General features: G+C 57.3%; 45 protein-coding genes (1 of these 45 running past the window's edge). 8 read left to right on the forward strand and 37 right to left on the reverse strand.

Going from position 1 to position 57,671, the window contains the following annotated elements:
* From KK078_RS21900 to KK078_RS21920, 5 genes are all read right to left on the reverse strand, one after another.
* The coding region (locus tag KK078_RS21900) for a class I SAM-dependent methyltransferase (RefSeq protein ID WP_254092462.1) at positions 1 to 388 on the reverse strand (388 nt) is incomplete at its 3' end.
* A gap of 361 nt (positions 389 to 749) precedes the next feature.
* Positions 750 to 1,088 (reverse strand): hypothetical protein, encoded by a 339-nt coding sequence (locus KK078_RS21905; RefSeq protein ID WP_254092463.1) that lies wholly within the window; start codon positions 1,086 to 1,088, stop codon positions 750 to 752.
* Complete coding sequence (locus tag KK078_RS21910) at positions 1,072 to 1,587, reverse strand: Panacea domain-containing protein (protein WP_254092464.1); 516 nt, start codon at positions 1,585 to 1,587, stop codon at positions 1,072 to 1,074. Before KK078_RS21910 ends, KK078_RS21905 begins: the two co-directional genes overlap by 17 nt.
* A gap of 179 nt (positions 1,588 to 1,766) precedes the next feature.
* A complete protein-coding gene (locus KK078_RS21915; RefSeq protein ID WP_254092465.1) occupies positions 1,767 to 3,059 on the reverse strand; it encodes a FecR family protein in 1,293 nt (430 codons plus the stop codon).
* A gap of 282 nt (positions 3,060 to 3,341) precedes the next feature.
* On the reverse strand, positions 3,342 to 4,400 hold the full coding sequence (locus KK078_RS21920; RefSeq protein WP_254092466.1) for a FecR family protein: 1,059 nt from the start codon (positions 4,398 to 4,400) through the stop codon (positions 3,342 to 3,344).
* Between the two features lie 735 nt (positions 4,401 to 5,135).
* On the opposite strand from KK078_RS21920, the gene KK078_RS21925 reads away from it, so the two are divergent.
* Positions 5,136 to 5,399 carry a hypothetical protein gene (locus KK078_RS21925; RefSeq protein ID WP_254092467.1) on the forward strand — a complete coding sequence of 88 codons (264 nt, stop codon included), beginning with the start codon at positions 5,136 to 5,138 and terminating at the stop codon, positions 5,397 to 5,399.
* A 113-nt stretch (positions 5,400 to 5,512) separates the two neighbouring features.
* Here KK078_RS21925 and KK078_RS21930 read toward each other — a convergent pair whose 3' ends face one another.
* Both KK078_RS21930 and KK078_RS21935 read right to left on the reverse strand, forming a co-directional pair.
* The gene (locus KK078_RS21930; protein WP_254092468.1) at positions 5,513 to 6,496 is read right to left on the reverse strand and encodes a DUF4974 domain-containing protein; all 984 of its coding nucleotides are present in this window, start codon (positions 6,494 to 6,496) and stop codon (positions 5,513 to 5,515) included.
* Positions 6,497 to 6,757: 261 nt separating this feature from the next.
* Positions 6,758 to 7,102, reverse strand: a complete 345-nt coding sequence (locus KK078_RS21935; protein ID WP_254092469.1) for a hypothetical protein — start codon at positions 7,100 to 7,102, stop codon at positions 6,758 to 6,760.
* Between the two features lie 821 nt (positions 7,103 to 7,923).
* On the opposite strand from KK078_RS21935, the gene KK078_RS21940 reads away from it, so the two are divergent.
* The 3 genes from KK078_RS21940 to KK078_RS21950 all read left to right on the forward strand — a co-directional run bounded on the left by KK078_RS21940 (position 7,924) and on the right by KK078_RS21950 (position 10,219).
* On the forward strand, positions 7,924 to 8,214 hold the full coding sequence (locus KK078_RS21940; RefSeq protein WP_254092470.1) for a hypothetical protein: 291 nt from the start codon (positions 7,924 to 7,926) through the stop codon (positions 8,212 to 8,214).
* Positions 8,215 to 8,260: 46 nt separating this feature from the next.
* Complete coding sequence (locus KK078_RS21945; RefSeq protein ID WP_262898758.1) at positions 8,261 to 8,716, forward strand: MauE/DoxX family redox-associated membrane protein; 456 nt, start codon at positions 8,261 to 8,263, stop codon at positions 8,714 to 8,716.
* Between the two features lie 405 nt (positions 8,717 to 9,121).
* Complete coding sequence (locus tag KK078_RS21950; protein ID WP_254092472.1) at positions 9,122 to 10,219, forward strand: hypothetical protein; 1,098 nt, start codon at positions 9,122 to 9,124, stop codon at positions 10,217 to 10,219.
* Here the strand turns inward: KK078_RS21950 and KK078_RS21955 are convergent.
* From KK078_RS21955 to KK078_RS21990, 8 genes are all read right to left on the reverse strand, one after another.
* Positions 10,185 to 11,456, reverse strand: a complete 1,272-nt coding sequence (locus tag KK078_RS21955) for a TlpA family protein disulfide reductase (RefSeq protein ID WP_254092473.1) — start codon at positions 11,454 to 11,456, stop codon at positions 10,185 to 10,187. The two genes, KK078_RS21950 and KK078_RS21955, sit on opposite strands and share 35 nt — an antisense overlap.
* A gap of 28 nt (positions 11,457 to 11,484) precedes the next feature.
* A complete protein-coding gene (locus tag KK078_RS21960; protein ID WP_254092474.1) occupies positions 11,485 to 12,882 on the reverse strand; it encodes a RagB/SusD family nutrient uptake outer membrane protein in 1,398 nt (465 codons plus the stop codon).
* Between the two features lie 11 nt (positions 12,883 to 12,893).
* Positions 12,894 to 16,133 (reverse strand): SusC/RagA family TonB-linked outer membrane protein, encoded by a 3,240-nt coding sequence (locus KK078_RS21965; RefSeq protein ID WP_254092475.1) that lies wholly within the window; start codon positions 16,131 to 16,133, stop codon positions 12,894 to 12,896.
* A gap of 150 nt (positions 16,134 to 16,283) precedes the next feature.
* Positions 16,284 to 17,405 (reverse strand): FecR family protein, encoded by a 1,122-nt coding sequence (locus KK078_RS21970; protein ID WP_254092476.1) that lies wholly within the window; start codon positions 17,403 to 17,405, stop codon positions 16,284 to 16,286.
* A 333-nt stretch (positions 17,406 to 17,738) separates the two neighbouring features.
* Positions 17,739 to 18,179 (reverse strand): hypothetical protein, encoded by a 441-nt coding sequence (locus tag KK078_RS21975; RefSeq protein ID WP_254092477.1) that lies wholly within the window; start codon positions 18,177 to 18,179, stop codon positions 17,739 to 17,741.
* Between the two features lie 29 nt (positions 18,180 to 18,208).
* Positions 18,209 to 19,444, reverse strand: a complete 1,236-nt coding sequence (locus KK078_RS21980; RefSeq protein WP_254092478.1) for an MFS transporter — start codon at positions 19,442 to 19,444, stop codon at positions 18,209 to 18,211.
* A 30-nt stretch (positions 19,445 to 19,474) separates the two neighbouring features.
* Positions 19,475 to 19,858 (reverse strand): hypothetical protein, encoded by a 384-nt coding sequence (locus KK078_RS21985; RefSeq protein ID WP_254092479.1) that lies wholly within the window; start codon positions 19,856 to 19,858, stop codon positions 19,475 to 19,477.
* Positions 19,859 to 20,095: 237 nt separating this feature from the next.
* Positions 20,096 to 21,232, reverse strand: a complete 1,137-nt coding sequence (locus KK078_RS21990; RefSeq protein ID WP_254092480.1) for a cysteine desulfurase family protein — start codon at positions 21,230 to 21,232, stop codon at positions 20,096 to 20,098.
* 367 nt (positions 21,233 to 21,599) lie between these two features.
* Between KK078_RS21990 and KK078_RS21995 the strand changes: the two genes are divergently transcribed.
* On the forward strand, positions 21,600 to 23,993 hold the full coding sequence (locus KK078_RS21995) for a carbohydrate-binding protein (RefSeq protein ID WP_254092481.1): 2,394 nt from the start codon (positions 21,600 to 21,602) through the stop codon (positions 23,991 to 23,993).
* Between the two features lie 330 nt (positions 23,994 to 24,323).
* Positions 24,324 to 24,734 (forward strand): hypothetical protein, encoded by a 411-nt coding sequence (locus tag KK078_RS22000; protein ID WP_254092482.1) that lies wholly within the window; start codon positions 24,324 to 24,326, stop codon positions 24,732 to 24,734.
* A 211-nt stretch (positions 24,735 to 24,945) separates the two neighbouring features.
* Here KK078_RS22000 and KK078_RS22005 read toward each other — a convergent pair whose 3' ends face one another.
* From KK078_RS22005 to KK078_RS22025, 5 genes are all read right to left on the reverse strand, one after another.
* The gene (locus KK078_RS22005) at positions 24,946 to 26,034 is read right to left on the reverse strand and encodes a phytase (protein WP_254092483.1); all 1,089 of its coding nucleotides are present in this window, start codon (positions 26,032 to 26,034) and stop codon (positions 24,946 to 24,948) included.
* Between the two features lie 6 nt (positions 26,035 to 26,040).
* On the reverse strand, positions 26,041 to 27,078 hold the full coding sequence (locus KK078_RS22010; RefSeq protein WP_254092484.1) for a hypothetical protein: 1,038 nt from the start codon (positions 27,076 to 27,078) through the stop codon (positions 26,041 to 26,043).
* 18 nt (positions 27,079 to 27,096) lie between these two features.
* A complete protein-coding gene (locus KK078_RS22015) occupies positions 27,097 to 30,144 on the reverse strand; it encodes a TonB-dependent receptor (protein WP_254092485.1) in 3,048 nt (1,015 codons plus the stop codon).
* A 28-nt stretch (positions 30,145 to 30,172) separates the two neighbouring features.
* Complete coding sequence (locus KK078_RS22020) at positions 30,173 to 31,174, reverse strand: FecR family protein (RefSeq protein ID WP_254092486.1); 1,002 nt, start codon at positions 31,172 to 31,174, stop codon at positions 30,173 to 30,175.
* 97 nt (positions 31,175 to 31,271) lie between these two features.
* A complete protein-coding gene (locus KK078_RS22025; RefSeq protein ID WP_254092487.1) occupies positions 31,272 to 31,874 on the reverse strand; it encodes an RNA polymerase sigma-70 factor in 603 nt (200 codons plus the stop codon).
* 112 nt (positions 31,875 to 31,986) lie between these two features.
* Between KK078_RS22025 and KK078_RS22030 the strand changes: the two genes are divergently transcribed.
* Positions 31,987 to 32,829, forward strand: coding sequence for an MBL fold metallo-hydrolase (locus KK078_RS22030; protein WP_254092488.1), 843 nt, complete (start codon positions 31,987 to 31,989; stop codon positions 32,827 to 32,829).
* 57 nt (positions 32,830 to 32,886) lie between these two features.
* Here the strand turns inward: KK078_RS22030 and KK078_RS22035 are convergent, their stop codons facing one another.
* The 16 genes from KK078_RS22035 to KK078_RS22110 form a co-directional block, all read right to left on the reverse strand.
* Positions 32,887 to 34,005 carry an ABC transporter permease gene (locus KK078_RS22035; RefSeq protein WP_254092489.1) on the reverse strand — a complete coding sequence of 373 codons (1,119 nt, stop codon included), beginning with the start codon at positions 34,003 to 34,005 and terminating at the stop codon, positions 32,887 to 32,889.
* Entirely contained in the window at positions 34,002 to 35,108 is a 1,107-nt protein-coding gene (locus KK078_RS22040) for an ABC transporter permease (RefSeq protein WP_254092490.1), read from the reverse strand. Before KK078_RS22040 ends, KK078_RS22035 begins: the two co-directional genes overlap by 4 nt.
* 19 nt (positions 35,109 to 35,127) lie before the next feature.
* Positions 35,128 to 35,868, reverse strand: a complete 741-nt coding sequence (locus tag KK078_RS22045; protein WP_254092491.1) for an ABC transporter ATP-binding protein — start codon at positions 35,866 to 35,868, stop codon at positions 35,128 to 35,130.
* Between the two features lies 1 nt (position 35,869).
* On the reverse strand, positions 35,870 to 36,784 hold the full coding sequence (locus KK078_RS22050; RefSeq protein ID WP_254092492.1) for an ABC transporter ATP-binding protein: 915 nt from the start codon (positions 36,782 to 36,784) through the stop codon (positions 35,870 to 35,872).
* A 2-nt stretch (positions 36,785 to 36,786) separates the two neighbouring features.
* A complete protein-coding gene (locus KK078_RS22055; protein WP_254092493.1) occupies positions 36,787 to 37,677 on the reverse strand; it encodes an HlyD family secretion protein in 891 nt (296 codons plus the stop codon).
* Positions 37,678 to 37,691: 14 nt separating this feature from the next.
* A complete protein-coding gene (locus KK078_RS22060; RefSeq protein WP_254092494.1) occupies positions 37,692 to 38,978 on the reverse strand; it encodes a TolC family protein in 1,287 nt (428 codons plus the stop codon).
* Positions 38,979 to 39,035: 57 nt separating this feature from the next.
* Positions 39,036 to 39,659, reverse strand: coding sequence for a TetR/AcrR family transcriptional regulator (locus KK078_RS22065; protein WP_254092495.1), 624 nt, complete (start codon positions 39,657 to 39,659; stop codon positions 39,036 to 39,038).
* A gap of 76 nt (positions 39,660 to 39,735) precedes the next feature.
* Entirely contained in the window at positions 39,736 to 40,134 is a 399-nt protein-coding gene (locus tag KK078_RS22070) for a SpoIIAA family protein (protein ID WP_254092496.1), read from the reverse strand.
* A gap of 119 nt (positions 40,135 to 40,253) precedes the next feature.
* The gene (locus KK078_RS22075; protein ID WP_254092497.1) at positions 40,254 to 41,261 is read right to left on the reverse strand and encodes a hypothetical protein; all 1,008 of its coding nucleotides are present in this window, start codon (positions 41,259 to 41,261) and stop codon (positions 40,254 to 40,256) included.
* Between the two features lie 445 nt (positions 41,262 to 41,706).
* Complete coding sequence (locus KK078_RS22080; RefSeq protein ID WP_254092498.1) at positions 41,707 to 43,905, reverse strand: alpha-galactosidase; 2,199 nt, start codon at positions 43,903 to 43,905, stop codon at positions 41,707 to 41,709.
* A gap of 33 nt (positions 43,906 to 43,938) precedes the next feature.
* A complete protein-coding gene (locus tag KK078_RS22085; RefSeq protein ID WP_254092499.1) occupies positions 43,939 to 46,341 on the reverse strand; it encodes a glycoside hydrolase family 95 protein in 2,403 nt (800 codons plus the stop codon).
* Positions 46,342 to 46,392: 51 nt separating this feature from the next.
* On the reverse strand, positions 46,393 to 47,595 hold the full coding sequence (locus KK078_RS22090) for a DUF4998 domain-containing protein (protein ID WP_254092500.1): 1,203 nt from the start codon (positions 47,593 to 47,595) through the stop codon (positions 46,393 to 46,395).
* 27 nt (positions 47,596 to 47,622) lie between these two features.
* Positions 47,623 to 48,849, reverse strand: a complete 1,227-nt coding sequence (locus KK078_RS22095) for a DUF5000 domain-containing lipoprotein (RefSeq protein WP_254092501.1) — start codon at positions 48,847 to 48,849, stop codon at positions 47,623 to 47,625.
* 11 nt (positions 48,850 to 48,860) lie between these two features.
* Positions 48,861 to 50,771: a RagB/SusD family nutrient uptake outer membrane protein gene (locus KK078_RS22100; protein WP_254092502.1), complete on the reverse strand. Its 1,911-nt coding sequence runs from the start codon at positions 50,769 to 50,771 to the stop codon at positions 48,861 to 48,863.
* Positions 50,772 to 50,784: 13 nt separating this feature from the next.
* Positions 50,785 to 54,006 carry a SusC/RagA family TonB-linked outer membrane protein gene (locus tag KK078_RS22105; protein ID WP_254092503.1) on the reverse strand — a complete coding sequence of 1,074 codons (3,222 nt, stop codon included), beginning with the start codon at positions 54,004 to 54,006 and terminating at the stop codon, positions 50,785 to 50,787.
* 112 nt (positions 54,007 to 54,118) lie between these two features.
* Positions 54,119 to 55,354 carry an enolase C-terminal domain-like protein gene (locus KK078_RS22110; protein ID WP_254092504.1) on the reverse strand — a complete coding sequence of 412 codons (1,236 nt, stop codon included), beginning with the start codon at positions 55,352 to 55,354 and terminating at the stop codon, positions 54,119 to 54,121.
* Positions 55,355 to 55,571: 217 nt separating this feature from the next.
* Between KK078_RS22110 and KK078_RS22115 the strand changes: the two genes are divergently transcribed.
* Entirely contained in the window at positions 55,572 to 56,204 is a 633-nt protein-coding gene (locus KK078_RS22115; RefSeq protein ID WP_254092505.1) for a TetR/AcrR family transcriptional regulator, read from the forward strand.
* Between the two features lie 40 nt (positions 56,205 to 56,244).
* On the opposite strand, the gene treZ is transcribed toward KK078_RS22115, so the two are convergent.
* Positions 56,245 to 57,671 carry the 3' portion of a malto-oligosyltrehalose trehalohydrolase gene (gene treZ / locus KK078_RS22120; protein WP_254092506.1) on the reverse strand. The gene runs 430 nt beyond the window's last position, so the window shows 1,427 of its 1,857 coding nt (coding positions 431-1,857); the start codon falls outside the window, past its right edge; its stop codon occupies positions 56,245 to 56,247.

The following is a 57,671-nucleotide window of genomic DNA, read 5'->3' on the forward strand; positions in this document are numbered from 1 at the left end:
AGTCTGGTGGGCTCGGAGAGGCGTAAAAGAGACAGGGCCCGTGCAGGATCACAACGTCCACAGCGGCCCTGGAAAGCGGCAGCCGCCGCGCTTCCCCCAGCACACAGTCGAACGAACGCCGCGCGCGGGCGGCCTTGCGGCGGGCCTGCACCAGGTGGCGCGGCACGGGGTCGATCAGGGTGACGGTGTGGCCCAGCGAGGCCAGCCAGTGGGCATAGTGCCCGGTGCCGCCGCCCACGTCGGCAATACGGCAGGGGTAGTCGGGCAGGTAGCGGACGATCAGGTCCTTATTGCGTTCCAGCTCCAGCGGACCCAGGCCTACCTGGAGGCGGGTGTCTTCGGAGTGTTGGGTATAAAAATCAAGAATGGATTTGTCGATAAGCGACATAGTAGATCAGTAAAAATATACACATGAATTTTCGGGCTCACGGCGGGAAAATGCCGCGAGAAAAGGCCGCTGCCGGAATGGTGCAACGGCCGGGTATATTTTTATCAGGCTCTGTTGATGCGACAAGAATACAAAAAGTTCACCACATGCGGAATAGTAAAAGCAACGTGCGCGCAGCGCGCAAAAGCAACGACTGGTTCAAGTCTTCCGACCGAAGGGAGGGCGTACCGATAGCCATCGGGACGGCCCCAGCATGGCGGGGGGCTCCGACCCCCAACGGTAACGGCGTAACCTGGGCAACCATACAACTCCCCAGCTAAGCAACAAACCAATCTTCAAACTCCCACAACCCGAAAAGCCGCTACACATTCTTATACTTATTAAAATAACTCGCAATAAATCCCCCGATAGCACTACTGAAAAAGATCTTATCAATCCCCTGGATCTGATCCGGCGTCAGCCAGAAGCACTGCTCCGGCAATGCCAGGTGCAACATCCGCACCAAAAAAATGCACATCAGGGTAACCGCGGCAACATAGATGAAGGATTTGAACGTGACATGCAGGGTATTCTTGATCTCCTCGTCCCGCTTATTATCCGAAAACTTCTTCCTTACTTCCAGGTTGGTGACATCATCGTGGGCAACAACATCAGTAGCCAGTTTTTCGCCAACCTTTTCAAGATCAATGTGGCGAGTCATAGGTGCTGTTGCGCGGGTTGTTTTCTTCTCCCTTCTGGCGGTAAAACGTAGCGATCAGATCGTTGGGAATAAACGTAGAGGCCTGATGCTTTCCACCGTTTTTATTCCAGGTAATGTCCCAGGGCGAGCCGGCCTCGTGTGTAAGCGTGGACAGCTGCGGACCAGAATATCCCTTATACACATCCCAGATCCTGTTCAGAAATTTGGCCATCTCGGCATCCTCGACGGTGGGAACAGCCATGCTCCGCCCATCGAGATCAGATTCAAGGGACATGATCTGCCGGTCTCCATATTTCTTAAAAACATGGTAGATCGACATCACCACCGGGCCATATTTCCAGGCCTGCACGGCCTCGGTCAATAACGGCCTTCCGGCCAGCCCCAGGTACCACCCATGCGCGATATACAAAAGCTTGACCAGCTTCATGGGGGTTAGCTCTACTCCGGTTTCCAATGATTTTTCAATAAAGAAATTCGCAACTGCCAGCGGCTTATACATACATCGATTCGTTAAGATCAACTATTACAAACAATACGTGAATGTCACACAAAAAATATATAACCAACAAAATTGATCCGGTATAATATACTTACTTCCAAAGGATAATTTAGAACCCATGCTCCCCGCATTTCCAATCCTCCTCCCTCCTACACGCACGCTCGTCTGATCCCCTGTGTCTACTCACACCCCGATCCATACAGTTCCAGCTCGCCTTTCTGGCGTGTGCGCTGTTCCAGCTGCGGCAGCAGCGTCTGGAGGGTTTTCAGAATGTGTTGCAGGTTTACCTGGTCGTCCTGGAAGACGGCTTTTACGTCGCAGTGTTTTACGCCGGCGGCCACGGTGATCCGGGTTTGGAAGCGGGCTTCGAGCAGGCGCGCGACGCTGTCCAGCGTGATGCCGTCGAAGACGAGCATGTCGTCGGTCCAACGCTGCGCGTAGGCGGGGTCGATCGTGGTCACCATGGCGCGGTGGGTGCGCGTGTCGACGATCAGCTGCTGGCCGGCCGTGATCTCGCCGTGTACGTATTGGTCGCTGCTTACGCGCACGCGACCGCGGGCCACGGTCACGACCACGCTGGGCCGGCCCGTAAAGGCTTCTACGTTGAACGCCGTGCCGAGCACCTGGATCGTGACGCCCTGGGTATGGATGACGAACGGACGCGTGGCGTCGTGGGCGATGTCGAAATACGCTTCGCCCTCCAGCACCACCTCGCGGGCGTAGCCCTGCGTAAAGTTCGGGCCGTAGCACAGGCGCGTCTGGTTGTTGAGGGTGACGGCGCTGTGGTCGGGCAGCCGTAGGAATTGTTTGTCCTGGTAGACTTCGGCGCCGGCATCGCACGTGCGGATTACGGGCGTATACACGGGGCTGGAGTGCCATAGGTTGAAGAGCCACGAGGCCATCAGCAATAAGCCGGCCACCGCCGCAGCGATCATAAGACCCTGCGAGCGGTTGAGCGGCAATGGTTGGGGCTCCATAATATTTTTCCAGACACGGTCGCGGCGCCGCGCCGAACGGCGCGCTTCCTGGGGTGTCAGCAATTGTATAGGCGGGTTGTCCAGCGTGGCCATCACCTCGCGGTAAAAGGCCGCGCCGATGACCTCGTCGCCGGAACGTACATCGTCGGGGTCGCCGCCCGCCAGGATGCTATAGACCTGGTCGCGCTCGGCGGCGGTATTGTTTTCCGGAAAACGATCGACGACGTCGTCCGTCAGCGTGCGCCCGGCCTTCATGCGGTCCCACACACGCGCGCGGGCGGTGGCCGCCTGGCGTGCTTCCATGGGTGGCACCGGCGGCGCAACGGTAGCCTGCGGGTTTTCAATGCGGTACCGGGCCTCGCGGTAGAGCTCTTCGCCCATGACCTGGTCGGCCGTGCCGGATGCCAGCAGGATATATACCCGGTCGCGCTCGGCGGGCGTGGCGGTGTCGTCCAGGAAACGACGCACCAAGTCTTCCATCGATATATTTTCCATAAACGCAGGACTTTTCCAGGCGCCCTGTCAACCTCGTTTTTTTGCTATACTTCGGTCGTTCTAAATTTCTGACGCAGATCAGAAACACCTCTACACCCAACGATCAGGGAAATGATCCTGTAGTGCACACCGTTCGGCCTCAGCCCGTTCTTCATTAATAACACAGGCAAAATGTAACTATTTTTCGATATTTCAAACGTGGTATATATATAAATATCAGGGAAATGCAGCGGACATTTCCCCGTTAACGGACAGGATACGGGATCGAGGGCCTTTTCAATACTAATACTGACGGCACGCACTGTGCAACACAACGCTTTTGTGCACCGCGTCGTGTGTATACCCTTTTTTACGGGCGTTTGTAGTATACAATTTCATGATCGCCGTCAGCACCTGGTCCAGGTCGTCTGACGGATAGAAGGCTGCCGTAAACGGCTCGCATTGTTTCAGCCCCTCGTGATCGAACGCGATGTGTACCGAAAACCGCTCTTCGAGCATCCGCGCCGCCGACTCCATCTTGACATTATTAAAGACCACCAGGTGCTGCCGCCACACGGCGGAGTTGTGGTCGATGGCCTGCTTCCGGGCCGTGTTCGTCTCCAGGTCGACTACCAGCAATTCGCCCGGCGCTACTTTACCAAACGATTTTCCCTCCACGACATGGTGCACCTCTACCAGGCCGCGGGTTACCGCAACTTCTGCCTGGCGATGATCGCGGAATGTGCGCACATTAAAGGAGGTACCCAGCACGCGCGTGGCGATGGTGGCCGTCTGCACGATAAAGGGATGGGCCGCGTCGTGGTGAATATCGAAGAAGGCCTCGCCGTCGAGCTTTACGACACGTTCTTTTTTGCCAAAGTCCGCGGCGTTGAACTGCAGCTCGCTGCCGGGTTTTAAGACCACAATGCTGCCGTCGGGCAGGTAGATGGGCTGTTTGCCCTGGTAAACCTTGAGCTCGGTCAGCAGCGGACCGGGCAGCACGTTGGTATGGCTGGATTTGCGGAAGATCCAGCTGCCCGTCACCAGCAGCGTAATGATACAGGCCGCGGCCACCTGCAGGTGCCAGAGCTCGAGCCAGCGGCGTTTGGCGGCCGGCCGCATGATCTTTTTATAGACGCGCCGCCGCGCATGGTCGCCGCGGCGCCGCTCGTCGGCGGAGAGTGGCAGGGTTGCCGGGTCGTCGAAATACCCCATAAAGCGGCGGTCGAGCTCCATCCGCAGGATCTCCTCCACGTTTCCCGCGCCGGTGCGCAGCATGGCCATTACCCCCTGCCGTTCGGCGGGATCGAGCGTATTGTCCAGGAAACGCCGTACCAGATCTACTTTTGCTGCCTCATCCATATCCATTTGTTACAGGGAATTGCGGGCCCCTGCCCCAGGTTAACGATTAGATTCCTTCCATCCGTACGAGAAACCGTCTGCAGAGCGTGCTGTACGCACGCAACCAAACTCACGTAGCCGTGAGCGTTCTTTGATAGAGACACTCGTACAGGCGCATGGTATAAGAAGAATACGGGAGTATTTTCGGCTCGTTCGACAGACGGCTGATTTTCCCGTATTTCCGCCACGCGCGGAGAAGTATAGTAACCTAAATCTATACTTTCTGCCGGCCATTTTCAAGTCTTATACCATTTTCGGAAGCGTGGCGCGGCCAATGGATGGCAGAGCAAAGCCTGGCCGTTTTTTAAGCAAAACGGGCTTTTTGTCATACCAGAAACCGGCGTTTTTAGTGAAATGCTCCCGCCAACGTAAACTTTCGTCAACATTCAGGAAACAATACTGAGTATCTTTATCGTATGGTTAGCCCTGCCGCGGGCGGCGGCAGTAAAGCGAAGCCTACCGGTGATACTCGTACAACCGGATGAAAATGTTTGGTTAGAAGTCCCTTACCCTTTTGATTGATCGTAACTACAATGTGGCTTTACTCCTAACCAACCAGCAGGCAAATGCAGGGATCCGTAGGACTGAACGATGTGCTCGTTGAAATTAGAAATGCTCAGGAATACGGATCCCCTTTTGCTTGCATCAGCCTGTACGGGGTCCGGACTAAATAGACAAACAAACAGACCCCCTGGTATGAAAAAGAACGCCATTCTCCCGACGCTGGCTTTCGCGATTGCCGTCGCCGGCAGCCTGTACGCCTCCACCCTTCCCAACATCACCGGCTATGCACGCAAGCCCGACGGCACCATCCTGGAAGTTTCGATCACCGATGAATGTCGCCTGAACGAGCCCGTCTGGTGCGTGGCGTTCGTAGGGGGTAACGCCTATCAATACATTTACCGTACCTATTCGGCTGCGGTGGCACAAGATGGCTCGCAGCAGCTCACCCATCATTGACGCCATAAACCCATTTCTATAGACTTATCCCTTAACCTAAACTAACCCCTGCCTGGCCGTCCTTCCCGAATACGGGAGGGCGGCTTGCGGGGTGAGGGTTATTGGACAGCACCTCAAGGATTGTCGCTTCCGTTGCACTGGCCCTTAAGTGTTATACTCCTGCCGTCTGCAGAGAAACTATATTCCATGCCCTGGTTCGTTACCATCCTCAGATCGGTCAGCACTTTCGTTAATTTCAGTCCATTCTTATAGAACGCTGCATGAACGCGACACTCCCTAACCGAAGCTTCAGCCACAATTTCGATATCAAACTCCTTCCCCAATATTAAGGCTACCTCGGCCAACGTGACGTTATCAAACTGCAGAGTAGGTACCTCGCCACGTTCTATAACTTTGATTTCATCGATATCCAGATAATATTCGGCCTTTTCTCCCGTCTCAACGCGCCCACGAACTGTACGCGATTCGTCAAATACTATCACTTCGCCACGCTCGGTCACCACAATCTTCATCGACTCGAAGGCATTTCGGGCCGAGACTTTATCCATCACAACGGTTAGCATCGTGCCATTTTGGCTGCGAATGATCAGCGGCGTAGTTACATTCGAAGGAATCGCAAAAGACGCTTCGCCGCTTAGGAATACCTCGCCACAACCTTCAAATCCCGCCGCGATATAGCGAATTATGCTTCCTTTCGGTAAGGTAACTTTCGTACCATTGGGAAGCTTGCACGTAGCATACCCGCGAAGAACGGTAAACTCATTCTCCCTTTCCGGCAGCATGATCACAAGCGTTGCTTCGGGCGTGCCGGTAACCAAAAGGAATGTTATGATCACATGCACACCCCAGATCGCGGCGGAACGACGACGTCTCGGTACTGCACCACGAACTTTCGCTTCCTTTCCGGAGAGTTTCACCTCAACATCTCTCCCGCTATTCTTCACTTGTGTCGAATGATTGACAAAGGAGCCATTACCACTATTATTGCCATTGTTATTACCATGGCTAAAAAGACTGAATAGTGAAATAATGCGATAATAGTTCACCACCGGACGCTCATTGTTGTCGTCAGGGCTATTAGAGTCTTTGTTTCCCATGAAGGTTAACCTTTTTTAGAATATATCTTATTCCAAACGTCATAGATAAACATGAACGCCATTCGAGACTTCGAACGGGATCATTCAAGATCATCTCATAGATAAGAGTCCTAAAAAGGGCGACGGTATAATGTTTTGTACAGTTTTATAAAGAATATTTCTAAATACAAGCAACGGGGTTACAAGAACTGTAAACCCTTCACAATATATAGAGTATAAAAATACAGACAGGTATACCCTATACAGAGTATTATATTTTCTTTACGCAGTAGCAAAAACAATACGAGCACCGTTCTGTGCATCGACAATCCCAACAAAGCCGTCGACCTCTTCTTTTGTAAAACGCTCACCACCATCACCAAAGCGCGCCTTGAGCCGCTCGAAGACATACTCGGTAAACACGCCAAGCGGCACCGGGCATACCTCGCCGGTGGTCCACGTGAGCTCGACGATCCGCGCGCCCTGCTCATCCTGGTCGGTACCGTGCCCGGTCTCCATGTTTACCAACGACACGCCGATATTCAGCCCATCCTCCTCCAGCACATCCGCAAAGTCATGAATAGCCTCTTCGGACGAACCCATCGCCTTAATTTGATACGATCTCATATGTGAATAGATTATGGGAACAGGCCTCTTCAACTACGGAAGAATACCCCGGAGAACTACAAGCCAGACAGTGCCTGCAGCGCTGTTACTCTCCTATAAGAGCTTAAGGCGATGCGTTGGTACAAGTAAATTAAATACATTTCTTCCACGGATGTATATCCGGAAGCAAAATGCTCCCGCTAACGTAAAATTTTGTCCGTTTTCGGGAAGAATACGGTATATTCCTGATGGAAACTATGCTGCGTCTTGGCGTTGCTCCCGAATTGATTCTAGCCTCACCTAAACCTTACTTATATGAAAAATCTCATGTTAGTGACCACGGCGCTTATCGTCTCCATTGCCTCCATCTTGTGCTCACAATCGGAGGCCTTCCCGCCACCTTTTCTCTATGGGACTAACCCCGATACAGGACTGTGTGAGCGGGGAGAGCCCGTGGGGCCTTGCGGGGGGCAATCAAACGTACGCTGCTTAGTGGATATTGACGATAACATAGTCTTTGCATTTGAACACAAGGTAGCGACCGTTTGCGCAAGACCGGCGTTTCGTCCGAATTAGCCGCAAAGCCCTTCTTGGTTTGCCGGGATGCCTGATCCATACCGTGGGTCAGGCATTTTTTATACCTAATTATTTCCCTAATTCTCGCAGTTATCGACCTAGTTTTCCACAAAATACATGAGGTTTTGTCCGTTTTAAGGAAAAAATGCTCCCGATAAGCTAAAAGATTGTCAACATTGGGGAAACTCTTATCACCACCTTTGGGTACCCTTGGAGCCCCACCGGGGTATTGTTAAAACAGTTATACACATAAACCCCTGATAATTATGAGACTATCTAATCTCCTGATCACTTCATCGGCCTTTTCGTTGGCCGTTGCCGGCTCTGTGATGAGTCAAAGGCAAGAAAACAGCGCCATTCTGACCCTCTATGCACTCGACTCGAGTGGTCTTTGCATCCGGGCAGACGAAACCTTTGAGCCAAACTGCGCCCTGACGAACGCCGGCCCGCAATGCACCGTATGGCTAGACCCGGACGGCGAAGATTTTGAGATCGCCCGGGCGTACGTTACACCGCTAAGCTTACCGCTTTGTATTTTAGCCATCCGGCGCCCGTAAGTTTAGTATAAAGCTGTATATTCAGCATCACATTTCCAGGCCTATGATGAGTCGTTACAAGTTAATTGATCTTACCGTTTTTTTGGTTATCATCCTTTTTACCTATGCTGCGCTCAGTAAGCTGCTGGAGTATGACAAGTTTACCGTCCAACTGTCACAGTCTCCCCTCCTTACGGCGTTTGCCGGCACCGTAGCCTGGGCCATTCCGACATTAGAGATCGTACTGGCCGCGATGATTTCGATTCCCCGTTGGCGCCTGTACGGTCTCTATGGTTCCTATACCTTAATGGTCATTTTCACTGCGTATATCATTGCCATCACCCGTTTCAGCGAATATATTCCCTGTTCCTGCGGCGGAGTGCTTCAGAAACTGGGATGGACCGAACACCTGATCTTCAATTTGTTCTTTGTTGCGCTTTGCGGCATCGCCATTGTGCTGCAGGTGCACAAAGAACATACTCCTGCCGCACCACCACCCACCCCACAGCCCGCCGAAGGATAAGGCCCTCCCTTCGAAACTGACATGAAAAAAACAGATCCCTGCGGGCCATGCCGAAAACCCGACAACCGAGTAGGCGCTTTACTCATCTAACCAACTAATTGTATGAAGAACTCCAATTTCCTTCTTCCCGCAGCAGGCTTTGTCATTGCCATCGGGTGCGCGTTAGCCCCGCGGCCGGATCTACCAATTCCATTTTACGGTATAAACCCTGACACGGGTCAATGTGAGGAGGGTACCCTGCAGGGCACTTGCGGCGGCACGTCGACAACGCGATGCACAATCCTTGTAGGCAAATCCCTGGTGCCCGGATTTGATAATCGGGTCGGAACTACCTGCACGACCCCGGTATATCGCCCCACTGGCACGGAACCACCCCCCATTGATCCCAGTCCCAACCAGTAATACATGCGCCTAATGTTCGTCAACTCACCTGTGCGGAAAGCATGGGTTACCCTGGCAGCACTGACCCTCGCCGGAACACTGAGTGTCATCATTTTATATTTTATAGCCGACCACGCCAACCGGCGTGACAACGGTTTTGTCCGGCTGTTTCCGCCTCACCCCGTGCTTCCCGGCAACGTGCTGCCAGTGGGTTATAACACCTATTACTTTGCCGGCCATGCCGCCGACACCGTCTATCTTGGCAACATCAGCGCGCCATTTCACCTCCTGGCAGTACCTGCTACGCTGGCAGACACGCAACACATTAAACTGAAGCTGCAGTATCCGCTCGAAATGCTCAAACGTATCACCGTCGTCATCGACACGCCTTATTTCTACATGCTGGACGGCATCGCCCCGGCCCTGTTCCGCGGGAACATATACGACTGGCGCGCCGGTAAATTTATGTATGACAGCGCCTATTTTACCGAAGCGGTACCCATCGGGCCCTCGTCCCTGGCGATCCGCTCCGTCATGGCCAATCGCGAATATGCCCTGGGCCGCGAGCGCTCTGCCGCGCAGCCCGTACAGTTCGACACCACCATTTTACAAAAACAAATAGATGGTCTGTTCTGCACCGACGGCATGCTGCAATACAATAACACCACCCACGAACTCATCTATCTCTATCACTACCGCAATGCGTATATCCGCATGGATACAACCTTACGGGTATTGGAGCAAGGCCGTACGATCGACACAACCGCACATGCGCAAATCAAGGTAGGCTCTTACGCAAAAGGTTCCACGATCACGCTCGCATCGCCTCCGATGACCGTCAATCACGGCAGCGCCGTGGCCGGCCCCTATCTGTTTGTACATTCGGGCCTTCGCGCCAGCAACGAGAGCGAAGAGATGTTTAACCTGGGGGGAGTTGTCGATGTATACGATCTCACACAAAAAGAACGCGACCGGTACCGGTTTAGCTTCTATTTAACCAATCATGGAAACGAAAAGGTGAAAAGTTTTCGTGTATACGGCCGCACGCTGTATGCATTATACGATCATTATCTGATCGCCTATCAGCTCAACGATCGGTACTTTCCACCCGATCGCTTATAACCAGCACCTCCACGGTGCGGTCCGCCCATTGTATAGACAGGCCGTGTGGCAAGAGCGCGCGGCGAAGGCTTTCAACATCGTAAACATTGGTAACGAGTTGAATCCCTCCAATCCTTCCGTGGAAATTTGTTTCGTCTACCAGGGGGTATGGACCGGCTCCGTATAAGGTAAGGTCTTCGAGGCATTGGATAAGGTCGGATACGGTAACGTTGTTTACCTGAAAATCCGCATCGTTTATGAGCAAGGCACGACGTCCCTCTTTATACCCCATCCTGGCGGTGTCGGTTACGCTAAATACCAAACACCGTTTTATTTGCTTTTGCCACTGCACCTGGTAGGGAAATTGTCCTTGCAGATCATATCGCATCCGCGCCTGCAAGGCTGGTAAGTCTGTGGGGCGACCGGACACCAGCTCATAGCAAAATCGGTTCTCCGTATCCACGACAGTACCGCTATTCGCCCGGCAACGAACGGAGTCGCGCGTCGCGAGCTGTACCTTGCTTCGCGGCGTAAAGCGCAGATAACCATATCGATCGGTTTGGCGGCTATACGCATAGTTGTACAGGTCGCTTATCGAAAGATTTATGGCGCGTAGTAAATACCCTGTCTCCGGCCGGGCAAACGCATCCACCGTCATGCCCATCGTAGATCGATAGGCGGAAAACGTGCTTTGCCACAAGACATGATCGTCTGGCGTCGTGGGCAAAGCGGATAGCTCTCCGTGATACTCCTTCTGCCGCATGGTAACCGGCGCTCCCGCCAGCATCGACCGGATGTTGGCCGCGTTCAGCTCGGTACCGAAGGAGATCGACCGGATCACCCCGCCCGCGTCGATCCACACGACGTGCGGCACGCTTTCCACCCGGAACAGTTGCAATAAATTGCTGTCCTGGCAGACCGAGGGCAATGTCAGATCCACCACCCCCACCGCCCGTCGCCGCTCGATGAGGGGCTGCACAACTGTTTTGTTCTGCCACGGATTGATCAGGAGTATCTGGATCTTTCCAGCAAACTCCTGCTGGAGACGCTCCAGCTTCGGCCAGGATTCCACACACGCCGTACAACCGGTAGCCCAGAAATCCAGCAACAATAGCTTGCCCCGAAAATCGGATGTGCGCACAGTAGGTGAAGGATATTGGATCAGGTTGATAAAGGTATATTCCGGCATCTTGTCCCCCACTTTCAGCGGACGTCCGGCACTGCCCGCCATCACCGTCGCGTGCAGTAGGATTCCCATTAGGGCAATCCCCCGGAACCGGGTGATGTCAATAGCCATCGTTTTGAGGTTCCAGGTTCGGGTTGTTCTTGATCTCGGATTCCGGCACGGGATATAACGCGTCCGTATCCTGCCAATCTTTCCCATCCAACACCTCCAAAACAGCCTTCGCCTGGCCCGTCCGTAGCAAATCGAACCAACGATGACCCTCTGTGAACAGCTCGCGTCTCCGCTCGGCAAGGATACTGTCAAGCACGAGCGGCTGTGTCCAGGCCGTACCGTTATCCTGCAAGTGCTCAATGCCCGCCCGGTCGCGGATAGCATCGACATCGGCCAGGGCACCTTCTAGGTTTTCTTGCTGCGCCCGCGCTTCTGCCCGGATCAGGTATTGCTCGGCTAGGCGAAATTCGATGTGATATTCCATAGGTTCGTACGGCGACGTGTATTTATAGGGATATACCAACGTATCGCCATCGGGTGTTACGGTGTATTGTCGCCATTGGCGACGGGAGTCGTTCTCGCCATGAATCCGCAGCATATCGGTACGAAGCGATACGTCGCTGTAGAAGGCCCCCTCGGGAATAAGAAAATGCGTCGCCTCGAAAGCCCCCGCCGGCCACGGTTTTAACTGCCAAATAGCTTCCGGGGAAGAAAATAGAAACGCCTCGGCTACGGGCGGCAAAGAAAACAGCCCACCACTGGCCTCCAGTAAGCGCGTAGCCTCAGCCTCTGCTTCGGCCCAGCGTTGACGATAAAGGTAAAGACGTGCCAGCAACGCGCTCGCCGCCCAGGTCGTAGCGCGGATACGCTCTCCCTTTCCCGCCGAAAAATCGGAGGGCAGGTATGCACGGGCGATCAATAGATCCTGTTCGATCAAGGCATACACCTCGTCCTGCGGCACACGCGGCAAAAATTCGTTGATCCGGAAATCTGTCGTATTGACCAACGGAAGCGGTCCAAACAGATTCGTGAGATGAAAATTGCAAAAGGCCCGGATAAAATATGCCTCGCCCGTCAGCAGGCTATCCACCCGCGGCGAAATGGCGGTATTGTCGCGAAGGCCCTCGATCACCGCATTGGCATAGTATATATATTTATACGCCGGCAACCAGAAATCGCTGCGAAGCCTCGCAACACCCGGTGTCAGGCTGTTTTGTTCGAACCCCCGGAATTCGTCGTAGTACGCCACGAATTCATCGCTCGACAATCCCGTGAACATCGCCAGGGAGACAGAAGTAAAGACAGGTGAACTGGCCATCTCGGAATAGATCCCGAGTACGGCCGCCGTGGCCGTGGCATCATCCTGGTATACCACGCGACTGGTAACTTCTGTTCGCGGATTGCCCACCTGTACGAAATCGACACAAGCCGACAGTACGACGATCACCGCCAACATCAGTATGCGGGAAAGCGGCTTTACCTGGGAGCAACGTGTTTCGGTCTTCATCGTTATTCGGTTTAAAAGGTTACTTGTAGGCCGCCGGCGATAGAGCGCAGCGGAGGAAGTACGGTTGCCGTCGCGTTTTCGGGATCAAACCCGATGTAGTCGGTAGCGGTGAACAAATTCTGTCCCTGCACATAGACCCGCAGTTTTTGAAGCCGCAGGCGATTCAGCAATGGCGTGGCCAGGTTATACGAAAGCGACACTGTTTTGAGTCGCACGAACGAGCCGTCGACAATGTTTTGATCAGAATCGCCCTGCAAGCGGTGGATCTCCGCCAGCAACGGGTTCTGTGAAAATCGCTGCACGGATGCAATGTCACCATCGTTTTGCCAACGATCCATCACCTGTACGGGTTGGTTCGACACACGACTGCCGGGCATGTTATAAAACGAGCGCAGGTAGCCAAACACCGTCTGATTTACGAACTGAAATAAAAAGTCGAGCTGGAAAGAACCATACGTAACGGTATTTTGCCATCCTCCGAAATAACGGATGCCCAGCCGTTTTTGCGCAACAAGGTCCGTTAATTCATATTCGCTTGTGCCTGGTTCAATGCCTTCAAACTGATATAGCCCGTTAGCGGGATTTACACCCAGCGATTTAAATCGGGGGGCTATGTCAAGCGATTTGCCCAGCACATACTTACTCCGGAAATCGACATATTTCTCCAAATCCTCAAATTCCAGTAGTTTACTGGAGGGAAAGGATATGTTAAACGACGTGGACCAGGACAGCTCCTCGCGCTCCAGCAACTTGGCATAACCCTGCAGCTCAACCCCCCTGTTCTCTACAGTGGCCGGCAGGTTGTAGCGAACGCTGGCAAAGCCGGTAATGTCGGGTAACGGGCGCCCTACCAGCTGCCGCGAAGAACGGTTCCTGTACCACGAGGCATCGAACGTCACCCGGTTTTTCAGGAACCCCAGGTTCAGGCCTGTTTCCAGTTTTCGGTTGTTCTCCCAGGAATACTCAGGGTTTGCCAGCCGTGACGGAATGATGGAAGGCTGACCATTATACAAGTAGAACGTGGGACTGTACGAATCCATGAATTCATAATCCGGCATCTGGTCATTTCCAGCTATCCCGTAGGAAACCCGCAGTTTACCAAAGCTAAGCCAGGTCAAATTGTCGCCGATCAGGGGTTCCTGCGTAAAGATCCAGCCCACACCGGCGGCACCGAAATTGGCAAATTGCCGCTCCGGCCCAAAACGGCTCGAGCCGTCGCGCCGGGCGGTTAAATTGATTATATATTTTCTGTCCCAGATATAGTTCAAACGACCGAAAAGGGCGTTGTACCGATAATCTTCATATACCGGCTCGTACACCGCCAATTCCGGAGCAACCGCAAGGTTCATGATGAGCGCATCGCTGGTATACCCGCCTGCAAAAAGCGTGGTGCTCTCTGTTACGGTTTTTTGGAAGGTCGCCCCGATGAGTGCCTCCAGCTTACCCTTTCCGATAGAGCCCCGGTATTCCAGCTGGGGCTCTAGGTTCCATGTGGTGATCTGCGGACGAGCCGTAAAATTTGCTCCGGTCACAAGCGCGTTTGCCGGGTTGTAGGACCGGATCGGGGTCAACAATACCTCTTCCCGGTTGATCGCCGTGTAGCCCATATCAGCTTTGAGCGAAAAGCCTTTCCACACGCGATAAGACACCGTGGCGCTTGACAACAACGATTTGGTGAGCGCCGAATAGGTCCGTAACAAGTACGAATAGGGATTGATCCACGTAGAATTCTGCCAATTCAGCTTACCCAAGCTGTCGTATACCGGCGGGGCTACTGGCGCCAGCGTGATGGCCTGGACCGTGAGGTCTGTACTGGGAAGCTCATTTTTTTCGTTGATATAGTTTACAGAAAACACGACGTTAAAACGGTCGTTCTCGGAATGATGCGATAAATTCACCAGCCCCGACACACGATTATACCCGAAATCTCCCGGAAATACGGAGCCTTCTTTATAGTAGGTGCCCCCAAACAAAAAGCGCGTATTTTTTACGCCGCCGCTCAGCGACAGAGTGCCGCTGGTAACGCGGGCGCGACCACCGATAAGCTCCTTTTGCCAATCGGTATACCGGGTCGTATCCCACACCAGCAGATCGCGGGCATTGCTTTTGGTCATCGTTGCGTTGTCATTGACAAAAGCCTCTTTTCGCATCTCGATCCACTGTTTCGAGTTCAACAGATCCATGAAATGCGGCACCTCACTGAAGCCCTGGTAGACATTCATATCGATGGAGGTCTCCCGGGGCGACGCGCGACGCGTCTTGATCAGTACCACACCGTTTGCTCCGCGTGAGCCGTAGATCGTCGTAGCATCGGCATCCTTTAATACATCGATGCGTTCAATGGCCGCAGGATTGATAGAGGCCAGCGGACTGGGCTTAGGTCCCAGCACATCGCCGCTCACGGAAACGGAGGAATACGGCTGATTTGGATACGGCACACCGTCGATAATGTAAAGCGGTTCGTTGCCATCATCGCGCAAACTGTTACGACCGCGCACACGGATGGTATACCCCGCCCCCGGCAACCCCGAGGTCTGTTCGATGTATACGCCGGCCATGCGCCCTTGCATCGCCTGTAATGGATTGGTTACCGTTTGATTGGCGATCGCTTCTTCCGTCATGCTGGAAATGTTGCCCACCTGGTACTGCGTCGGTATTTGATAGTACCCCGCATTGATCAACACCTCGCCCAACTGCTGCGGCTCCAGCGTTACGTCAAATTCCGTGGCATTGTTTACTTTGATCTCACGCGACACACGTGCCGTAAACGAAAAAAGCAGCACGTCGTCGCTCAGGGCCTCGAGCGTAAACCGGCCATCCTCGTCTGTATACGTGCCGCGGTCTGTATCTTTTACCGCTACACTCACGCCCGGCAAGGGTTCTCCGGATTCCCGCTCGGTCACCCTTCCCCTAACCTTCAGCAACACCGGCTTCTTAAACACAATAATATTCCGGTTGCTCTCCGTAAAGTCCAGATACGTGCCTACCAACACGCTATCCAACGCCTGCGCCACCGTAAACCTTCCCTCTGGCACCTGCACATCCTTGTACACATCCACCAGCCCCGGCTGGTACACAAACAGCAGCCCGGTCTTCTGCTGGATCTGCCGGAAGGCCTGCGCCAGCGGCATCCGGCGGGCCGTGAGGGTGACATAGGTGGTGTGAAGGGCGTCCTGCCCGCGGGTGGGCGTGACGGGGGCGATCATCAGGGTACACCAGGCGAGGGCCGTAACAACAGTAAAGAAGCGCATAGGGGTAATTGCGTTTTTTACCACCGGGCCATACGCCCGGTGCAGGTTAGATCAAACTACAAACAAAAAGCCGTGGTTGGATAGAGAAGAGAGGGCACCAGCGGACCGGCGGCTGCAACCGCAAAAAAAGAGCAGGAAAGGGATACCGGACTATCGGCAGCTGCCATCCTCCAGTGTTACTTTCTTACCGTCGTCGCTGATCTGGTAGTGCATGCCGTACGCTTGCGCTACCGCGCGAATGACGTCTTCGAGCGGTGCTTCGTCAGAGAAGGTGGCCGTCAGCGGGCAGTCTTTCAACGACTGCTGCCGCAACACGACTTCGGCGCCGTAAAGATCATGGATGTTGCGCAGCACTTCTTCCAGACGGGTGTCTTCAAAGATCATAAAGCGCTTGCGCCAGTCTTCGGTCTGGTCGAGGTTCGCTTCCTGCACGAGGAACTCGTGGGTATCGAGCGCGATGTCGATCTGCTCGTGCGGGCGTACCAGACTATATACTTCCTGTTCGCTGCCGACCTGTACCAGGCCGCGCATCACGGTAACGTTCACTTTGTTGGCACCGGGGTAGGCGCGCACGTTGAACGCGGTGCCGAGCACTTTTACAGTGATGCCGTTGGCGTGGATGATGAAAGGTTTCGTGGCGTCGTGATGTACATCGAAGTACGCTTCGCCGCGCAGCACCACCTCGCGGGCTTCGGTGCCGAAGGTATGGGCCACCTGCAGCTCCGTGTCTTTGTTGAGCGTGACGGCGGTCTTGTCTGACAGGCGCACAAAGTGCTTGCCCGTATAGAGCGTGAACTGGGCGGTGGTCTTTTCGGCATCCGACGACGCCGGCACGATGTGCTGGGCGGTGCGGTCGCTGCCGTTGTGCTGGGTCAGCCACCAGAAGGCGACGGCCATGACCAGCGCGGCCACGGCGGCGGCGGCCAGGTAAATGCGTTTAAATTCGGGCTGAGGACGAAAATGAATGATCTCCTCGATGATGTCGTTCTCGGCCTGGGCGGTTTGCTGGTCGTGCGCCGGCAGGCGGCCGTCGAGGATCTCTTCGGGACCGTGGCGCTCGCGGGCGGCCATCACTTCGCCGGGTGCCACGCCGCTGGTGCGGTACAGCCCGAACGGATTATCGAGATTCTTGCGTTGCAAGCGATACAGCTCCTTCTGCATGATCTCATCGATCACATCGGTTTCCAGTAACCGGTAAACCTCTTCTCGTTCGCGGGGGGTGGCGGTACCCTCCAGGAAGCGTTTAACCAACTCGTGTAGTCGTTTCTGCATAAGACGCAGACTTATATTGCGGGAGTCTGCAGCCGTGGTTTATTCTATCATACAATTCCAATTAACCTGTCACCCAATCTCATCTCGCACACACGTTCCTAACTGCCAAATGGACGGATACCATCGATCCATTGATAAGACCCCGGCGGGGTATACTGGTATAAGGAAATTTAGGAAAAAATTCCGTCTTTTTGCAAACAGCTCTAAAATGTCGGGAAAACCATGAAAAAAATCGGCCTATAGTATATTTGTGTGCGTTCGCACAGCAAAATTATCTCCCTGAAACGTAACGATTTTGAGTTTTAAGGAAATATACCTTTACTCAAGATCACGTTATGACGGCGTCACGACCGGTTTTGTTTTCCGGGTCGTTTTCTTCGAAAAAAGGGCTGCAAGCCAGTTCTTCTTCGGCGCCGGTGGCGGCGTGTCCTTGTGCAGCGTCCGCCAGCCGCTCAATTCGAACAATACCGCCGCGTCGCGCGAGGCCCACACCGGGTTCTCGAGGTTGCGGTAAAAAGTATAGATGAAGTTATGGCCCTTGCGCTGCACCGTGTCCTGGCCCTTGCGGGTATACAAGATCACGTGGTCGTGCTGCCTGACATCGCACGGCTGGAACCAGTGGGTCTGCAGCACGTGGTTGGAAATATATTTCTCGTGCCGGTAGCTCGAGTCCGATACCAGGAAATACATCAGGTTGCAATCCTCCAGCACCGTAAACTCGATGCGCTCGGTTTCCAGCCCGGGGTCGGTGATATAGTCCATCTTCATTTTCATAGCTACGCCAGTTTACAGTCCTTCCAAAGTTAACCTTTTTTTCCTTCGATGTTGGGCAACAGGCCGGTGACAATGCCGATCAGCGGCAGGTAGGCGCAGATCCGGAACACATAGCCGATGCTGGTCAGGTCGGCCAGCTTGCCCAGCACCGCCGAGCCCAGACCGCCCATGCCAAAGGCAAAGCCAAAGAACAGGCCGGCGATCATGCCCACCTTGCCCGGCATCAGCTCCTGCGCATAGACCAGGATGGCCGAAAAGGCCGATGCGATGATAAACCCGACGATGACCGACAGCACGGCCGTCCAGAACAGCGACGTATACGGCAGCGCCAGCGTAAACGGCGCCGCCCCCAGGATCGAGATCCAGATGATATACTTGCGGCCGAAGCGGTCGCCCAGCGGCCCGCCCAGCAGCGTTCCCGCGGCCACCGCGGCCAGGAAGATGAACAGGTAGACCTGCGACTGCTGCACCGACAGCCTGAACTTGTCGATCAGGAAGAAGGTGAAGTAGTTGGTCATGCTGGCCATGTAGAAATACTTCGAGAAGATCAGTACCAGCAAAATGCCGATGGCAACGTACACCTGGCGCCGCGACAGCCCCGGCGCCAGGTCGCCCCCGGCCGCCGCCGTCTTTTTGGCACGCATGAACAGGTGTCCCTTGTACCAGTCCCCTACCTTCCAGAGGATGACCATGGCCAGCAACGCCGCCACCGAAAACCACAGCACGTGCACCTGCCCGTGCGGCACGACGATGAGCGCCGCCAGCAGGGGCCCCAGGGCGCTGCCGGCGTTGCCGCCCAGCTGGAAGACCGACTGGGCCAGCCCCCGGCGCCCGCCGGAGGCCAGATGCGCCACCCGCGACGACTCGGGGTGGAACACCGACGAGCCCATGCCGATCAGCGCTACTGCCACCAGCACCCAGCCAAAGCTGGACGCAAACGCCAGCGCCACCAGCCCCACCAGCGTAAAGCCCATACCGATGGACAGCGAGTAGGGCCGCGGCGAGCGGTCTGTATAAAAGCCCACGAACGGCTGTAACAGCGACGCCGTCAGCTGAAATGTAAGCGTGATCAAACCGATCTGCGTGAAGGACAGCCGGAAGCTGTCCTTCATGAGCGGGTACACCGCCGGGATCACCGCCTGCATCATGTCGTTGAGCAGGTGGGAAAAGCTGATCGTAAAAAGAATTGAAAAAACTGTCTGTTGGGCTGCCCCCGCACTGCCTGCTGGCGCTGCCGCTGTAGAAATCTCTGCCGTCCGTTCCATACCGGGGGCAAAAATACACGTTTCGGCCGGTTAGCCCTCAATTTCCGATTCTTCCTTTTTGACCAGGATGCGCTCCTTCTTCAGGTCGATCCGGATCATGGCATACAAGCTCATGTACACGTTGGCAATCCACACCAGCGCAAAACCTGCCAGCAGATACCCCCGCCAGTCCGCCAGCAATAAGTGGAACTGCGTTAGGAACAACGCCCCGATCGTTACATAGTGACTAAAACAATATTCGCAGGTGAAGAGGTAAAAGAACTTGCGCGTGAGCAGTAACTTACTCTCCTTACTGCGCTGCACGCAGTACTCGTGCGGCTCGCGAAAGACCTCCTCGTGCGTGACGGTCCAGGCCACGCAGGCGATGGGAATGGGTAGGACAAAAAGCCAGACGAGTTGCGTATACAGATCCATGACCGAAGCATTTTAAACTTACAACGGGGTAAAAAACTCTGCCACAGCCACTAGGGCGTAACAATTCGAGGCACGCCCGTCGCCGATCTTGTTACGCCCTTCAGGGCTGCGTCTTCTTTCGTTCGGTGAACCCAGGCCTTCAGCCTGGGCTGATGGGTTACGCCCTTTCAGGGCTATATATTCGTTTATACCGGCGCTGACCGCCTTCCACACCCTAATCCCACACCTCCTGTCTCATCAAGCTGGCACGCAGCAAAGCTGCTCCAACGCCCGCACGGCCTGGTCCACATCCTCTGCCGTATTAAACCGGCTGAACGAAAACCGCACCGAGGCCCCTTTACACGACGGGTACAATGCCTTCAGCACATGCGATCCTCCCACGGCACCGCTCGAACAGGCGCTTCCCCCGGACGCAGAGATGCCCTGCTGGTCCAGGTTAAACAGCAGTTGCCCGCTTTCATCGCACTCCGGGAGACAGACATTCAGGATGGTATACAAACTGCGACGCAGATCCTCGGAGTCGCCATGGAACGTCACCCCCGGGATCGCTTCACGCAGCTGCGTGATCATCCGGGATTTTAACGCCCGGATATGCCGCGCGTGCGCATCCATGTCGCGATACGCCAGCTCCAGCGCTTTTGCCATGCCGACCACGCCGTAAACATTCTCGGTTCCGCCGCGCATGTTGCGCTCCTGCGCGCCGCCGTGAATGAACGGCTCGATGCGTTTCTTCTTCCGCACGAACATAAAGCCCGCTCCTTTCGGCCCATGGAACTTATGCGCGCCCGCGGTGATGCCGTCTACTTTCAGCCGGCGCAGGTCGTGGCGAAGATGCCCGATGGTCTGCACCGTGTCGGAGTGGAACCACGCCTGGTAATAATCACAAAGATCGCCGACGCGCTCCATGTCAAGCAGGTTGCCGATCTCGTTGTTGGCGTGCATGAGGGAGACGACGGCGTGCGGATTTTCCTTGAGCAATGTTTCAAGATCGTCGAAGTTGATGTGGCCTTTTTCGTCGAGGGTGACGTGGTGCAGCTTGAACCACCCCTGGCGTGCAAGCACCTCCAGCGTATGGCTGACCGCGTGATGCTCGAGGGGGGATGTGATGACGTGCTGCACGCTGTGTACCTGTATGGCGCCGCACAGCAGGGCGTTGTCGGCTTCGGTGCCCCCCGAGGTGAAGACGATCTCGCCGGGTTCGGCGCCGAGCAGCGCGGCGATTTGCTGCCGTGCGGCTTCGAGCGCCGCGCGCGTTTTGCGGCCATGGCTGTGCGTAGACGACGGGTTGCCGAAGTCGTGGAGCATATAGGGCTTCATGGCCTCGAATACCTCGGGGTCGAGCGGCGTGGTGGCCGCATTATCCAAGTAGATCATAGACAGTTTTTTGGGTTAATGAGTGTGCTAAAATTACACGCGGCGTGGCAGCGCAACGGGCGTTGTACGGAACTTTATTTTACCACGGTATATCATTTGGTATTCACGCAGGTAAAGAAATTTTCGTCGCTTGCCTAACGAACGATCAAATTTTATACGGGTATTTTTTGCGATGCCGTCATACCGGATTAGTTGTACAGGCAACACGTTTACGGCCACAGACCGTGCCGTTTAATAACTCCGGCCTGCCACTCAATAATCGCTTTTCACATTTGCCCCGGGGATGCCGAGCATTGCGCCATAGCTGGTCTTGATCGACCCGATGGTTATCGGGTGTGTTCTCTCGTCTCAACCAAAAAAACACACTATGAAGTATCCTTTTACAAAATTGACGGCGGTATGTGTCCTGCTCGCGGGAATGTATACCGCGGGCGCCCAGGATAAGATATCGCTGGGCACAGTATCCGAACTGAAGAGATCGTTGGTGCCCGGCGCCGGCCAGCGGGGCGCTGCATCGCTGCAAACCGCCCTGCCCGGCCGTGCAGGGGTGCAGCTCAACATCAACCACCGCAGCCAGCCGAACACCGGCGATGTGATGATCGTCGGCAGCGTACAGGATCTGCAGAACAGCTCGTTCTTCCTGCACGTGCAGAACAACACGCTGCGCGGCAACATCATCCTGAAAGACCAGCGTGTAGCCTACGAGTATATTTCCGACGCCGCGGGCAACGCCTACCTGCAGGCCAAAGACATCGACCAGGTATTGTGCCTGGACTATACGCGTCCCACCAAGCCGGAAGCCCGCGCCGCGGCCGCCGAGCCGGGTCCGGTAGTGATGGCGTTGAACAATCTGCAGAGCTTGCCGGGCGCCAACGCCGTGGTGTTCCTCGACTTCGACGGCTACAACATGCCGGCCGGTACCGGCTGGAACAACGGTAACCCCATCAACGCCGCGCCGTCGGGCATGAGCGATGCCGCTGTACAAGAGGCCTGGGAAGTGATCAGCGAAGACTTCCGCCCCTACAACATCAACATCACCACCAACGAAGCGGTCTATAACTCCTATGCGGTGAACCGCCGCCAGCGCTGCGTGTTCACGCCCACCAACACGGCCGCGCCCGGCGCCGGTGGCGTGGCATTCGTAGGCGGCTTCGGCTACCAGGACTGGCCGTGCTGGGTATTTGTGCTCAGCGGCAAAGGTGCCGGTGAGGCCGGTGCCCACGAGATCGGCCACACCGTCGGCCTCGGCCACGACGGCCGCACCAACCCCAACGAAGGCTACTTTGCCGGCCACGGCGACTGGGCCCCGATCATGGGCGTAGGCTACTATGAGCCCATCACACAGTGGAGCAAAGGCGAATACAACGCCGCCAATAACAAGGAAGACGACCTGACCGTGATGACGCGCTTCATCCAGTTCCGCAATGACGACCACGGCAACGCGTCCAACGCCGCCAGCGTACTGGCCGCCGATGCCACCGGGAACCTGTCCGCCCGCACGGGCGTGATCGAGCGCACCGCCGACGTCGACTTCTTCTCTTTCAACACCGGCACGGGCTCCATCTCGATGGACATCAACACCGTATCGCGCCACGGCGACCTCGACGTGCTCGTACGCCTCTACGAAGGTAAATCGGGCGCACAGATCGGCACCTTCAACGGCAGCGGCCTGCAAACGCACCTGGATGCCTACCTCGACGCCGGCGTATACTATATCGCGGTCGACGGCACCGGCGCCGGCGACCCCGCCACCAACGGCTACTCCGACTACGCATCGCTGGGCAGCTATACCGTCACGGGCCGCATCGTTCCCCCGACCGGCAACAACGGCGTGGCAACCTTCTACAAAGATTGTAACTACGGCGGCTATGCCGTCGCCCTGCCCGAAGGCAACTACCTCGTAACCGACCTGCAAGCCCGCGGCATCGTCAATGACGACGTGTCGTCGCTGCGCGTACAAGCCGGCTACCAGGTAACGCTGTACCTCGACAACAACTACACCGGCACGACCGTGGTGAAGACCGGCGACGACGCCTGTCTGGTGGACGACAACTTCAACGACCTGACCAGCTCGATCCGCATCGCGCGGACCACCGCGGCCAGCACGGTGATCGAAGCCGAAAGCTTTACGTCCATGTCGGGTGTCCAGACCGAGGCCTGCACGGAAGGCGGCCAGAACGTAGGCTATATCGAAACCGGTGACTGGATAGCCTACAGCGGCATCACCTTCCCGACAACCGGTACCTATACCATTGAATATCGTGTGGCGAGCGAATCCACCGGCGGACAGCTGTCGGTTGACATCAACGCCGGCGCTACCGTGCTGGGCTACCGCGACATTCCCGCCACCGGCGGCTGGCAGACCTGGACCACCGTATCGCACACGGTAACCGTCCCGGCCGGCACGCACAGCCTGGGCCTCTATGCACAGACGGGTGGCTGGAACATCAACTGGATCCGCATCACCAGCGCCGGTGCCGCGGCACCGACCTTCGAGGCCGCCGCCCCGTCGGGCACGTCCGCAGCGCTGGAACTGTCGTCGCTGAACGTATACCCCAATCCGGTACGCAACGTCCTGACCGTAACGGCCTGGGACGGCGGCGACCAGGGCAAGGCCCGCGTGATCGACCAGAACGGTAAAACCGTCGAGCTGCAGCTCCAGAACAACTCCGCCGACGTCTCGGCACTGAAGCCCGGACTTTACATTCTCCAGCTGCAGAACGGCGCAAAACGCGCGGTGAAGAAGTTCATCAAAGAATAAATTACCTGCCGGCCAACGGCAGGCCCTAAACCCCAAAACCTGAGCCGGCGCCCCTGATCGGGGTGCCGGCTTCCCTTACGTGCCTCCCAGCAGGCAGGCAAGCTAAACAACCAGTCGCCCTTCTTGTATCCTGGCTCCCCTTCGATTGCTCCCTCATTCGACGCCAGGACGCAAGCGGGTGCTGGAGTTTAACAGCGTGACCCGATATCCATCGGGTGTGAGAGCGAGAGCGAAGAATGGATACGTGGGATCCGTCATTCTGTGGCAAAAACATACCTCGTCCCTACGCGCAGCCCGAAAAGGCCTGTTTTCGTCCCTATCTTTCCTGCCATGAACCAATCGTCTAAAATTGCTTTCTTCTGGGTCCTCATCGGCATGTGCTATGTCTTGCACGGCTACTACGAGCTGACGGCCATCCGCTACGGCGCCCCGGTTCTCTCTCCCGGCCACGAAGCCACCGGTGTCATCCCCCTCAACCTCCACGTCATGCGCATCGTGCTGGAGATCGGCTCCCTGCTGATCGGCACGCTTACGGTGCTGAGCTTCAACCGCCCGTTCCAGTGGTTCTCATTTGTGTGGGCGATCTTCCTGGGCGTGCTGAACGGCGCGCACCTGGCCATGACCGTAGCCCGGAATTATACCGATTACACCCAACTTGCCCTTCTGACCTTTATCTTCTTCGTCAACGTCCTCCTCGCACTCGAGCTGCGCGTCGGCAAAAGCCAGGATCAGGCACGGTAGTGGCGGCATCAACCCACCTTCCGGCCACCGTTGAAGCAGCGATATAGCAGCGCCCCTATAGCTGCTTCAACTGTGCGACAACACTGCCGGAACAGTGCTACATCTCTGCTATATCCCCGGCGTTGGCCGGCCTTTGGGCGCTAAACACCGGCGCCAGATACCGAGCCCGATACCGAGGGGAGTCGTAACCTGGGGCTTGCCCGCCATAGCTTCAGCGACGGCGGGCCACCAAAGCCTTTCCCCAAATATCCTCCCACCGGTAAAACTGAAACGTCTTATCATCGCTCATCGCCACAAACATCCCCTGCGGAAATCCCGGTAACGGCATACTCGTTACGTCGCTACCGTCGCTCTCTACCGTCGAAGTATTTACAATCCGCAGCAATGGGTGCTCATGCGGATTTCCCGCCGTCCCTTCACGAGCGAAGATCTGAAAGCGGTGCGCTTGCTGATCGGAGACCAGAATATACCCCTTCCCTCCCTCCTGCTTGTAGATCGAAATGCCTTCATGGTTATCCGCAAAGCCTGAGGTCGCAAAGAGCGCCAGCTCGCGCGTAGTACTGTCCGGGTGTGCATAATACTTCCGCACCCCTACCCCTTCATCCGAGCAATACAGATAGCCGAGCTCATTGTCTACCGCGATCGATTCGATCTCGTTTTTGCCGCTATAGACGCCAACCTTCCGCACCAGCGTGCCCTTTACAACACCCTGGCCGTTGTCCTCCAACAGGTATTGCCACAGGTATGTGCCGTCGGTCGGGCCGGTCTTGCGTCCCACGATGGCATAGATCGCGCCCGTGGCCGGTTCGGTATACAACGCCACACCCATGGGCGCGCGCAGGGAGTCGCCTTCGAAGACCGGAATGCCGCCGCCGTCGATCGCTTGCAGCGCGGGCACGCTGAACACGCGGATAGAATTGGTATTGCGCTCGGTACAAACAGCGATGTCCGTCTTTTGTCCGGCCACGGTCAGGCCGTAGGCCACGTCCACGTTGTTGGGCCGGCGAATGCCGTGCACGGTCTTGCCGGCCACCTCGTGGCCTTGCAGGTCGAAGACATACAGGGCGCCGTCACCCGCGTCGCCGCCCTTGTCGGTGCCGAGGATGAGGCTTTGGGCCGGGTCGGCGGGGTTGATCCAGAGGGCCGGGTCATCGCTGTCGTGCCGCACCGGGTCAGAGGCAAAGACCGGCTTTACCACGGCCAGGGTATCGGCTTCTGCAGGCGAGAGGGCCCTCTTAGGCTGGCAAGCCAGCCCAAGAAGGCAAAGGGATAGGATCAGGTAGTGCGTGTAGTATCTCATGCTGGGTTAGTCTTTCTCAAAAGTAAAGGTTACACCGTTGTCGTCGCGGAAGAGCTCCTCGCCTTCGGCAAAATTGTCTTCGTCCACCAGGGAAAAGAAACGGATCGAAAGGGTTTCGCCGGCTTCGTCCTGTGTATATTCGGCTTCCGCCAGGAAGTCCAGCTCGTCTTCCACCAGGCCATTGTCGCCGATAATGGGATGGCTGCCTTCGAACTCCAGCTCGCCGTCGTCGGCATCGTATTCCGCTTCGATCTCGATCACTTTGTTTTCCGTCTCGGTTTCAGACGCGCCGTCTTCGCAGGTCGTGACCTCTTCCGTTTCGGCCAGCTCCAGGATGAACTTCATCTCCTCGAACTCGAACCCGGCGGTGACCTTGCCGGTGATGTCTTCGAACGAAAGCGCGTCCAGGCCGGGATTCACCGGGCCGAACAGTTGCTTGAACTGCTCGAATTCTTCTTCCGTGGCGATCTCCAATTCCCATTCACCGGCAACGTCGTTGTCGAGCACCTCGTAGGCAAACGCGCGCGGCGAGCCGAGCAGTACCGGCTCCGTGGTCGTGAGGTTGGAGAACACAACGGTAAAACCGCCCTCGGTGTCGTCGGCGCCGGGCAAGGTAAACACCACCTCGAACGACTCGGGCACCGTGCCCAGGTCGGCGTCGGGCGCGATCGTGATCGTACCGCGCAGGCCGTCGGCCGAAGCCGTAAAGTCCAGCTCCCGTTCATAGGTGCAGTCGTCGAGCTCCACTTCGTATACTACCTTGTCGACCGCCACGGCACCTTCCATCGTGCCGTCGAGGTCTTCGATACTATACTCCAGCGTCAGCGTCGTGGCCGGCAGGGATGTGCCGGGCAGGTGGTCGGCAAATTTGATCTCCACGCCATAGTCTTCGGCATCGGCCAGGTCCGCGCCTTCTTCGGCGTCGAGCACGAGCTGCAGCGGGAAGTTGTCATCGTTGGGCGTTTCTTCCAGCGAGTTGTCAACGCACGCCGCGAACGTCAGGGCGAGGGCGAAGAGCGAAGCGTTACGAATATATTTTTTCATGGTCACTGTCATTGTGGATTAAAGATCGAATTTCACACCGGCACGCGTCCACCACGAGTAGAACTCGCGTTGGATGTAGTGCGATTCGTTGCCCTGGTATACCTCGAACGGCTGGTTGGTGAGGTTCAGGAACTCGGTAAAGAAGCGCAGGCGCGGCGTGAGCGTAATCGTGGCCGTGGCGTCCAGCTGCAGGCGGTCCTTTACATACAGGTCCTCACGGGCGTCGCCGCCGATCTCGCTGATATACTCGCCGTTGAAGTTCGCCGACAGGCGCACGTTCACGCGGCCCAGCTCGTAGCCCAGCGACAGGTTGCCCACGTGGCGTGCCTGGCCCGGCAGGCGGATCTCCTCTTCATCGTCGGGGTTCTCGCGCGACTGGATGCGCGCGTTGGACGAGGTCATGGTATAGTTCGCATACACGCTCATACCCTTCAGAATGCCCGGCAGGAAGGTAAGGTTCTGCTGGTAGGCCACCTCAAAACCAAAGAGGTCGGCGCTTTCGCCGTTCTGCGCCTGTGTAAGACGGATCGTCTCACCCTGCGAGCCCGGATATATATCGGAGTCGAAGTTGCGGCTGAAAATAAAGTCTCCTAATTTCTTATAGAACACACCTCCCGACAGGATCCCGACGGTGCCAAAGTATTTCTCCGCCAGCACGTCGACGTTCGTGGCCGATATGGGCTTCAGTCGCGCATTGCCGATCGTGCCTTCGCCCTCGTTGATATTGATCTCCTGCGCCGGCACGATGTCGCTGAAATTGGGACGGGCGTAGCTGCGTGTAACCGCCGCCCGCAGGTTCAGGTCTTCGTTCAGCTTATACTTCACATGCAGCTGCGGCAGCAGGAAGCCATAGTTGCGTCCGCCTTTCCCGGGAAGGATCTCCGTTTCGTTGATAACATTGTAGGACGTATACGCCACATCGGTATATTCATAGCGAACACCGCCGAGCAGCATGAGCTTGTCGCGCTGAATACGCGTCATGACATATCCGGCATACACATCTTCGCTGGCCGTATAGGCTTCGGCCGCTTCGGTGGCCAGCTTGTCTTCCACCGACAGCTCGAAGTCCTCGCGATGGGTGTTGAAGAATCGCACGAACTTCTCGGCGTCCGCGTGCGGGTTCATGCTATACCGGTCGTTCAGGAAGTGTTTGTTGTAGTCGCCGCCCGCATACTGATCGAGCGTGAGGTCGTTCGCGCCGGTGTAGCCAAAGACGTTCTCCGTAATATCATACGACTTTTCTTTCAGGCGAACCTTGCCGCCGAACTTCAGCAGACCGTCGCTCTCGCCCGCCTTATAGGGTACACCGATGTTGAACTTCGCCGTTTTGTTACGGTCCCTGGCATAGGTCTTGCCCATTGTCACCTCGTCAAATTCGTATCGGGAATTGTCGAGGTAGGCATTGGTACGTTGTGCATTCGGTTGGTCGTCGAGGGTGATCGTCGGAAAATCGGGGTCGCTGTCGAAGTCGATGGACAGCTGGTCCACTTCGCTGGTGCTGCCCACCTCGATGTCGAACGGCGTATCCTGGACGGCTTCCGAAAAGGATGCTTCATAGTCCAGGTTGAAACCGCCGAAGGTGTGCTTTGCGCCGAGGTTATAGCTGATCACATATTGTTTTTCAAGACGGTTCTTGGTCAGGCGCTCGACGGTGTTGTCCTCGAACGGCGAGTCGTCCACATGGGGCACAAAGACATAGCGGCCGCGGACCTCGCGGTCCGTAAACCGGTTGTAGAGTGTGCGGAAGTACAGGCTGTGCTGTTCGCTGAGCTTGTAGTCGATCGTGCTGCTCAAACCGGTGCGGGTGCGCGACAGGGCGTAGTCCCGCAGCTCCAGGTCGTTGTCGTCGCGCTCCCAGTCTTCCGAGCCGCGCTCGGTGGCGTAGTAGCTGCCGTTGAGCATGATGCCGAGCTTGTTGGCGAACAGGCGGCGGCTCAGTTCCAGCGACCCCTGAAAGTTGGTCTTGCCGCTGATGTTGTTATACCCCGCCAGGGCCGACGAGCTGATGTTGAGCTGCTCCGACTGCGCCGTGCGCGTGACCAGGTTGACCGAACCGCCGATGGCGTCGCCGTCCATGTCGGGCGTAATGGCCTTGCTGACTTCGATCGACGCCAGCTGATCGGCGGGCACGGCATCCAGCGCCACATAACGCACACCGGCCTCGGGCGACGGGATCTGCTCACCGTTGATGCTGATGTTGGTGAACTGCGGCGCCAGGCCGCGCACCAGCACGTAGCGGCCTTCGCCCTGGTCGCGCTCGATGTTGACCGCGGGCACGCGTTGCAACGCCTCCGCTACGTTCGGGTCGGGGAAACGACCGATCTGGTCGGCGCTCACCACGTTGCGAATGTTGTCGGCTGTTTTCTGCTGGTTCAGCGCACGCTGCTGTCCCTGCAGTACACCGGTAACGGTAATGAACTGCAACTGCGTGATGTCGCTCACCATGTTAAAGTCGACCTGCACAGCGCCATCCTCCGGCACGGCGACCATTTCGGAATACGTGCGGTAGCCGATGTAGGTCACCTCTATTTCCGCCTCGCCGGCCGGCACGCGCAGCGTGAACTCGCCGTTCACATCGGTCGTCGTACCGTTGCTAGTCCCCTTCTGATACACCGTCGCGCCCGGCAACACCGTCTTGAGCTGGTCGTCCACTACGCGGCCGCGCACCACGCCCACCCGTGCCGCGCGGGGCGCCACGATGGGAGCGGCTTTCACCAGCAGCTGTTCGTCGAGCTGTTTGATCTGCAGGTTTGCCTGTGCCGCCACCGCTTCCAGCAGCACGCCCAGGTTTTGGTAGGCCCCCGACAAGGTCAGCCGTCGCGCCAGGTTGATCTTGCGGCTGCTATACGTAAAGGTAAAATCGGTGCGGTCTTCAATGATCGTAAAGAGCTCTTTCAACGAAGTGTTCTGTACCGCTACCTGGATGCGGACCTGGTAGATGTCCTGCGCCGCGGCCGCCCCGGCGGGCAGCGCGTGGACGCTGAGCCACGACAGCAGTAGCCCGGCCAATACCGGTCGCAGCCATCGCAGGACCGCGTGTCGCAAAGTGAGTAAACGTGTAGCCATAAAGTATTTGGTTAGATATAGTATAAGATCAGTCACAACCCTTGCCGGTTACGGTGACGGTGTTGTCGCGCAGGGTATAGCGTATGCCGATGGTATAGGCCATGGCCTTCAGTACTTTTTCCAGGGGTTGGTTGGTATAGCGGCCGGTGATGACACACCGCCGCAGCGCGGCATTTTCCAATACCACGCGCACACCGTAGGCGGCCTGCAATTTTTTCGCCGCTTCCTCCAGCGACAGGTCGTCAAACACCAGCACGCGCTGCATCCACGCAAGCTCCGCCACGAGGTTGACCTTGCCCGTGCGCGCGGTACGGCGTCGTACATCGTACACCAGCTGATCGTCGGGCAGCAGGATGTGCGCTTTGTCGCCGTGGCGCACCTGCACCTTGCCCGTGGCAACGCTCACGGTCACCGCATCCGCCCCGCTGCGCACATCGAAAGAGGTGCCCAGCACCTGCGTGGTGAGCGCGCCCGTATGAATGATAAAGGGATGGGCTTCGTCGCGGGCCACCGAAAAGAATGCCTCTCCTTCGAGGTATACTTCGCGCGTAGCGCCGTCAAACGTAGTGGGATACCGCAACAGCGCGTGGGCGTTCAGCGTCACGACCGAACCATCGGCCAGGGTAACGGTCTGTTGCACGCCCGCCGTGCGGTGAACCGCATACGCCACGTCCACCGGCTGAGCGGTTGGATGCGTTGAATAATAATATATACCCAGGCCGGCGGCAATGAACAGCGCCACCGAGGCAGCCACCTTCCACCATGTGAGGGATATCGTACGTACCTCCGCGGGCTCCGTCAATACCGGGTCGTATGCATCGATGCGGCGGTTGAGCTTCGCCAACGCCGGCGAAAGATGAAAGGCCTCATTATAAGGAAGCTTCTGCTCCCACGCCGTCACCCACTCATGAAACAATTGCTGGTGCCGCTCATCCGCGGCCACCCAGTCAAACAAAGCCTCTTGTTCAGCCGGCGTAGCCTCACGCGACAGGTAACGAACGATGAGGTGTTCAGGCACAGAATGTTCCATAGGCATGGCAAGTCGATACTATACCCGGAAGAGTAGTTTTTGCCGCTACCCCCACTACGCGTCCATATTATGAAAACATTAAGCGTGTATTAACTGGCTACAACGTCAAAAAGACCCCCGCCAACTCCGTCGACATCACAATAACCACCAACCCATACTGCCGGATCGCCGTCCGCAGCAACCCCAGCGCCTTCACTAATTGATTCTCCACCGTCTTCTCCGAGATTCCCAGCACCTCGCTGATCTCCCGATACGTAAGTGCCTCCATCCGGCTCATCAAAAAGATCTGCCGGCACCGCGGCGGCAACGTATCCACGGCCGCATCGATATGCTGGCGCAATTCATCATACGCCAGGGCGCTTTCCGGATCGCGTGTATCCGCCAGGGTTTCCACCAGCCCGCTGTCGTCCGCATCTTCCAGCGCCGGCCTGCGCGCGCGCAGCACCGCGAGCGCCGCATGGCGCACCGACGTGTACAGATACGCCTTCAGGTTCTTATCGATGGAAAGCTGGTGGCGGTGGCGCCACAGGGTAAAAAATACATCGGAAACAGCCTCTTCGGCCTCGTCGGTGTTTCGAAGGTAGGTGTACGCAAAACCGCAAAGCTTCTGATAATATTGCGCGAACAGCGCGTTCAGGGCCACACGATCGTCGGCGCGGATGCGTTGAAAAAGCGCAATATCGTGTTCGGGAGACTGCACGGGCGGGTGCTGGCAAAGGTCATATGCCGGCGTACCGTGCCCAAACTCAGCGTATTATGAAATCATCAAATTTTTCGGTGGACACAAGCCGCCGGGGTGTTATTTTTGCGTCATGTCGCTTTTTACCGCTTCCCTCAATTCCGGCAGCAACGGAAACTGCTACTACGTAGGCAACGCGGAGGAAGCGGTGCTGATCGACGCCGGCATCTCCTGCCGCGAAGTGGAGCGACGCATGACCCGCCTGGGCCTGTCGATGCGCAGCGTCAAAGCGATCTTCATTTCGCACGAACACTCCGACCACATCCACGGCGTTCACAAGCTGTCGGCGCGTTATCGCCTGCCGGTGTACGTCACCCCGCGCACACGCCTGGAAGGACGCCTCACGCTGCAGGAAGAATACGTGCAGGCATTTCAGGCTTTTATGCCCGTGACGATCGGCAACCTCTCCATCACCGCGTTTCCCAAGCTGCACGATGCCTGCGACCCACACAGCTTCATCATCCGCTGCGGCGACGTGACCGTGGGCGTGTTCACCGACCTGGGACTGCCCTGCGAACACCTCATCCATTATTTCCAGCAATGCCACGCCGCATTCCTGGAAGCCAACTACGACGAGGAGATGCTGGAGCGGGGTAAGTATCCGTATTTTTTAAAGAACCGCATCCGCGGCGGCCTCGGCCATCTTTCCAACACCCAGGCCCTGCGGTTGTTCACCGAATACCGGCCGCCGTTCATGAGCCATTTGTTCTTATCGCACTTATCGAAAGACAACAACCGCCCCGACCTGGTGCACGAGCTCTTCCGCCGCGAAGCGGGTGCGACGGAGATCGTCGTGGCGTCGCGGTATATCGAGACACCGGTATATCACATCACGAGCACCGGGCCGGTAAATTATACCCCCGTGGCCATGCGCATCCCGCCGCCGGCCAAACCACAACAGCTGTCGCTTTTCTGAGCGCACGCTATATACTTTATGGCCGGCACGCAACGGCGTGAACGCACGCTATCGGGTCTAGGAAGTTTTGCGGTAGTGTACGATCGCCCAGGTATTTAACACAAGCGCCATGGCCGCCACGATCCCGGCCGCGGGAAGTACATCGTGCAGCGTACTGCCCTTCAGGATGATCATGCGCATGACCGCAATGAGATGCGTCACGGGGCTGCAATAGGCCACCGCCCGGGCCCACGCGGGCATGCTGTCGAGGGGCGTGAAAAGTCCCCCCAGCAGGATGAAGACCATCATAAAAAAGAATGTAATGAGCATCGCCTGCTGCTGCGTTTCACAATACGTGGAGATGAGCAAGCCCAGTCCCAGGATCGCCAACAGGTACAGCGTCACAAATCCATACAGCAGCGGCATACTTCCCATCGGCACGATGCCATACACCACGCGCGCGACCAGCAGCCCCAGCGTAAAGACCACGTTGCCGAGCACCCAGAACGGCAGCAGCTTGCCCAGGATAAAATAATGTTTCCGCACCGGCGACACATTGATCTGCTCGATCGTGCCGACCTCCTTTTCCTGTACGATGTTGAGCGCCGATAAAAAGCCGCCGATCATCGTCACGAGCACGGCCAGGACGCCCGGCACCATGAACACGCGGTAGTTGAGGAAGGGATTATACCAGTATACCGGCGCCACCTTCAGCACGGGCGTGGCGGGAAACCGGTCCGGCTGGACCCATTGCACACGCACGGCGTTGTTATAGGTTTGCAGGATCGTGGTGATATACGCCGCGCCCAATCCGGCCTTCACACCGTTGATGGCGTTGACGGCCAGCGACAGCGTTTGCCCGCCGTCGCGCATCAGCCCGCGCTCGAAGTCTTGCGGTAAGGTCAGCACGACGTCGGCGCGATCAGCCTCCAGCAGCGCCAGCGCTTCCGGGTACGAGGCCGTATAGCCGGTCAGCCGGAAATAGCCCGAGGCGGTAAGCTGTTGGGTCAACCGCTGTGCCTCGGGCGAGCGGTCGTTGTCGACGATGCACAGGTTGATATTCTTGACTTCGTAGTCCGCGGCCAGCGGCAGCACGATCAGCTGGATGAGGGGCATGACCAGTACCACCGCCAGGATGGTGCGGTTGCGAAAGATCTGCCTGAACTCTTTTTGCAATAAGAAATAAAGCATGCTCATGCGAGGCGAATGTTAAAGCGTTTGACACTGATGAAGAGCCAGCCGGCCGTCATGCCGGCGAGGACGAGGGTTTCTTTCCAGACCGCGGCGATGCCGAGGCCTTTGATCATAATGGCCTTGACAATGATGTAATACCATTTCGCAGGCACCGCGTGGGCGATCACCTGCAGCGGCACCGGCATGTTTTCGATGGGGAACATAAAACCGCTGAACAGGATCGTCGGCAGCAGCATGCCCATCAGGGAGATCAGCATGGCCACCTGCTGCGAGCTGGTCTGCACGGAGATAAAGATGCCGAGCGCCAAACAGGTGGTGATGAACAATATACTTTCCGCCAGCAGCAGCAGCACGTTGCCCTGCACGGGCACGTGAAGCACCGTGGTGCTGAGCACGAGAATGGTGCCGACGTTGACCAGCGAGAGGATCAGGTACGGCACGGCCTTGGCCACGATCACCAGCACCGGGCGGAACGGCGATACGAGCAGCACCTCCAGCGTACCCGTCTCTTTTTCGCGCACGATCGAGACGGCGGTCATCATCACACACACCAGCATCAGCACCAGCGCCATCACGCCCGGCACATAGTTCGGCGCACCTTCCAGCTGCGGGTTGTACAGCATGCGCGTTTCGACGCGAAGGCCGTACGGCAGCGCCTGGGCTTCCCGTTGCTCCGTGGCATGGTCGTAGACAATGGCGGATACATACTGCGTGAGCGTCGTGGCGGTATTGGGGTCCGACGCATCGGCAATGACCTGTACGGCCACGTCGCGGCCGTGCTGCCACTGCTCGTAGAACCGGGCCGGAAACACCACCGCCACCTTTACCTCGCCCCGGCGGAACGTCGCTTCCAGGGCCGGCGGCGACAGCGCCACCTGCTCTACCTCGAAATACCGGCTGGCATCCAGCCGCGCGATCAGGGCCGCCGTGGCGAGGTCGCGACCGTGATCGACCACCACCAGCCGGGCGTTCTTTACTTCGTTGCTCAGCGCAAATCCAAAGATGAGGATCTGCATGACGGGCATGCCGAACAGGATCAGCAGCGTGCGGCGGTCGCGCAGCACGTGTATAAATTCTTTGCGGATGAAGAGTGCCAGTTGTTGCATGTCGGTAACCGTGTTTGTGTTATTCACCCCGTTGCGCACCGCGCGCCAGGGTATAAAAGACATCGTCCATGGACGCCGCGCCGTACGTTTCCTTCAGGCGCCGCGGGGTATCGAGCGCGGCCATGCGCCCGTCGACCATGATCGAGACGCGGTGGCAATATTCGGCTTCGTCCATATAGTGCGTCGTGACGAACACCGTGATGCCCTGCCCCGCCGCGCTGTACAGCAGGTTCCAGAATTGCCGCCGCGTGAACGGATCCACACCGCCGGTGGGCTCGTCCAGGAACACGATCTTGGGATCGTGCAGGATCGCCACCGAAAATGCCAGCTTCTGCTTCCACCCCAGCGGCAGCGAGCCCACCCGCTTGTCCGCGGCATGCTCCAGCTCCAGTCGCGCCAGCAGCTGCTCCCGCTTGTCGCGCAACACCGGGTTGCGCAGCCCGTAGATGCCGCCAAAGAACGTGATGTTCTCCGCCACGGTGAGGTTCTCGTAAAGCGAAAACTTCTGGCTCATATACCCGATGTTCTGCTTTACGTCTTCGGGATGCGTGGCAACGTCGAACCCTGCTACGTGCGCGCGGCCCGACGACGGCGTGGACAACCCGCAGAGCATGCGCATGGCCGTCGTCTTGCCGGCGCCGTTCGCGCCGAGGAAACCGAAGATCTCGCCCCGGGCCACGTCAAAGGTGATCGCATCGGTGGCGACAAAGTCGCCGAAACGTTTGGTAAGCTTATCGGCTTGTATGATGGGCTGCTCCATATCAGTTCCGTTTCATGAGGTCCATAAAGCAATCTTCGATCGTCGCATCGGTCGGTTGTACCGAGGCCGCGGCCAGGCCCGCATCGCGGAGATAGCCTTGCAGCGCCGCCGCGCCCGGGTCTGCCGTAAACGCCGCGTGCGCCCACTCCCCGAAGGCGTAGCTGCTGACCGCCTGCGGGTGATGCGCCAGTTGCTGCAGCAGGGCCGGCATGGGCGCGCCGCCCACGGCGTAGAGCGGGTGCGGATAGCCCGCGCGTAATCCCGCCGGCGTGTCGACCGACAGGATCCGTCCTTGCTGGATCAGCGCGATCCGGTCGCACCGGGCGGCTTCGTCCATATAGGGCGTCGAGACCAGGATCGTGATCCCCTCGGCCCGCAGCCGGCCCAGCATGTCCCAGAACTCTTTGCGCGACACGGGGTCGACACCGGTCGTGGGCTCGTCGAGGAACAGGGCCGTCGGCCGGTGGATCAACGCGCAGCACAACGCCAGCTTTTGTTTCATCCCGCCCGACAACTTGCCCGCACGCCGGTCCTTGAACGGTTTTATCTGCTCGTACAGGTCGCGGATAAGTGCGTAATGATCCGACACTTTGGTATTGAAGACCGAGGCAAAGAAATGCAGGTTCTCCTCCACGGTCAGATCGGTATACAGCGAGAACTTGCCGGGCATATAGCCCACCGTGCTGCGGATCTTTTGATAGTCGCGCACGACGTCATGCCCACCGACGCTGGCATGCCCTGCGTCCGGCAACAGTAAGGTGATGAGGATGCGGAAGAGCGTGGTTTTGCCCGCGCCATCGGGTCCGATCAACCCGAACAGCTCACCCTCCCCTACGGTAAACGATACGCCGTCCACAGCCGGGGCCTGGCCTTTGCCAAACGCCCTGGTGATATTTTCTACGCGGATGGCATCCATGATCACAGCGTTACTTCACCGTACATACCGATCTTGAGATACCCGTCGTTCCGGACGCGGATCTTGACCGCATATACCAGGTTGGCACGTTCGGCTTTGGTCTGGATGGTCTTGGGGGTGAACTCCGCCTGGTCGCTGATCCACGTCACCACGCCGGGATACGTGCGCGTCACGCCGTCGGGGGCGTCCACCACGACCGTTACGGGCTGCTGCAGGCGAAGTACCGTCAGCTGGTCGCCCGTGATGTAGGCGCGCAGTGTAAGCGTGGTCAGGTCGGCGACTTTGTAGAGCGGCTTGCCGGCCACGGCCATTTCGTGCGGCTCGGCATAGGTCGTGAGCACCGTGCCTTTCACCGCGTTGATGATCCGGCACCGGGTGAGCTGATCCTCCACCTGCTGTACTTGCACGATGAGCGGCGCGGTCTGCGCCGCCAGGCTGCTGTTCGTGACCGACAGCGTTGACTGCTGGGCCTCCAGCTGCCGGCGCAGGACTTCCGTCTGCGCGGCGGCATCGTCGTATTGCTTCTGCGTGGCCGCGCCAGCCTGCACAAGCGACGACAACCGCTGCTGCTCACGCTCGGCGTGGCGCAGCTGCTCGCGCACCGCCGCCAGCTGGCGGGCTACGTCGGGGCGGTTGGCCAGCACCGACTGTACCTGCGCCTCGAGCTGTTTCTTCTTGAGATATAACGGAATGCTATCGATCACGCCGACGAGCTCACCGGCGCGCAACGTGTCGCCTTCGTCCGGCTGGAACACCAGCAGCGTGCCGGTCACCTCGGCGGAGACGATGGTTTCAACAGCCTCGAATGTGCCCGAGGCATCGTAGGACGGTCCGCCGCGGCGGCAAGCGCCCAGCACGACAAGGACGAATAAACAGTAAGCGATGTGTTTCATGACAGTGAATAGGATTATGGTCTTCCGGTAGTGGTCTGTAATACATAGTGCGCCATCAGGCCCTGCAGGGCATGCAGGTTGCGCGCCTGGCGTGCCTGGTCTTCGGCATGTACCTCGCGCAGGTAGTCGTGCGCATCCAGGACGCCGTTTGCCAGCTGCGCGGCCGCCGTCTGCTTGACCGACGCGCGCAAGGCAATGATGGCATCGTCGGTTTCCAGCAAGGCCGTATACTTTTGTACGTCGGCCAATTGACGGGCCTGGGTGACGCGCGTCTGGAGTAAAAAGGTCTCCTCCTGTACGGTCAGCTGCTGGCGGGCAATGCCGATCAGGGCCGCATCGTTGCGCGCCGTATACCAGCCGCTCAGTTGCCATTGCAACCGCAGACCGCCGATATAGTACCCCCGCACATCGTTGCTCAGCATGTTCAACGCAGGGCGCCCCAGGCCGCCCTGAAAGAACAGGCTGACGCGCGGGCGGTTACGGACGGCGAGTGACTTCTCCTGTACGTCGAACACCGCGGTTTGCAACTTGAACTGTTGCAGCTCCGGACGGTATAGATCCGTCGCCACGGCCGTGGGAACGGGCGGCTCGGCAAACACAACACCGGGAGCGATAGGCTGGCCGATGAATAACGCCAGCATGGCGATATAGCTTTCGCGGGTAGACTGCAGCTCCACAGCCTGCTGCGCGGCCTGGAGTAACTCCGAACGCAGTATATCCGCCTGGCTGCGAAGCGCCGTGCCCAGCCGCACCGCGGCCTCTATCTTCTCCAGCGCCGCCTGGATGTCCTGCTGCAGGATGGCATTCTGCGCGCGCTGCCGGTCGATGATCAGGACACCAAAAAAAAGCGGATTGATCCGTTCTTCCAGGGCATAGAGGGTCACCTCCACGTTCTGCTGGTCGGCCTGGCGTTGGGTCTTTGTCAACGCGCGTTGCTGATGAATCACACCCCCGTCATAGAGCGTTTGCTGCACCTCTCCATAGAGCTTATACTGATCCTTCGACAACACCGGGATCTCCTGCCCCGGGACGCTGATCGGCACTTGCGTCACCTCCGATTGATAGGTAGCCTGCCCATAGATCCCCACTTGCGGCAAATACCCGCGGGCAGCGTTTTCAAGTGTATAGTCTGCACTTTGCTGCAACAGCGTTCGCTGCTTTGCCTGCGGAGCATGCTGGCGCGCCAGCGCATAACACTGCTGCAGTGTCAAACTATCGCCGCCCGGTAAGCCACCGGCCGCCAGCGCAGGCCTTCCCACAAACGCCAGCAGCATCAAGGTTAAATACAAATTAAGACGCATGGTCATATAGTTTAAATATTCGATTTAATCATTTGATTAACACTACAGCAAAAAAAATCAGCGCACCCCCAGCATCGCATCGATCCATTTCGGGATCAGCTTCTTCCGTTCCTCCATCAGCGCTTCAAACTCCTTCTGCCCCAAGCCGGCACCATGCTGGAACATCGGCCGGCCGACAAACGGAAAGAGCGTCATCCCCAGCAGATTCATGATAAAATGAAGGGGGTGTATATTCTTTTTCCGCTCGCGCAGCTGCTTTACCAGGACAGATTCGCGCAACAGCTTCCCCACCTGCAGCCTGCGTGCGAGGTCTTCGGGCTGGTAGCGGATCTCGCTCAGCACGAACAGCGGCAGGTCCGGGTTCTTCATCAACATGTCCAGGTAGTTGTGGACCAGGCGCTCTATTTTTTCCTCCAGGCTGCTTTCTTCATCGTTCAGCACCGGGGCGATCACACCGAACAACGCCTGCACCTTCTCCATCATCACGATCTCGAAAAGCTTTTCCTTACTGCGGAAATAATAGTTCAGCAGTGCCAGGTTCAGCCCCGCGGCTTCGGCAATATCGCGGGTGCGTGTAGCGGCATATCCCTTTTTGGTAAAGACCTGCCGGGCAGCTTCTTTGATCCTCTCCTCCGTCGATACGTCTTTGGACTCCTGTTTCTCTGATTTCTTCTTTCCCATTGTGCACCTGTAAGTACGCGACAAAGATGGTGGATGTTTCGGAATTAGTCAAGTATTTTAATCAAATGATTAAAAATTAACAGGACACCTGCTGTAGCCACGTCTGGGCCTCCTCCAGCGAGTCGAATAGCCGGATCTGAACACTGGTCTGTTGCACACGATACGAAATGGCCTCGACCGCGAGGGCATTGAAGTAATTGCTGGGACGTACGAGCGCGATGGCGCGAAAGCCGCGTTCGATGGCACGGGGAAGGAAGTTGAACTTCACGTAGTTCTGATCCTCCTGGCCGATCAGGGTCATTGTCTTGATATCGGCCAGTACTTTGTGCGCCCCGTGCTCCACCAGCAGTTTCAGCATGTATTCGGTGCCTTCCCGGAACTGGGCGCTGGTGGCATAGCCGTTCCAGTCCATACGGACATATCCTTGTGCGGCATCGTAGTAGATCTGATAGACGGGAGGAGGTACGGCGGCCATAGCGTGCGGGATTTCGTACTACAAAGAACCGAAAAACGAGGAACGATACAACGCATAGCAAAAAAAATGAGCCGGTTTGACCGGCTCACTTTATATTGCTTACAGGAGGTAAGACTGCCTTACGGCTGTACTTTGATGTCGATCTTCATCCAGTCATCGCTGCCGTTGCCCGGAGCAATGTCGTCTATGCGGATCAGACCTTTTTTGCCGTACTGGGTCTGGAAGGCAACCACGTCGCCAACTTCCAGGAACGATACCGTCTGGGCCGATTGGTTGGAAACGGCCAGGTTTGCCAGGTCATCCGATTCGTCTACCGCATCGAAATCCTCAGAGGACATCGTCGTGGTAGCGAAGTATGTTTTGTTGAGCTCCTCTTTCGTGGTGCTCGCCACCACCGGGATGTTCACCACTTCCGTGAGGTAATCGTATGAAGAGGTCAGCGTAGCATGTTTGTCCTCACCCATGAGGTATACATAACCGAAGTCCCAGTACGAAACGAATTCGACGCCCTGGTCAATTCTGTAGATCTCACCGTCCAGCAGTGATACGAACGTTTCTGAGCTACCGTCACCCAGGGGCGCCGCCAGCGTCAGGTCGTTGTAGGTCTTCACATCTGCCTCTTCGTTTGTACCGCTGCCATATACCAGTGTAATGGTCGCAGGGCCAACGGCCAGGCGCTGATTAACATCACGGAAGTCGCCGTTGCCGGTAGTTGTCCAGAACTTGTATACCACGGTACCTGCTGTGATGCCGGAAGGTACAGGCAACTCGAACTGAAATTCGAAATCTTCGTCGTTCTTGCCGGTGAGATCGATGGAACCATCGGCTTTGAGGTCGATGTCCTCCTTGGGTTCATAGATCTCTTCACCCTGCCCGCCGACGTTTTCAGTGATGTACAAACGCTTCATGCTCTTGTCTGTAGAGGTGAAGTGTACCTTTGCCGTGATGCTGCCCTGGCTCGAAGTTACGGTAACGTCTTCATTCGTCTCAGACGGAACATCCAGCACTACATCGAATTCCGCATTTGGATCTACTGCGATCTCGTCGTTGTCGTCGCAAGCAGCAGCCAGCATGCCAACTACCGTCAGGGAGAGCATGACTCTCCGGTAACTGTCGAATTTTCTCATACCTTTTTTTCTTCTATTATGTTAAAAAATTTATTGAACCGGGCGATATAGCCCGGCCGTGGAAAATTACAAAAACTACGCCACGCCGTGCAACCCCTGGCACAGCACTACCAGGTGAGGACAAAGCACTACGGGTTGCTGATTTTCGGAATCATTTATTTTCGTTACACCATCTTTTTCAATAGTACATGTCGACACGATCCGCGCGATAGATTTCCGACTTGTTTACTGGGGGAATTGTTACCACACTCATGCACAACAACTTGTAACGTATACGCCACACTTGTTTTTATATAGACGATTACAGGTAGTGGTTTATCCGGAGCGACTGCCGGAAAGTAGACGGTATAAATGCGCGCTTAAACGATTTTCTATGGAGAAAACGCTACAAAAAAGTACACCCGGGTTGGCCCGGGTGCATATTGATAAAAATATAAAAATATTTTTACGGGGTTACCTTCGAAAGTTGCAACACAACGCTGGTCCTGGATGTCGAAAGCTGTGGATTGATGCCCACTTTCATCAGGAAGTCGCCGGAATATACAGCATCGCTCCGCAACGGCGAACTGGTGCCGGGCAACAGGTTGATCTCCCGGACGGTGTACCGGGCAGCTGGGTCCAATCCCTTGAGCTTCACCGGATATGGTGTACCCTCGCCATAGCGATTGTTGACCAAGTAGTTGAACATCACACCCGTGGCGCGCGCAGGGTCTACATATACCAGCGACGCAAAGCTGCCCTGGCGTGGGTCTGCCAGGCGGTACTGATCACCTTGCCAGATGACCTGCTTCACGTCGTTGTAATGACGCAATGCCTGCTGACAAAAGGCCAGCTCCTGCGCTTCCAGCTCGTCCACCACAATATCGAACCCGAGCTTTCCCATCATGGCGACATCGACCTTGAACTTCAGTGGTTGTTTGCCCCATGCCGTCACGTGGTTGGACGTGGCCAGGGCCGGGTAAAAGTAGGAATACTCCCACTGCATAAAGATCCGCTCCAGCGGGTCGGTGTTATCGCTCGGCCAGAACTCGGTGAAGTACTGTAGCGCGGCATAGTCTACGCGGCCTCCTCCGCCGGAGCACAACATCATTGGCACCTTCGGATATTTCTGCCGGATCTTCGCCAATACGTTGTATAATCCGCGTACGTACTCGATGTACAGGTGCGACTGGTTCCTGAGGTGTGCCGAATAGGCGTTGTATACCACGGCGTTACAGTCCCACTTGATATAGGCGAGCGACGGATTTTCGGTGAACAGCTTGTCGACCACCTGGAAAACGAATTGCTGCACGGCGGGGTTGCTGAGGTCGAGCACCAGCTGGTTGCGGAAGTAATGTTCCTCGCGCGCGGGTTGGCGAATGACCCAATCGGGGTGCTTCTCGTAAAGCTCGCTTTTGGGGTTCACCATTTCCGGCTCGATCCAGATCCCGAACTTCACGTCGTTGTTGGCAGCTTCCTTGACCAGGGAGCTGACGCCGTTGGGCAGCTTCGTGCGGTTGACTTCCCAGTCGCCCAGCCCGGCTGTGTCGCCGTTGCGGGGATATTTATTGGCGAACCAGCCGTCGTCCAGCAGGAAGAGGTCTACGCCCAAACGCTTGGTGTCTTTCAGCAAGCCGAACAGTTTCTGTTCGTTGAAGTCGAAATAGGTGGCCTCCCAGTTGTTGAGCAACGTGAGGCGCGTGCCGTGGCCGTCCAGCAGCTTGTAGTTCCGGGCCCAAGTATGCAGCTTGCGGCTGGCCTCGCCTTTACCGTGGTGCGACAGCAAAAAGACAAACGCGGGCGTGGCAAAGGTCTCTTTGGGCTTAAGCGTATAGGCCGAGGCGAAGTTGTTCATGCCGGCCACGATGCGCAGGTTGTCCTGGTAATCCAGCTCGAGGTCGATGCGGAAGTTACCGCTCCACTCCATCGCGCCATACAGTACGGTACCCTCGTCTTCGGTCGCCGGTTTGCCCGGAGATACCATAAACACCGACGGCTGGAACAGGTTGGCGCGGGTGCCGAGCTTGGAGTCCAGCGTTTTGATGCCGTGCGTGATGCGCGAGGTCTCCGGCTGCATCTCCTTGGCCCAGTCGCCATGGTACTGCGTCAGCCAGAACTCCGGCGCCTTCAGGTGCAGGTTCGCCGAGGCGAACTTGTTCAGCACCACCGGACCTTTCTCCTGGTGGCTGATCTCGCTCCATTGCTCGATGACGTCTTCCTGGCTGTATACTTTGTAAAACAGTTTTACCGTAAACGGATATACCGGGTCCTGCAACGTGACCGTGTACAGCGCCACCTGGGGTGTTACCTCCTGCCGGGTGTGCGTGATGTAGCGCAGGTCGAGCGACGTGTTGCCGTCGGCGTGGACGACCGTGATGGCCGGCTCGGCCAGGTTACGCGATCCCGCGGGCGTATAGGCCGAGGCCAATACGCCGGAATAATCGTCGGTCTGGCGGTAGGCCTGCGGCACCTGCGCATAGCTCCCCGCGTCGGCCAGCTTCTCGCCGTAGTAGACGATCCGGAGGTTTTTCTTGTCGTCGGCCTGCAACACCAGCGCGGTGCTGCGGGTCTCGAGCGGAATCGTGGTCTGGGCATACCCCAGCGTGCTCCCCAGGGCGGCCATGAGCCAGGCTGCCAGGGTCTTACGTGTACAGGTTGTTATCATGCAAAAGAAATTATAAAAAAATCCCGGGGGCGGTCAGCGCTTTTTTACAGGCACCTCGCCGAGCACACCGTTCACCCGCGCGCGGGTCGTGCCGCCAGTGGGTGAGCTGATGGTATAAGACGTTACCAGGCCATCCTTCCACGCGATATCGACGGTATAATTACCGCGTGCCTTCAGGCCTTTGACCGTGCCGCCCGGCTTCCATACATCGGGCAGCGCCGGCAGCAGGTCGATAAAGCCATCGTGGCTTTGGATCAACATCTCGGCGATGCCCGCCGTGGCGCCGAAGTTACCATCGATCTGGAACGGCGGTCCGGCCGACAGCAGGTTGGGATATACGCCCCCACCCGCGCCGTAGTTGATGTGGGTTTGTACCGTCGGCTTGAGGATCTCGGACAATAATTTATATGAACGGTTGCCGTCTTGTAAGCGGGCCCAGAACAACAGCTTATAGGCAATGGTCCAGCTCGGTCCGTCGTCGCCGCGTACTTCCAGCGTTTTACGAGCGGCAGTGGCCAGCGCCGGCGTGGCGGTAGGCGTGATGAGCGACGCGGGATACAATCCGTACAGATGCGATATGTGCCGGTGCTGAAGATCGGTTTCTTTATACTCCTGCAACCACTCCATGATACGGCCGTCCGAGCTTACACGCCCCGCGGGCGGCACCTTGGCCAGTTTCTCTTCCAGCTGCCGGCGGAAGTCCGCGTCGACGTTGAGCGTCTTCGCCGCCGCGATCACGTTGGTGAACAGCTCACGCACGATCTGGTTGTCGATCGTCGGCCCCATGCAGATGCTGGCATGTTTACCGTTGGGCAGGTAGAAGGTATTTTCCGGCGAGACCGACGGCGCCGTCACCAGCCACCCCGTGGCAGGGTCCTGCATCAGTACGCTGCTATAGAACTGGGCGGATCCTTTCAGGATCGGATAAATGCTTTGGAGGTATTGGCGGTCGCCCGTAAAGTCATAGTGCTGCCACAGGTTGTTACACAACCATCCCGAGCCGGCATTGGCCGCGCCCCACGAGGCGCTTTCGCCCGGCTCGGTAAAGCCCCATACATTGGTGATGACGTGCGCCACCCAGCCTTCCGCCTGGTAGTACGCCTGGGCTGTACGTTGGCCGGGTTCCACCAGGCCGCGCACCAGCTCCGCCAGCGGCAGGTTCAGCTCCGACAAGTTTACCACCTCTACCGGCCAGTGGTTCATCTGCACGTTCACATCCAGGTGATAGTCGCCGTTCCAGGGCGTGCGGATCTCTTTGGCCCAGAGGCCCTGCAGGTTGGGCGGCAGCAGCCCCACGCGCGTGCTGCAGATCGTGAGATACCGGCCGAACTGGAAGAACAGCACCGGCAACCCGTTGTCGGACGTGCGGTCTTTCAGGAACTTCTCCAGCCGCACGTCGGTCGTCTCCGTGCGCTGCGGACCGTCGAGCGCCAACGTAACGCGGTTATAGAGCTTCTGGTAGGCGGCGATGTGGTTTTTCTTTTGCTGCGCGTACGGGCGCTTGACGGCCGTTTCCAACTGTTGCTGTACTCGCCATTCAAATCCTGCGGCGTCGCGGAAATCCGTGCCCGCGGAGATGAACAGCGTGATCTCCGAAGCCCCCTCGATGCTGAGGTCGTGGCCTGCGGTGCGTTGCTTCCCTCCTTTCGCGACGGCTTTTACCAGGGCTTTATAACGCATGCCTTTACCATCTGTGCCGTTGTCCAGCTGGCCGGTCATCTGCAACGTGGTGGCGTCCAGGGCCGTCGTGGCAGACCGCTCGGCACGGTTCAGACCGACGGTACACGAGAGCTGCCCGGGCTTGCTGGCCGTTAGACGGACAATGGCGACGTCGTCGCCAAAGCTCGTAAAGTATTCGCGGGTATAGGTCACACCGTGGAGCTGGAACGTGCTGGTGGCCACGGCGTCTTGCAGGGACAACTGGCGGGTGTAGGCCGTGGGTTGGACCTCGCCACCCGCCGCGTTGCCGTACCGAAACTTCAACACGAGATCACCCAACGTTTGGAAACATCCAAAGGGCTCGGCACCGGAACCTTTGCCGGTACACACAAAGTCGCTGTTGACCAGGGCCTGCGCCTCGTCGTTGCGCCCTTCGAGGATCAGCCGACGAATGTCGGGCAGCTTTTTATGCGCCTGGTAGTTGTTCGCGTCCTGCGGCGCACCCGACCATAACGTAATATCGTTGAGGACGATCTTCTCCTCGGCCACGCCCCCGTCGGGGGTCATGCCCAGCCGACCATTGCCCAGCGGCAGGGTCTCCTCCCACTGGCGCGCGGGTTTGTCAAACCACAGGCGCAGCGGCGCCTGCTGGCCGAAGGCCGTTACGTGGAACGCCAGCACCACAAAGGCCGGCACAAAAAAACGCAGGAACATGGACGGATCAGATTGTTTTGTATGGATAATAGGCGTTCGGAATTTATTTCTACTCTTTTTCATCATGCAAATGTTTGCGGAAATACGGAACATACAGAAGGACAATGGCTTACGTTATTTTCGCCAGAACGTGAGCTCACTCATGTTGCTATAGTACGTATCGTTGGTCGTTACATGGAGGACGCGGATGCGGATGTAGCGTACCGGAGGGGCTCCTTCCAGCAGGTCGACCTTGAAAGGTGCCTTGCCATCGTCGCTTCGCGTCACGTCTTGCAGCAAGGTCCACCCTTTGGCTAGTGCTTCATCCTTCCACCCCGGATCGTTCCCCGGCAGCGTCGTTTCAGCACCGGTCAGATCATCGATACCCCACACTTCGAAACGGTCGGGGTTATTACAGCAATCACGACCGGTCTCCTCCAGCTGCGCGATGTTCTCAACAACCTGCCCGAGGTCAAAGGTGAAGTGATGCGGAATGGCCGTATTGCCGTCGCTGTGGTAAATGTTGGGATACCCCTGCGGCCCCACGCTGCCATCCCACAGCTTGCTCACACGCGTGTCGCTCTGGTAAACATTCACATCGTTCGGCAACTGTACTTCTGCGAACAACGCCTTGTTCAGCGGCGTCAGAATGGGCGGAAAGGTGTCGTAACGCGCCACGAAGAAGGTGTCGATGGCATGGCGCTCGGGGATGTACGACGACCGGTAGCGCACCAGGCTGCCGGCCTGATAGTCGTCCAGCGTGACGGACAGCGCCTCGCCTTCCAACGGTTTCTCGACGCGCTCGCCGGCCAGGTTCGTGTACTCGATGGTCGTGGCGATGTGAATGGTATCGCCCGGTACGAAGTGCAGCGTCGGCATGTTGTTCCCGTCCAGCGTGTAGGGCTCGCTGTCGGGCCGGCGGTTAAAGAGGCTGGCTTCGTAGAGCGGCCCGTAGGCACGGGCATTCTTTATCTCCAGCGGCACCGACCGGTTGCCCTTGGCGTCGTAGGCATGCACGGTAAAGCTATAGACATATTCCTGCAGCCCCGGGATGATCACCGCCAGGGTGTCGGCCGGATCGTGCGTGCTGGCTTCCACCGCCAGCGAGTCGCGGTGGTTGTTCCAGTAGATCATATACCGGGTGATGCTCGGATCGGGGCTCGGTTGCCACGCCAGCGCCACACGCTGATTGCCGGGATAATAAAAGACATGGATCGGTACCCCGGGGTACACGATCTCGCCGTCGCGCAGGAAGGTCTCGAAGTCGGTGTCGAGCGACTCGCACGCGACCAGGGCGGCGACGAACAGGGCGATGATAAGGTTTATGCGTATCGTCATGATAGTATCGTTATCCAGGTTCAGGCATTATTCGGGTTTACCGTAGAACGTGAGCTCCATGGCATGGGCAAAGTCACCGTTGGACCACGTGTCGGACACGGAGAAACGTATGAACTTCACGGCCGGGCTGTTGATCGGCACATCGAAGTTGATCCCCGCCAGCACAAAGGCGGCATCCTGCACGTTGGTCGCGCCGGGCGGCAAGCCCGACGGCGGATCGGGAAAGCGATAGCTGCCCAGGTTCACCCAGTCACCCACAACGGTGCCGGCGGGCGAATACCGCGGTAGTTCGGCGTCTTGCGGCGAATCGACGGACGACCCCCAGATCGAGAACCGACGCGGATTACCGTGGCTGTACGTAAACTCCGCCGTACGCTCGTAGAGCACAAACCGGCTCAGCTGGAACGTACCGCCCAGGCCAAAGGTGCAGATGATGGGGAGCGGACCGCCGGGCGCCGTGTGCCAGCCTTGCGAGTAGGCATCCACTTTGTTATCCCACAGATACCGCAGCTCCCAGCCATACGCGATCTCGCCGTCACTGGGCAACTGGTACACAAAGAAATTCTGTTTGTTCAGCACTTGCTCGAACAGCGGCGTAAGGTCCTGCCGCAGCGTATCCGATATGTTGCCAAACTCGTCGGTGACATAGATGCCGAACGAGCGGGGTATGTCGCGATAGCCGCGTACAGCATGCCGGATCGTATCATCGTCGGTATAGTGCTGGTCCACGATCTCCTGCTGCCGTGTGACCGAGTCGTACGTCACCACCACCACACCGACGGTCTCCTCCAGCGGGTTCAGGGCGCGGATGCTCAGTCCGCCGAAGTCGGGTGTGACGTCGAGCGTCGGCCGCACCATCAGGTACGGCGGCGTATCGGGGTGTACTTTCACCACGACAGGATCGGACTTGACGTTGGCCCGGGTGACGGCGTATAATGTCACGTCGTAGTCCTGACTTTTGGCAAAGCCGCGCACGGTGATGGTGTCGGAGTAGTAGCTCGACTTGGTCTGCCGCGTTTTGACATCGTTGATGGCATACTCGGCCTGTACATACAACAGGTTTTCAGAGTTCGGCAGGGTGTACGTGATGTGCGCGCCGCCGTTGAAGTTGTGCACTTCGATGTTCGAGACGGGCAGCGGCTTTGACGTATCCTCCGACACCGGGTCTACGTACCGGCCGCCCTCTTCGCAGGCGGTCAGCGCCAGCACGAACAAAGCCGCCCGATAGAATATAGCGATAGTATTCCGTTTCATAAGCTGTAAGGTTACCAGTAAGGATTTTGAACCAGGTTGGGATTCACCACGAGGGCATTTTGTTTGAGGGGCCACAGGTAGTCGCGCTGACTGAACACCGGCACCAGCACCGTGGTCGGCTGATAATACCGCGCGGGTTCCGTTTCATATACGCTCCACCCCTGCATGGGGCGGCTCAGCACCTGCTGCAGCTCCTTCCACCGCCGCAGATCCCACCCGCTTTGTGCCTCGAAACAAAGCTCGATGCGACGCTCCTGGTGTATGATCTGACGCAGACCGGCCTGGTTCAGGTATTTATTGGGAGTATTGGAATAGGTCGACCACGCGGCCTGCACCGTGGGCAGACCCGCCCGCAGGCGCACGGCGTTGATATAGGTATATACTTCTTCGCTGGGACCGTTCAGCTCGTTCAGCGCCTCTGCGTACAGCAGGTATAATCCGGCCAGGCGCATCATCGGCAGGCGGAAGTGTACCGGCTGAAAACCGTTGTCGTATACCGACAGGTAATGCGCGAGCTTTTTCGGCCAGTACCCCGTGATGTTGATGGTATTGCGGTCTTTCGGGCCGGCAAGTCCGGAGGTACCGCGGGCCTGCACGTAGTATGCTTTGTCGGGATCCAGCTGGCCGTTGCCATACCAGATGCCGCCGTCAAACGCCAGGTTGGCATAAAAGCGCGGCTCGCGGCCGAAGTGGCCCCGGATCGTCTGGTAACCCGCCTGTACATAGTAACGGGTATCGGCCGTGCCCGTCTGGATCTGAAAGCGATTGGTATAGTCCCACGACACATCTTCGGTGATCGGCACACCGTGCTCGGTATAAAAGAGATCCGCCGTGGAGATCGGCACGGCAAATGTCGACGGGTTGGAGAAGATGTTCACCGCAGACTCTTTGGTCATGCGGGGTGTGGCATATCCCTGGTAGCCGAACTCGGGGTTGAGCGCCCAGATCAGCTCGGCGTTCAGGTCCCAGCGCTCGGTAACGGCATTTTGAATGGTCAGCACCTGGCGCAAGCTCTCGGGCAGGTTCGAAATGGTGGCAGGCTGGATAAACGTATACAACCGCAGGCCCTCCGCCTCGCAGGCCTGGATCGCCTCGCGGCAGGCGTCTGCCGCACGGGCCCATTTGCCCGCATCGTATGCTTGCGGGAACAATACCGTGCCGTCTTTATCCCGGTAGTCGGCATAGTCGGGGTTGCCGTTGAACAACGGACTGGCTGCGGCGACCAATACCTCGGCCTTCAGCGACAGGGCGATGAGACGTGTGGCACGACCCAACTCGCGCGCCTGGTTGGTGATGGTCACAGGCAGGTCGGCCGCAGCCTCGTCCAACAAACGCACCACGTAATTAAAACCGGAATCGAGCGGCGCGCGCTTCACACGCACCTCGTCAATGCTGGCCGAGATCGGCAGGTTCTTATCGACAATGGGCACGGGTCCATACTTGCGCAGGAGCTCGTAGTGGTAGTAGGCTTTCAGGAACTTCACTTCGGCGATCCACCGTGTTTTTTCTGCGGCCGTGAGATCGACCGGCTCGTCGATGTTCTCCAGCAGGGTATTGCAAATGCGGATCGAGCGGAACTGGCTGTAGTTTCCGTTGTCGCCGTCCCAGCTGTTCAGCGCCGGCGACCCTGCATTCTGCAAACCGCGGATCAGGTTAAACCCGACCTCGTTGATGGGCCGCTGTGACAGGTTGTTGGGGTAGATGATTTCAGACGACAGCGTAAAGCCCGCGTTGGTGACGGCATCGGCACCGCGTTGCAGGTAGGCATAGCACGAGAAAAGATAGTTCTCGGCTTCGTTCCGGTTTCGAAACGCGTATTCGAGCGTGCCGACGTTCTGCGGCGTGACGTCGAGGTAGTCGGAGCACGACACGCCCAGCAGCATGGCCGCGAGCGTATAAAGAAAGACGGATAATCGTTTCATAGAGATGATGCGATCAGATGTTGATGTTTATGCCCAGGTTGTATACTTTCTGGATGGGATAGTTGAAGCCCTGACCGGCTTGCTCGGGATCCCACATTTTGAACTTGCTGAACGTTACCAGGTTCAGACCACTGAAGTAGATGCGGCAGTTGGAGACCTTGTAGCGGGTAACGAACGCACGCGGCAGCGTATAGCCCACCTCGACAGACTTTAACCGCATAAAGCTGCCGTCGCGCATCCACCAGGTGCTGCGTTGTAAGTTGTTCGCGATCTCCGGCTTGGTAATGCCCAGGCGTGGATATAATGCATACAGATCCTGGTTCTCTTCCGACCAGTGGCTGTCTGCCCACGCTTTCAGCAACTGGGTGCTGCCCGCGATATACGGATCGGGGCTGGGAATGAACGGGCTCGTCCGCTCCGGGTCCACAAAGAACGAGACACGGGCCTGCCCCTGGAAGAAGGCCGACAGATCGAAGTTGCCATAGCCGGCGGAGAAGCCAAAGCCATACACCACTTCCGGGGTGGTGGGAAAACCGATGAAGGTCATGTCTGCACCGTCGATGACACCGTCGTTGTTCAGGTCGCGGTATTTTATGTCGCCGCCTTTGGGCGCCAATCCGAAGATCTGTGCCGGCGAGTTGGCCGCCTCTTTGTCGTCTACAAACAACCGCTCGGCAATGTAGCCATACTCGCGGTTGATCGGCTGGCCCGACCGGTAACGATAGGCCTCCTTATATTCCGGTTCTTCGTATTTCACATATTTGTTGCGCGCATAGGTGAGGTTGGCCCGTGCGCTTAAGAAGCCGTTGCCGGCAAAGGTCTTCTTATAGTCCAGCGACAGGTCGAGCCCCCGGGAGCGTGCCGCGCCGATGTTGGCGCTCGGCCAGGCATCGTTCAATACTTCCAGCCCCATCGTGCTGGGAATGTCCGCACGGCTCATCAGGATATTATATCGGTACTGATTATACACCTCCGCGACGAGGCTGAGGTTCTGGAAGAACGTCGCCTCGAGCGCGACGTTTATCTGGCGCGACGTTTCCCACGTTACGTTGGGGTTTTCGTAGTTGCGGATAAACACCCCGTCGCGTGTATAGTTGTTGGTGAGACCGAAGGTGGCATAGTTGCCGCCGCCATTCAGGTTTACATCCGACAGGTAAAAGAATCGCTGGTTGCCGATGGCATCGTTGCCCACCAGACCGTAGCTGGTGCGCAGCTTGAGGTAGTTGACAACGTCGGCAGCACCTTTATAGAACTCCTCGCCGGAGATCACCCAGCCTGCGCCGATGGTGGGAAAAAATCCAAACCGGTGATTGGAGGAAAAGCGTTCCGAACCATTGTAGCCAAAGTTGAACTCGGCAAAGTAGCGCGACTTATACGAATACGTGGCCCGGCCCGCCAGCGTGAGGTTGCGATACGGCAGCGAATACTGCAGGCTGGCTTCTTTGGTTTTCGGATCGATGGCGTTGGAATTGAGGATCTGCTGCCGCGTGCCGATGAGCGTGCCGCTGACCGTATGATCGCCGAGCGCCTTGGAATAGTCTAACGCACCCTGAAAGTAAATATAGGTGCTGAGGTCCGGCCGGCCCGGACTGTAGCTCAGGTATTCGGTCGCCACATTGTAACCGGTAGGGTTCGGGTTCAACCATACCAGGCTGTAGTCTCCGGAAGACTTGTCGTAGGTGGCGATGTTATAGTAGAATGGCGAGTAGGCCATCTGCGAATCGAAATACGAATAGCGGTTCGTGCTGAACATACCGCGGAACGACAGGCCCTCGGTGATGAAGTCAAAATCCTGGTTCACCTCCAGCTGGGCGGACATACGCGACTGCGATGAGTTCTTGTGGCCCCGCAACATCGACGCATACGGATTGTTGTAGTCGATGCTGTTGTTGGTGCCCAGGCGCGATACGTTTCCGAACAGGATGTGTTTGGTGTTGAGATTGGCCTCATCAGGCTCGTAATAGGCAGGGAACAATACCGGGCTGGTATGCACGGCATAGTTGTACAGATCGGTCGAGAAAGAGCCGTCGGCGGAGAGCGGCCCGTTATACTCGTTGAACGTGCCCGACAGGCGCACGATCAACTCGGTGGTCTTGGTCACATCGATGTTGATGTTCGAGCGCAGCTGGTAGTTCTGGAACTTGATGTTGTTGTCGGCATTGTTGCGGGTATCGGTTTGTAAGATCCCGTGATCGACGTTGTAGGAGGTGCCGATATAATACCGGGCCACACCGCCACCGCCGCTCACGCTGAGGTTGGCGCGCTGCGTGGATGTGCGTTTCTTAAATAGCAGGCCGAGCCAGTCCACCGCGGGGTATACATAGGGGTTGCTGCCCGGCGCACCGGCGAGGGTGGCTTGCGTATTGATGATCTTGTTGTGGTCAAACTCGGGCGCCTGCTTCGGGTCGCGTGTGGTCAGACCCTCGTTATACAAATTCATATAGGTGATCGGGTCCGCCAGCTCCAATGTCTGCGCCGACTGCGAGAAGGAGTTCTCCAACCGGAAATTGATCTTGGCGGTACCTTCCTTACCTTGTTTGGTCGTGACAAGGATCACGCCGTTCGCACCGCGCGCGCCGTAAAGCGCCGTGGCGCTGGCGTCTTTCAGGATCGAGAAGCTGGCGATATCATCCACCTGCAAGCGTGCCAGGTCGGACGGCGTGAGCTCGACGTTATCGATGAGTATGAGCGGGTTCTGACGATAACCGAAAGTGGTGACACCACGGATAAAGAACGTGGCATTGTCCTGCCCCGGCTGCCCGCTGCGCTGGTACGCGATCACCCCCGCGATCTGCCCCGCCATGGCCGTGGTAAGGTTACTCGCGGGGATCTTGAGCTCCGTCGGTTGCACGGTCGTGACCGAGCCTACGACCGCTTCCTTTCGTTGCTTTTCACCGTACGCCACGACAACGACTTCTGTCAGGCTCGAGATGTCGGGCTCGATCACGATGCTGAGCGACCGGCGCGTGCCGACCGCTTCTTCCAGCACTTTATAGCCAACGAACGAGAATACCAGCACACTGTTCTCATCGGGCACGGCGATGGTAAAAGCACCGTCGGCGTCGGTGGTGGTTCCTTCGGTCGTGCCTTTGATGACGACGTTCACGCCGGGCATGGTTTCGCCCGATTCGTCGCGCACGACGCCTTTGACGGTGAGGGTCTGCCCCACCCCCGGCAGGCTCACCAGCAGCCATAGCGCTGCCAGTAACCCCAGTTTAGAGTAAAATCCATTCATAGAGTATTAGGTTAAGATTTGATCACATTACCGTTGCCGCAACCGTTTACTTAACAATAATACTGCAATTAGGGCTTATGTCCTAATTGAACGGTGACTTTCTTATAAAAGACTATCGTAAGGCTGCGCTGAGCCCCGGTTCCTGCGGAACCTGGTAAAAACCGCCGGTGACGCGGGCGGGATGTACAAAATGGTCGCGCAGGTGTGGTATATATTCCAGGAACAACGCTTCGTGGCCTACACGGATATGATTAAAGAGCACCAGGTGCTGGTGTATCTGGCCCATGTCGCCCACGTGCGGCACCATCGGTATATTAAATTTCCGGGACAGTAAACTGATGGCGATATACTCGGCTACGCCGCCGACGCGCACCGCATCGGCCTGGTTAAAGCTCATGGCACCGGTTTGCAGATAATTCTTAAAGAGTACGCGGTTGGGCACATGCTCGCCCAGCGCGATGCGCAGCGGGGCGATCGCATCGGCCAGCGTGCGGTGTGCCTGCACATCGTCGGGATGGGTGGGTTCTTCGATCCAATACGGGTTCATGGGCTGTAACGCGCTGCAAATGCGTATGGCGTCGGGCAGGCTCCACTGCTGGTTGGCATCGAGCATGATTGTGGCCGTGTCGCCGGCGACCTCGCGCACCAGCATCGCGCGTCGGATGTCGCGGCCTGCGTCTTTCGAGCCCACCTTGAGCTTCATGGCCGTAAAGCCGGCGTCCATGGCGCGCCGCACGTTGTCGCGGATCTGCCCGTCGGAATATTCGAACCACCCTACCGAGGTATCGTAGCCGCGGTAGCCTGTGCGCAGGATCTGCTCGGCATCTTTTCGCGTGGCGTCGCGCTGCGTGAGGATCCCGAGCGCTTCCGCGCGGGGCAGTACATCTTCGAGGTAGCTGATATCGATGGCGTCGAGGAGCGCTTCGGGCGACAGATCGTTTAACAGCTTCCACAGGGGCACCTGGTGAGCCTTGGCCCACAGGTCGAAACAGGCATTGGTGATGGCCGCCAGGGCCAGGTGCACCACGCCTTTGTGCGGGCCGAGCCACCGGTACGCGGCGTCGTCCGCCAACGTGCGGAATATACGGCCGAAGCCGGCCATCAACGCATGGATCTCCTGCCCCACAAGCTTGCCCGCGAGGTGCCGGATGGCTTCACACACCAGGGGATTGCCCGTGCCCAGCGTAAATGCCAGGCCCACGCCTTCCTCGCTCCGATCGGTGCGCAGCACGCAAACGGCATAGCCATACGTAGGGGCCGTGTGCACGGCATCCGAGCCCGCGCCCGGCGGCAGTACATAACGTTTGTCTTGCGACACAACTTCTCGTATAACGATAGACGGGTGCATAATCGCCGCTTATAAAGGTTCAGATCCAAAAAAAACGTGTCCAGCCCGGGACTTAACCAAATATGATCATTTTAGGCCCATTGTCCTAACCGTTTAAAAAAGTATGCGCTAAAGGGATCAACTAATTTTCTCTATTTTGCATCCCACTGGGAGGCGGTGCGGATGCGCACGGGTTAGGAGACAGACCGCCAGTGTGCGGACACGGTATTATTCAGTTATGACGACAAAAGAAAAGATAATCTTCAAAGCGATCGATCTCTACAATGAGCATGGTTTTGCCAACGTGACCAGCCGCGATATAGCGAAAGAACTAAAGATCAGCCACGGAAACCTCGAATACCACTATCAGAATAAGGAAACGTTGCTCTCGGCTATTTATATGTGCATGAAGGACGAAGTGTCTTCGTACTTCTCTGAAATTGACCGGTCGCAGGACCCGTTCGTGCAGTTCGATACGTATTTACGCCGCCTGGAGCCGTTCCAGACAAAATACCTGTTCTTCAACCTGGACGTGCTGGAGATCTCGCGCAAGTACCCCGCGATCAAAGAAAAACTGGACGCCACCATCCAGCTACGCAAAGAGCAGATGACGCACTTCTTTAATCTCTTTGACGAAAGCGGCTATCTGCTGCCCGAGCCCAGTTATGAATTTTATACCCGCCTGCAACACAAGATCCGCGTGCTGATCACCTTCTGGGTCTCCCAGGACGCCGTACTACAGAATTTCAACCAGGGCCAGCATATTTCCATGACGCAGTCGATCTGGGATCTACTTTTACCCCATCTCACCGAAAAAGGTAAGCGGCAGTATAAAAACGTCTCACAAGCACTGACCCCTGTCTTAAAATAAGCATGCAGCATGCCACACGCACCTGCATAGACAGCAAAGGTCACCGCCCGCCCGCAGCATATCCCCTATACACCACCACACTCAAAGCCCCCACCGTAATATTCTCAGCCGAAAGCGCCGCCACCGGCGCCTGCAGCCCCCCCGTGACCTCCTCTTGCCATCCCGGTTCATGAGAGTCCAGCAGCTTCCGCCAGGCGAGCCCCTCGCCCGGTATACATACCGTAGCAGGCTGAGGCGAAAAATTCAACAAACAGAGCCACGATCCCTGCTGGCTCCCGCGTCCGTATAACATTATACCGGCCTCGCCGAACGTAAGCACCTGCGTCACCCCCCGCGTGAAGCTGTCGGGAGTAATGCACATACGGCGGAGATCGAGCAATGCCCGGTGCCAGCGCAACATCACGGCGTGTCTTCCCTCCTGCCGGCGGTGCCATTGCAGCACGGATTTCCGGAATGTGGCTTCGGCGGCGGGATCTTCAGGCTCTCCCCCGGCCAGAAAACGGCCAAGCTCTTCTTTCCGCCCGCGGCGCACCGCCTGGAGAAGGGTCGGATCACGGAAACTTACGAAATAAAGAAAGGGCGTCTCGTCGGCATATTCTTCACCCATGAACAACATCGGGACATAGGGTGCCAAAAGGATCGCCGCCGCGGCCAGCTTGAGCCGGCTGTGATCCAACAGCACGCTGAGGCGCTCGCCGCGGACACGGTTCCCTACCTGGTCGTGATTCATGGTAAATACTACAAAGCGATTGCCGGGGATGCCGGCGGAAGAAGCGCCATACTTTCGCTTCCGGAAGATCGCATAGTCGCCCGTCAGGACGAACCCTTCCGCATATGCCTTGGCCAGGGGCGCGATGCCGCCGCAGTAATCTTCGTATCGCATTTTTCCGTCGGCGTGCAACAGCGCATACAGCGCGTGGTGAAAGTCGTCCAGCCACTGTCCGTCGAATCCATACCCGGCGGCGGCCGGCGCCGTCACCACCTTGGGGCTGTTCAGATCGCTCTCCGCGACTAGGTGCAACGGCCGCCCCACATGCTGGCTCAGCCGTTTCACCGCCTCCTGCAACGCCTGCCACAGGTGCACACAGCTGGTATCAAACACCATGTGGATCGCGTCGAGCCGCAGGCCGTCGATGTGAAAGTGATGAAACCAATACAGCGCGTTGTTGATAAAGTATTCCCGCACGCCATCAGACCAGGCCTGGTCGAAGTTGACCGCATCGCCCCAGGGCACGCGGTAGGCATCCGTAAAGTACGGCGCATACGCGCGGAAATAATTCCCTTCCGGCCCCAGGTGATTATATACTACATCCAGGAATACGGCGATACCACGTTGATGACAGGCATCCACCAAACGCTTGAGTCCGTCCGGTCCGCCGTACGAATGCTGTACGGCATAGGGATATACGCCATCATAGCCCCAGTTGCGGGTGCCGGCAAACTGCGCCACCGGCATCAGCTCCAGCG

This window comes from Dawidia soli (assembly GCF_018598185.1).
GTDB lineage: Bacteria > Bacteroidota > Bacteroidia > Cytophagales > Cyclobacteriaceae > Ohtaekwangia > Ohtaekwangia soli.

Excerpts from the sequence above, each read along its gene's own strand:
- KK078_RS21905 (WP_254092463.1), bottom strand. The coding sequence starts at position 1,088 with ATGACTCGCCACATTGATCTTGAAAAGGTTGGCGAAAAACTGGCTACT.
- KK078_RS21910 (WP_254092464.1), bottom strand. The coding sequence starts at position 1,587 with ATGTATAAGCCGCTGGCAGTTGCGAATTTCTTTATTGAAAAATCATTG.
- KK078_RS21915 (WP_254092465.1), bottom strand. The coding sequence starts at position 3,059 with ATGGAAAATATATCGATGGAAGACTTGGTGCGTCGTTTCCTGGACGAC.
- KK078_RS21920 (WP_254092466.1), bottom strand. The coding sequence starts at position 4,400 with ATGGATGAGGCAGCAAAAGTAGATCTGGTACGGCGTTTCCTGGACAAT.
- KK078_RS21925 (WP_254092467.1), top strand. The coding sequence starts at position 5,136 with ATGAAAAAGAACGCCATTCTCCCGACGCTGGCTTTCGCGATTGCCGTC.
- KK078_RS21930 (WP_254092468.1), bottom strand. The coding sequence starts at position 6,496 with ATGGGAAACAAAGACTCTAATAGCCCTGACGACAACAATGAGCGTCCG.
- KK078_RS21935 (WP_254092469.1), bottom strand. The coding sequence starts at position 7,102 with ATGAGATCGTATCAAATTAAGGCGATGGGTTCGTCCGAAGAGGCTATT.
- KK078_RS21940 (WP_254092470.1), top strand. The coding sequence starts at position 7,924 with ATGAGACTATCTAATCTCCTGATCACTTCATCGGCCTTTTCGTTGGCC.
- KK078_RS21945 (WP_262898758.1), top strand. The coding sequence starts at position 8,261 with ATGAGTCGTTACAAGTTAATTGATCTTACCGTTTTTTTGGTTATCATC.
- KK078_RS21950 (WP_254092472.1), top strand. The coding sequence starts at position 9,122 with ATGCGCCTAATGTTCGTCAACTCACCTGTGCGGAAAGCATGGGTTACC.
- KK078_RS21955 (WP_254092473.1), bottom strand. The coding sequence starts at position 11,456 with ATGGGAATCCTACTGCACGCGACGGTGATGGCGGGCAGTGCCGGACGT.
- KK078_RS21960 (WP_254092474.1), bottom strand. The coding sequence starts at position 12,882 with ATGAAGACCGAAACACGTTGCTCCCAGGTAAAGCCGCTTTCCCGCATA.
- KK078_RS21965 (WP_254092475.1), bottom strand. The coding sequence starts at position 16,133 with ATGCGCTTCTTTACTGTTGTTACGGCCCTCGCCTGGTGTACCCTGATG.
- KK078_RS21970 (WP_254092476.1), bottom strand. The coding sequence starts at position 17,405 with ATGCAGAAACGACTACACGAGTTGGTTAAACGCTTCCTGGAGGGTACC.
- KK078_RS21975 (WP_254092477.1), bottom strand. The coding sequence starts at position 18,179 with ATGAAAATGAAGATGGACTATATCACCGACCCCGGGCTGGAAACCGAG.
- KK078_RS21980 (WP_254092478.1), bottom strand. The coding sequence starts at position 19,444 with ATGGAACGGACGGCAGAGATTTCTACAGCGGCAGCGCCAGCAGGCAGT.
- KK078_RS21985 (WP_254092479.1), bottom strand. The coding sequence starts at position 19,858 with ATGGATCTGTATACGCAACTCGTCTGGCTTTTTGTCCTACCCATTCCC.
- KK078_RS21990 (WP_254092480.1), bottom strand. The coding sequence starts at position 21,232 with ATGATCTACTTGGATAATGCGGCCACCACGCCGCTCGACCCCGAGGTA.
- KK078_RS21995 (WP_254092481.1), top strand. The coding sequence starts at position 21,600 with ATGAAGTATCCTTTTACAAAATTGACGGCGGTATGTGTCCTGCTCGCG.
- KK078_RS22000 (WP_254092482.1), top strand. The coding sequence starts at position 24,324 with ATGAACCAATCGTCTAAAATTGCTTTCTTCTGGGTCCTCATCGGCATG.
- KK078_RS22005 (WP_254092483.1), bottom strand. The coding sequence starts at position 26,034 with ATGAGATACTACACGCACTACCTGATCCTATCCCTTTGCCTTCTTGGG.
- KK078_RS22010 (WP_254092484.1), bottom strand. The coding sequence starts at position 27,078 with ATGAAAAAATATATTCGTAACGCTTCGCTCTTCGCCCTCGCCCTGACG.
- KK078_RS22015 (WP_254092485.1), bottom strand. The coding sequence starts at position 30,144 with ATGGCTACACGTTTACTCACTTTGCGACACGCGGTCCTGCGATGGCTG.
- KK078_RS22020 (WP_254092486.1), bottom strand. The coding sequence starts at position 31,174 with ATGGAACATTCTGTGCCTGAACACCTCATCGTTCGTTACCTGTCGCGT.
- KK078_RS22030 (WP_254092488.1), top strand. The coding sequence starts at position 31,987 with ATGTCGCTTTTTACCGCTTCCCTCAATTCCGGCAGCAACGGAAACTGC.
- KK078_RS22035 (WP_254092489.1), bottom strand. The coding sequence starts at position 34,005 with ATGAGCATGCTTTATTTCTTATTGCAAAAAGAGTTCAGGCAGATCTTT.
- KK078_RS22040 (WP_254092490.1), bottom strand. The coding sequence starts at position 35,108 with ATGCAACAACTGGCACTCTTCATCCGCAAAGAATTTATACACGTGCTG.
- KK078_RS22045 (WP_254092491.1), bottom strand. The coding sequence starts at position 35,868 with ATGGAGCAGCCCATCATACAAGCCGATAAGCTTACCAAACGTTTCGGC.
- KK078_RS22050 (WP_254092492.1), bottom strand. The coding sequence starts at position 36,784 with ATGGATGCCATCCGCGTAGAAAATATCACCAGGGCGTTTGGCAAAGGC.
- KK078_RS22055 (WP_254092493.1), bottom strand. The coding sequence starts at position 37,677 with ATGAAACACATCGCTTACTGTTTATTCGTCCTTGTCGTGCTGGGCGCT.
- KK078_RS22060 (WP_254092494.1), bottom strand. The coding sequence starts at position 38,978 with ATGCGTCTTAATTTGTATTTAACCTTGATGCTGCTGGCGTTTGTGGGA.
- KK078_RS22065 (WP_254092495.1), bottom strand. The coding sequence starts at position 39,659 with ATGGGAAAGAAGAAATCAGAGAAACAGGAGTCCAAAGACGTATCGACG.
- KK078_RS22070 (WP_254092496.1), bottom strand. The coding sequence starts at position 40,134 with ATGGCCGCCGTACCTCCTCCCGTCTATCAGATCTACTACGATGCCGCA.
- KK078_RS22075 (WP_254092497.1), bottom strand. The coding sequence starts at position 41,261 with ATGAGAAAATTCGACAGTTACCGGAGAGTCATGCTCTCCCTGACGGTA.
- KK078_RS22080 (WP_254092498.1), bottom strand. The coding sequence starts at position 43,905 with ATGATAACAACCTGTACACGTAAGACCCTGGCAGCCTGGCTCATGGCC.
- KK078_RS22085 (WP_254092499.1), bottom strand. The coding sequence starts at position 46,341 with ATGAAAAAGAGTAGAAATAAATTCCGAACGCCTATTATCCATACAAAA.
- KK078_RS22090 (WP_254092500.1), bottom strand. The coding sequence starts at position 47,595 with ATGACGATACGCATAAACCTTATCATCGCCCTGTTCGTCGCCGCCCTG.
- KK078_RS22095 (WP_254092501.1), bottom strand. The coding sequence starts at position 48,849 with ATGAAACGGAATACTATCGCTATATTCTATCGGGCGGCTTTGTTCGTG.
- KK078_RS22100 (WP_254092502.1), bottom strand. The coding sequence starts at position 50,771 with ATGAAACGATTATCCGTCTTTCTTTATACGCTCGCGGCCATGCTGCTG.
- KK078_RS22105 (WP_254092503.1), bottom strand. The coding sequence starts at position 54,006 with ATGAATGGATTTTACTCTAAACTGGGGTTACTGGCAGCGCTATGGCTG.
- KK078_RS22110 (WP_254092504.1), bottom strand. The coding sequence starts at position 55,354 with ATGCACCCGTCTATCGTTATACGAGAAGTTGTGTCGCAAGACAAACGT.
- KK078_RS22115 (WP_254092505.1), top strand. The coding sequence starts at position 55,572 with ATGACGACAAAAGAAAAGATAATCTTCAAAGCGATCGATCTCTACAAT.